The sequence below is a fragment of the Flavobacterium glucosi genome (genome assembly GCF_048286535.1).
Lineage (GTDB): Bacteria > Bacteroidota > Bacteroidia > Flavobacteriales > Flavobacteriaceae > Flavobacterium.
The window spans coordinates 515,840-573,510 of sequence record NZ_JBLVPK010000001.1 but is presented as its reverse complement, the minus strand read 5'-3'; the positions used below and the strand labels follow the sequence as shown (position 1 = coordinate 573,510).

The 57,671-nt window shown below is 34.5% G+C and carries 56 protein-coding genes (2 of these 56 running past the window's edge); 28 read left to right on the top strand and 28 right to left on the bottom strand.

Features of this window, described 5'->3' with window-relative positions; genetic code table 11:
- The 7 genes from ACNQGD_RS02740 to hisS all read right to left on the bottom strand — a co-directional run.
- Positions 1–379 carry the 5' portion of a DEAD/DEAH box helicase gene (locus tag ACNQGD_RS02740; RefSeq protein ID WP_417998204.1) on the bottom strand. 323 nt of this gene lie to the left of the window's left edge, so 379 of the gene's 702 nt are visible here — the first part of the coding sequence; the start codon lies at positions 377–379; its stop codon lies beyond the left edge, outside the window.
- Positions 380–465: 86 nt separating this feature from the next.
- Positions 466–1,629 carry a sigma-54-dependent transcriptional regulator gene (locus ACNQGD_RS02735; RefSeq protein ID WP_417992627.1) on the bottom strand — a complete coding sequence of 388 codons (1,164 nt, stop codon included), beginning with the start codon at positions 1,627–1,629 and terminating at the stop codon, positions 466–468.
- Positions 1,630–1,711: 82 nt separating this feature from the next.
- Positions 1,712–3,028 (bottom strand): ABC transporter permease, encoded by a 1,317-nt coding sequence (locus ACNQGD_RS02730; protein ID WP_417998203.1) that lies wholly within the window; start codon positions 3,026–3,028, stop codon positions 1,712–1,714.
- 70 nt (positions 3,029–3,098) lie between these two features.
- Entirely contained in the window at positions 3,099–4,019 is a 921-nt protein-coding gene (locus tag ACNQGD_RS02725) for an ABC transporter ATP-binding protein (protein ID WP_417998202.1), read from the bottom strand.
- Positions 4,020–4,224: 205 nt separating this feature from the next.
- Positions 4,225–5,340 carry a molecular chaperone DnaJ gene (gene dnaJ / locus ACNQGD_RS02720; protein WP_417998201.1) on the bottom strand — a complete coding sequence of 372 codons (1,116 nt, stop codon included), beginning with the start codon at positions 5,338–5,340 and terminating at the stop codon, positions 4,225–4,227.
- A gap of 78 nt (positions 5,341–5,418) precedes the next feature.
- Positions 5,419–5,997, bottom strand: coding sequence for a nucleotide exchange factor GrpE (locus ACNQGD_RS02715; protein WP_417992623.1), 579 nt, complete (start codon positions 5,995–5,997; stop codon positions 5,419–5,421).
- Between the two features lie 285 nt (positions 5,998–6,282).
- Positions 6,283–7,653 carry a histidine--tRNA ligase gene (gene hisS / locus ACNQGD_RS02710; RefSeq protein WP_417998200.1) on the bottom strand — a complete coding sequence of 457 codons (1,371 nt, stop codon included), beginning with the start codon at positions 7,651–7,653 and terminating at the stop codon, positions 6,283–6,285.
- A gap of 106 nt (positions 7,654–7,759) precedes the next feature.
- Between hisS and ACNQGD_RS02705 the strand changes: the two genes are divergently transcribed.
- The gene (locus tag ACNQGD_RS02705; protein WP_417996755.1) at positions 7,760–9,004 is read left to right on the top strand and encodes an ABC transporter permease; all 1,245 of its coding nucleotides are present in this window, start codon (positions 7,760–7,762) and stop codon (positions 9,002–9,004) included.
- Between the two features lie 221 nt (positions 9,005–9,225).
- Here the strand turns inward: ACNQGD_RS02705 and prmC are convergent, their stop codons facing one another.
- Both prmC and ACNQGD_RS02695 read right to left on the bottom strand, forming a co-directional pair.
- Entirely contained in the window at positions 9,226–10,101 is an 876-nt protein-coding gene (gene prmC / locus ACNQGD_RS02700; protein ID WP_417998199.1) for a peptide chain release factor N(5)-glutamine methyltransferase, read from the bottom strand.
- A 46-nt stretch (positions 10,102–10,147) separates the two neighbouring features.
- The gene (locus ACNQGD_RS02695; RefSeq protein WP_417996757.1) at positions 10,148–10,633 is read right to left on the bottom strand and encodes a GNAT family N-acetyltransferase; all 486 of its coding nucleotides are present in this window, start codon (positions 10,631–10,633) and stop codon (positions 10,148–10,150) included.
- Between the two features lie 116 nt (positions 10,634–10,749).
- On the opposite strand from ACNQGD_RS02695, the gene ribD reads away from it, so the two are divergent.
- Genes ribD through ACNQGD_RS02680 form a run of 3 tightly spaced genes read left to right on the top strand, consistent with a single transcriptional unit; the run spans position 10,750 to position 13,029 of the window.
- Positions 10,750–11,793, top strand: coding sequence for a bifunctional diaminohydroxyphosphoribosylaminopyrimidine deaminase/5-amino-6-(5-phosphoribosylamino)uracil reductase RibD (gene ribD, locus ACNQGD_RS02690; protein WP_417998198.1), 1,044 nt, complete (start codon positions 10,750–10,752; stop codon positions 11,791–11,793).
- Complete coding sequence (locus tag ACNQGD_RS02685; protein ID WP_417996759.1) at positions 11,786–12,388, top strand: HAD family hydrolase; 603 nt, start codon at positions 11,786–11,788, stop codon at positions 12,386–12,388. Before ribD ends, ACNQGD_RS02685 begins: the two co-directional genes overlap by 8 nt.
- An 11-nt stretch (positions 12,389–12,399) precedes the next feature.
- Positions 12,400–13,029 carry an IMPACT family protein gene (locus tag ACNQGD_RS02680; RefSeq protein WP_417998197.1) on the top strand — a complete coding sequence of 210 codons (630 nt, stop codon included), beginning with the start codon at positions 12,400–12,402 and terminating at the stop codon, positions 13,027–13,029.
- Positions 13,030–13,058: 29 nt separating this feature from the next.
- Here ACNQGD_RS02680 and ACNQGD_RS02675 read toward each other — a convergent pair whose 3' ends face one another.
- Positions 13,059–13,463 (bottom strand): acyl-CoA thioesterase, encoded by a 405-nt coding sequence (locus ACNQGD_RS02675; protein WP_417996760.1) that lies wholly within the window; start codon positions 13,461–13,463, stop codon positions 13,059–13,061.
- Between the two features lie 184 nt (positions 13,464–13,647).
- On the opposite strand from ACNQGD_RS02675, the gene dnaA reads away from it, so the two are divergent.
- The 6 genes from dnaA (at position 13,648) to ACNQGD_RS02645 (ending at position 19,635) form a co-directional block, all read left to right on the top strand.
- Complete coding sequence (gene dnaA, locus ACNQGD_RS02670) at positions 13,648–15,075, top strand: chromosomal replication initiator protein DnaA (protein WP_417998196.1); 1,428 nt, start codon at positions 13,648–13,650, stop codon at positions 15,073–15,075.
- A gap of 7 nt (positions 15,076–15,082) precedes the next feature.
- Complete coding sequence (locus ACNQGD_RS02665; RefSeq protein WP_417992614.1) at positions 15,083–15,550, top strand: low molecular weight protein-tyrosine-phosphatase; 468 nt, start codon at positions 15,083–15,085, stop codon at positions 15,548–15,550.
- A 67-nt stretch (positions 15,551–15,617) separates the two neighbouring features.
- Positions 15,618–16,340: an SAM-dependent methyltransferase gene (locus ACNQGD_RS02660; protein ID WP_417992613.1), complete on the top strand. Its 723-nt coding sequence runs from the start codon at positions 15,618–15,620 to the stop codon at positions 16,338–16,340.
- 505 nt (positions 16,341–16,845) lie between these two features.
- A complete protein-coding gene (locus tag ACNQGD_RS02655; protein WP_417992612.1) occupies positions 16,846–17,379 on the top strand; it encodes a hypothetical protein in 534 nt (177 codons plus the stop codon).
- A 170-nt stretch (positions 17,380–17,549) separates the two neighbouring features.
- A complete protein-coding gene (locus tag ACNQGD_RS02650; protein ID WP_417998195.1) occupies positions 17,550–18,677 on the top strand; it encodes a methionine aminotransferase in 1,128 nt (375 codons plus the stop codon).
- A gap of 76 nt (positions 18,678–18,753) precedes the next feature.
- Positions 18,754–19,635, top strand: a complete 882-nt coding sequence (locus ACNQGD_RS02645) for an SDR family oxidoreductase (protein WP_315162239.1) — start codon at positions 18,754–18,756, stop codon at positions 19,633–19,635.
- Positions 19,636–19,714: 79 nt separating this feature from the next.
- On the opposite strand, the gene ACNQGD_RS02640 is transcribed toward ACNQGD_RS02645, so the two are convergent.
- The 4 genes from ACNQGD_RS02640 to ACNQGD_RS02625 form a co-directional block, all read right to left on the bottom strand.
- Complete coding sequence (locus ACNQGD_RS02640; protein ID WP_417998194.1) at positions 19,715–20,014, bottom strand: response regulator; 300 nt, start codon at positions 20,012–20,014, stop codon at positions 19,715–19,717.
- Positions 20,015–20,086: 72 nt separating this feature from the next.
- Positions 20,087–20,617, bottom strand: coding sequence for a YceI family protein (locus tag ACNQGD_RS02635; RefSeq protein ID WP_417998193.1), 531 nt, complete (start codon positions 20,615–20,617; stop codon positions 20,087–20,089).
- Positions 20,618–20,652: 35 nt separating this feature from the next.
- Complete coding sequence (locus ACNQGD_RS02630) at positions 20,653–21,405, bottom strand: pirin family protein (protein WP_417998192.1); 753 nt, start codon at positions 21,403–21,405, stop codon at positions 20,653–20,655.
- 90 nt (positions 21,406–21,495) lie between these two features.
- Positions 21,496–22,077, bottom strand: a complete 582-nt coding sequence (locus tag ACNQGD_RS02625; RefSeq protein WP_417992607.1) for a Crp/Fnr family transcriptional regulator — start codon at positions 22,075–22,077, stop codon at positions 21,496–21,498.
- Between the two features lie 151 nt (positions 22,078–22,228).
- Between ACNQGD_RS02625 and udk the strand changes: the two genes are divergently transcribed.
- The 7 genes from udk to ACNQGD_RS02590 all read left to right on the top strand — a co-directional run bounded on the left by udk (position 22,229) and on the right by ACNQGD_RS02590 (position 28,405).
- Positions 22,229–22,837, top strand: coding sequence for a uridine kinase (gene udk, locus ACNQGD_RS02620; protein WP_282714874.1), 609 nt, complete (start codon positions 22,229–22,231; stop codon positions 22,835–22,837).
- Between the two features lie 140 nt (positions 22,838–22,977).
- A complete protein-coding gene (locus ACNQGD_RS02615; protein WP_417998191.1) occupies positions 22,978–23,298 on the top strand; it encodes an FtsB family cell division protein in 321 nt (106 codons plus the stop codon).
- Positions 23,299–23,422: 124 nt separating this feature from the next.
- Positions 23,423–24,787: a methylmalonyl-CoA mutase subunit beta gene (locus tag ACNQGD_RS02610; RefSeq protein ID WP_417998190.1), complete on the top strand. Its 1,365-nt coding sequence runs from the start codon at positions 23,423–23,425 to the stop codon at positions 24,785–24,787.
- 71 nt (positions 24,788–24,858) lie between these two features.
- On the top strand, positions 24,859–25,092 hold the full coding sequence (locus ACNQGD_RS02605; RefSeq protein ID WP_417992603.1) for a hypothetical protein: 234 nt from the start codon (positions 24,859–24,861) through the stop codon (positions 25,090–25,092).
- Entirely contained in the window at positions 25,082–25,378 is a 297-nt protein-coding gene (locus ACNQGD_RS02600) for a type II toxin-antitoxin system RelE/ParE family toxin (RefSeq protein WP_417998189.1), read from the top strand. The genes ACNQGD_RS02605 and ACNQGD_RS02600 overlap by 11 nt, the downstream gene beginning before the upstream one ends.
- A 35-nt stretch (positions 25,379–25,413) precedes the next feature.
- Positions 25,414–27,552, top strand: a complete 2,139-nt coding sequence (scpA, locus tag ACNQGD_RS02595) for a methylmalonyl-CoA mutase (protein WP_417998188.1) — start codon at positions 25,414–25,416, stop codon at positions 27,550–27,552.
- 334 nt (positions 27,553–27,886) lie between these two features.
- A complete protein-coding gene (locus tag ACNQGD_RS02590; protein WP_417992600.1) occupies positions 27,887–28,405 on the top strand; it encodes a hypothetical protein in 519 nt (172 codons plus the stop codon).
- Positions 28,406–28,473: 68 nt separating this feature from the next.
- On the opposite strand, the gene ACNQGD_RS02585 is transcribed toward ACNQGD_RS02590, so the two are convergent.
- The 5 genes from ACNQGD_RS02585 to dapF all read right to left on the bottom strand — a co-directional run bounded on the left by ACNQGD_RS02585 (position 28,474) and on the right by dapF (position 32,641).
- Positions 28,474–29,121, bottom strand: a complete 648-nt coding sequence (locus tag ACNQGD_RS02585; RefSeq protein WP_417998187.1) for a peptidoglycan-binding protein LysM — start codon at positions 29,119–29,121, stop codon at positions 28,474–28,476.
- A gap of 97 nt (positions 29,122–29,218) precedes the next feature.
- The gene (locus ACNQGD_RS02580; RefSeq protein ID WP_417998268.1) at positions 29,219–30,097 is read right to left on the bottom strand and encodes a DUF2279 domain-containing protein; all 879 of its coding nucleotides are present in this window, start codon (positions 30,095–30,097) and stop codon (positions 29,219–29,221) included.
- A gap of 44 nt (positions 30,098–30,141) precedes the next feature.
- Positions 30,142–31,182, bottom strand: coding sequence for an endolytic transglycosylase MltG (mltG, locus tag ACNQGD_RS02575; RefSeq protein ID WP_417998186.1), 1,041 nt, complete (start codon positions 31,180–31,182; stop codon positions 30,142–30,144).
- Between the two features lie 89 nt (positions 31,183–31,271).
- Positions 31,272–31,805, bottom strand: a complete 534-nt coding sequence (locus ACNQGD_RS02570; RefSeq protein WP_417992597.1) for a GNAT family N-acetyltransferase — start codon at positions 31,803–31,805, stop codon at positions 31,272–31,274.
- Between the two features lie 32 nt (positions 31,806–31,837).
- Complete coding sequence (dapF, locus tag ACNQGD_RS02565) at positions 31,838–32,641, bottom strand: diaminopimelate epimerase (RefSeq protein WP_417998185.1); 804 nt, start codon at positions 32,639–32,641, stop codon at positions 31,838–31,840.
- A gap of 137 nt (positions 32,642–32,778) precedes the next feature.
- Between dapF and ACNQGD_RS02560 the strand changes: the two genes are divergently transcribed.
- Together ACNQGD_RS02560 and ACNQGD_RS02555 are read left to right on the top strand one after the other, a co-directional pair.
- A complete protein-coding gene (locus ACNQGD_RS02560; RefSeq protein ID WP_417992595.1) occupies positions 32,779–34,179 on the top strand; it encodes a trypsin-like peptidase domain-containing protein in 1,401 nt (466 codons plus the stop codon).
- A gap of 159 nt (positions 34,180–34,338) precedes the next feature.
- Positions 34,339–35,787: a glyceraldehyde-3-phosphate dehydrogenase gene (locus tag ACNQGD_RS02555; RefSeq protein ID WP_417998184.1), complete on the top strand. Its 1,449-nt coding sequence runs from the start codon at positions 34,339–34,341 to the stop codon at positions 35,785–35,787.
- A 346-nt stretch (positions 35,788–36,133) separates the two neighbouring features.
- Here ACNQGD_RS02555 and ACNQGD_RS02550 read toward each other — a convergent pair whose 3' ends face one another.
- Positions 36,134–37,540 carry an APC family permease gene (locus ACNQGD_RS02550; RefSeq protein WP_417998183.1) on the bottom strand — a complete coding sequence of 469 codons (1,407 nt, stop codon included), beginning with the start codon at positions 37,538–37,540 and terminating at the stop codon, positions 36,134–36,136.
- Between the two features lie 451 nt (positions 37,541–37,991).
- Here ACNQGD_RS02550 and ACNQGD_RS02545 point away from each other — a divergent pair, with 451 nt between their 5' ends.
- From ACNQGD_RS02545 to ACNQGD_RS02530, 4 genes are all read left to right on the top strand, one after another.
- Positions 37,992–38,447, top strand: coding sequence for a DUF6932 family protein (locus ACNQGD_RS02545; RefSeq protein WP_417998182.1), 456 nt, complete (start codon positions 37,992–37,994; stop codon positions 38,445–38,447).
- Positions 38,434–39,366, top strand: coding sequence for a hypothetical protein (locus tag ACNQGD_RS02540; RefSeq protein ID WP_417998181.1), 933 nt, complete (start codon positions 38,434–38,436; stop codon positions 39,364–39,366). The genes ACNQGD_RS02545 and ACNQGD_RS02540 overlap by 14 nt, the downstream gene beginning before the upstream one ends.
- Before the next feature lie 148 nt (positions 39,367–39,514).
- Complete coding sequence (locus ACNQGD_RS02535) at positions 39,515–39,847, top strand: hypothetical protein (RefSeq protein WP_417998180.1); 333 nt, start codon at positions 39,515–39,517, stop codon at positions 39,845–39,847.
- 166 nt (positions 39,848–40,013) lie between these two features.
- Positions 40,014–40,889, top strand: a complete 876-nt coding sequence (locus ACNQGD_RS02530; protein WP_417998179.1) for an NAD(P)-dependent oxidoreductase — start codon at positions 40,014–40,016, stop codon at positions 40,887–40,889.
- Positions 40,890–40,999: 110 nt separating this feature from the next.
- Here ACNQGD_RS02530 and ACNQGD_RS02525 read toward each other — a convergent pair whose 3' ends face one another.
- Positions 41,000–41,227 (bottom strand): CDGSH iron-sulfur domain-containing protein, encoded by a 228-nt coding sequence (locus ACNQGD_RS02525; protein ID WP_417998178.1) that lies wholly within the window; start codon positions 41,225–41,227, stop codon positions 41,000–41,002.
- A gap of 494 nt (positions 41,228–41,721) precedes the next feature.
- Here ACNQGD_RS02525 and ACNQGD_RS02520 point away from each other — a divergent pair, with 494 nt between their 5' ends.
- Positions 41,722–42,774, top strand: coding sequence for a glycosyltransferase family 9 protein (locus tag ACNQGD_RS02520; protein WP_417998177.1), 1,053 nt, complete (start codon positions 41,722–41,724; stop codon positions 42,772–42,774).
- Between the two features lie 54 nt (positions 42,775–42,828).
- Positions 42,829–43,287 (top strand): VOC family protein, encoded by a 459-nt coding sequence (locus ACNQGD_RS02515; RefSeq protein ID WP_417998176.1) that lies wholly within the window; start codon positions 42,829–42,831, stop codon positions 43,285–43,287.
- 79 nt (positions 43,288–43,366) lie between these two features.
- Here the strand turns inward: ACNQGD_RS02515 and ACNQGD_RS02510 are convergent, their stop codons facing one another.
- Positions 43,367–44,866, bottom strand: coding sequence for a LysM peptidoglycan-binding domain-containing protein (locus ACNQGD_RS02510; RefSeq protein WP_417998175.1), 1,500 nt, complete (start codon positions 44,864–44,866; stop codon positions 43,367–43,369).
- A 478-nt stretch (positions 44,867–45,344) separates the two neighbouring features.
- Here ACNQGD_RS02510 and ACNQGD_RS02505 point away from each other — a divergent pair, with 478 nt between their 5' ends.
- Positions 45,345–45,515 carry a hypothetical protein gene (locus ACNQGD_RS02505; RefSeq protein ID WP_417997861.1) on the top strand — a complete coding sequence of 57 codons (171 nt, stop codon included), beginning with the start codon at positions 45,345–45,347 and terminating at the stop codon, positions 45,513–45,515.
- Between the two features lie 71 nt (positions 45,516–45,586).
- Here the strand turns inward: ACNQGD_RS02505 and ACNQGD_RS02500 are convergent, their stop codons facing one another.
- The 3 genes from ACNQGD_RS02500 to ACNQGD_RS02490 all read right to left on the bottom strand — a co-directional run bounded on the left by ACNQGD_RS02500 (position 45,587) and on the right by ACNQGD_RS02490 (position 50,632).
- Complete coding sequence (locus tag ACNQGD_RS02500; RefSeq protein ID WP_417992586.1) at positions 45,587–47,854, bottom strand: aconitate hydratase; 2,268 nt, start codon at positions 47,852–47,854, stop codon at positions 45,587–45,589.
- 275 nt (positions 47,855–48,129) lie between these two features.
- Positions 48,130–49,083: an AAA family ATPase gene (locus ACNQGD_RS02495; RefSeq protein ID WP_417997670.1), complete on the bottom strand. Its 954-nt coding sequence runs from the start codon at positions 49,081–49,083 to the stop codon at positions 48,130–48,132.
- A 118-nt stretch (positions 49,084–49,201) separates the two neighbouring features.
- Positions 49,202–50,632, bottom strand: coding sequence for a peptidylprolyl isomerase (locus ACNQGD_RS02490; protein WP_417998174.1), 1,431 nt, complete (start codon positions 50,630–50,632; stop codon positions 49,202–49,204).
- 736 nt (positions 50,633–51,368) lie between these two features.
- On the opposite strand from ACNQGD_RS02490, the gene ACNQGD_RS02485 reads away from it, so the two are divergent.
- Positions 51,369–52,811 (top strand): alpha-amylase, encoded by a 1,443-nt coding sequence (locus ACNQGD_RS02485; protein WP_417998173.1) that lies wholly within the window; start codon positions 51,369–51,371, stop codon positions 52,809–52,811.
- Between the two features lie 187 nt (positions 52,812–52,998).
- Positions 52,999–54,588: a peptide chain release factor 3 gene (locus ACNQGD_RS02480; RefSeq protein WP_417998267.1), complete on the top strand. Its 1,590-nt coding sequence runs from the start codon at positions 52,999–53,001 to the stop codon at positions 54,586–54,588.
- An 85-nt stretch (positions 54,589–54,673) separates the two neighbouring features.
- Here the strand turns inward: ACNQGD_RS02480 and ACNQGD_RS02475 are convergent, their stop codons facing one another.
- The 3 genes from ACNQGD_RS02475 to rpoC form a co-directional block, all read right to left on the bottom strand.
- Positions 54,674–55,033 (bottom strand): hypothetical protein, encoded by a 360-nt coding sequence (locus ACNQGD_RS02475; protein WP_417998172.1) that lies wholly within the window; start codon positions 55,031–55,033, stop codon positions 54,674–54,676.
- 349 nt (positions 55,034–55,382) lie between these two features.
- Complete coding sequence (locus ACNQGD_RS02470) at positions 55,383–55,694, bottom strand: DUF3467 domain-containing protein (protein ID WP_417992581.1); 312 nt, start codon at positions 55,692–55,694, stop codon at positions 55,383–55,385.
- 3 nt (positions 55,695–55,697) lie between these two features.
- A protein-coding gene (rpoC, locus tag ACNQGD_RS02465) for a DNA-directed RNA polymerase subunit beta' (protein ID WP_417992580.1) crosses the window boundary here: on the bottom strand, positions 55,698–57,671 show its 3' portion. It continues 2,340 nt past the right edge of the window; the window shows 1,974 of its 4,314 coding nt (coding positions 2,341–4,314); its start codon lies off the right edge, out of view; its stop codon occupies positions 55,698–55,700.

Here is a 57,671-nt window from a genome sequence, read left to right as displayed (position 1 = left end):
TTGGAGTCCCAATCAATACATCAACTCCGCTGGAAATATAATTTTTATCATATTCCATATCTCCTTTATCATGAACACCGTAAACTTCTAAATCAGAATACTTTCCGTATTTTTCAAAAAGCGATTCCATTTCCAATACTTTCGCTTTGTCTTCAACTATAATCAAAGCCCTAGGTGATTCTTCGGTTGCACCTGCCAATTTCTGAATTACATTCAGCACAATTGTTGTTGATTTTCCGCTTCCTTTTGGTGCAATAATAATACAATCCGAACCACTTTTCAATGTCGAAAATGTTTCTTTTTGCATCGCATTGGCCTCAGTTAAACCGTTTTCAATTAAGGCTTGTTGTAACTCTTCGTTTATTTTTTTTAGTTTCATTTATTTTATATTGAAAGATTTAATTATTTAAAAATTAAAAGATTACCTCCCTAATTTTTAAATTATTCAATCTTTAAATTATTTAATTATTTAGATGCAAATAACTTCACATCATTTTCGGAAATTTCGCTTCCCCCAAGGATAATCAAGCGTTCCACTACATTTCGCAATTCACGGATATTTCCTGTCCAATCGTATTCCTTTAACAAATTAATCGCTGGGGAGGAGAATTTTTTTACTGCATTTCCTTGCTCTGAAGCAATTTTATCTGCAAAATGTGAAATTAACATCGGGATGTCTTCTCGCCTATCATTCAATGATGGAACTTTAATCAAAATTACAGCCAAACGATGGTATAAATCTTCCCGGAAACGCCCTTCTGCAATTTCTTTATTTAAATCTTTATTAGTAGCCGCAACCACTCGAACATCAACTTTGATGTCCTTATCCGCTCCCACTCTGGTAATCATACTTTCTTGTAAAGCACGCAATACTTTGGCTTGTGCCGAAAGACTCATATCCCCAATTTCATCCAAGAAAATAGTTCCTTTATCAGCGGCTTCAAATTTTCCTGCACGGTCTTTCACCGCCGAAGTAAACGCTCCTTTTACATGACCAAATAATTCGCTTTCTATCAGCTCAGACGGAATAGCAGCACAATTCACTTCGATTAAAGGGAAATTAGCTCTTTCACTTTTTTCATGTAATTGGTGCGCAACCAATTCTTTTCCGGTTCCGTTTGGTCCGGTAATTAAAACTCTGGCTTCGGTTTGTGCTACTTTTTCAATCATCACTTTGATGTGATTGATCGCTTCGCTTTCGCCAATCATTTCGTAGTTTTTACTGACTTTTTTCTTCAGAATTTTATTCTCTACTACGAGTTGTTTTTTGTCTAAAGCATTGCGAACCGTATTCAATAATCGGTTTAAATCCGGTGGTTTTGAGATGTAATCAAACGCTCCCAAACGCATCGTATTGATTGCCGTTTCCATGTCGCCATGACCGGAAATCATCACCATAGGGATTTCAGGTTTAATTTTTTTGACGGCTTCCAAAACTTCGACACCGTCCATTTTTGGCATTTTAATATCGCACAAAACCAAATCGTAATCGTTGTTTTTTATTTTTTCAAATCCTGCAGCACCATCTTCAGCTTCTTCCACTTGATAGGTGTCGTTTTCTTCGGTGAGTATTTTTGTAAGTACTCTTCGAATTGCGGCTTCGTCTTCTATGATTAGTATTTTGCTCATTTTTGATAATTTGTTAATTTGTTAATTCGGCTATCTGTTTAATCGATTAAACGAATAATCAAATAACCGAATCAACCTTTATTTAATATTTCAACCAACGATACATTTCACTCCACGTTGGTTTTTTGCCATACATGAGTATTCCTATTCGGTATATTTTTGCGGCGAACCAGACTACAAAAAAGAAGCTTCCAAATAATAATGTTACTGATATTGCAATTTGCCACAAAGGTACGCCAAACGGAATTCGCATCAGCATAACGATCGGTGAGGTGAGTGGAATCATTGAAAAAACGACTGCAATTGTCCCGTGTGGATCATTGATAACAGTAAAAAAACCGACGTAAACGCTCAACATTAATGGCATGATGATAGGCAAAAGAAACTGCTGTGAATCCGTTTGATTATCCACTGCAGCTCCAATTGCCGCGTAAAATGAACTGTATAGAAAATAACCGCCAATGAAATAAATCACAAATCCAACAAGGATACTTGCAATGGGTAAATTCCATAATTCCTTGATATATATTTGGGCAGTTCCAGTCATTTCTTGCTGAGCAGCATGCATCAATTCAGGAGAAACGCTGGCTGTTGGTCCCACATTTACGCCAAAAAATACGGAGGCTGCAAACATTAATGACATTCCGATTATTGCCCAAATAAAGAATTGCAGTAATCCTGCTAATGAAGTTCCTATGATTTTCCCCATCATCAATTGAAATGGTTTGACCGAGGAAATTATAATTTCTACTATTCGGCTGGTTTTTTCTTCGATGACACTTCGCATCACCATGTTTCCGTAGATGATGATGAACATCATTATAAGATATCCAAATGCACCACCAATCCCAATTTTAATTTCGTTAAGTCCTTTGACGCTTTCTTCACCAGATGCTTTTGTCAAGCTGATATTCACTTTTGACTGGGCATTTTTAATAGCCAGTGTATCTAAATGTGCTTTTTCTAAATTATTCTTAGTCAGTTTATTGGCAATTACATCCTGAACATTTTCAATGAATGAAATACTGGGACTACTGTTTGAAATAAATTGGATTTTACTTTCGAAATCCTTGGAATTACTCGCTTTTGGAATGTACAACAATCCTTCATAGCTTTCATTTGTGATACTGTCTTTGAGAAATTTTAAATCTATTACAGACAAATCAAGGTATTTGTACGCTTTATCTTTATTGTTTTGTGATGTAAATTCCTTTACAAACATACCCGATTCGTCATGAATAGCAATTCGTTTGGTATCTGCTTTCATGGAACTTAAATACGCTACAAAAACGGCTATTCCCACAAATAGTAACGGACTTAAAAAAGTCATAACAATAAAAGATTTATTGCGCACTTTGGCAATAAACTCTCTTTTTATAATTAATGATACTATAGACATTTTAGATTGTTGGATAGTTAGACTTCTTAGACTTTTAGACTTCTTAGATTTTTAGATTCGATCTAAAAATCTATTGTGTTACTGTTTGTATAAAAATATCATTGACACTTGGTATTTTTTCTACAAAGTGCGTTACCTGACCGCATTGAGTGAGGATATTCAACAATTCATTTGGCGTGGCGTTCCCGAGTTGAATTTCCAGTTTTAATTCGTTGTTCAGTGATTTAAAATGAGCTGGACCAACGGTAAATTTCTGCGTAATTGCGTACATCAATCCTTCTACATTCTCCGACAAAATGCCCACTTCAAAACTATTCGTTTTAAATTGTCTTTTTACATCATCCAGTTTTCCTTCAATAAGTTTATTGGATTTATGAATCAAGGCGATATGATCACATAATTCCTCCACACTTTCCATGCGGTGGGTAGAGAAAATTATGGTAGCTCCTTCTTCTCGCAATGCCAGAATTTCATCTTTGATGATATTGGCGTTTACGGGATCAAAACCAGAAAAAGGTTCGTCAAAAATCAACAGTTTTGGTTTGTGCAAAACACATACTACAAACTGAATTTTCTGCGCCATTCCTTTAGAAAGCTCTTGGATTTTCTTGTTCCACCAACCTTGAATTTCTAATCTTTCGAACCAATACTCCAGTTGTTTTTTAGCTTCAGCCTTAGAAAGTCCTTTCATTTGAGCCAAATACAAGCATTGTTCCCCCACTTTCATCGTGTTGTACAATCCTCTTTCTTCGGGTAAATACCCTATATATTGAACGTGTTTGGGTTGCAGTTTTTCACCATCCAAAATAATTTCGCCACTGTCAGGCAATGTAATTTGATTTATAATTCGGATAAGTGATGTTTTTCCGGCTCCATTTGGACCTAAAAGCCCGTAGATACTTCCCTTTGGAACCATTAATGAAACCTCGTTAAGCGCCACATAATCTCCGTATTGCTTGACAACTTTATTCACTTCAAGAATGTTACTCATGCTTATTTTTTAATTGGTGTAAAAGTAAATAATTAGTACCGAAATACTTAGAATAGTTACATAAAAAACCCATCCTTATTTTAAGAAGGATGGGGAATATATTTTTTAAAAAGACACACGATAGTTGTGACGTATTTATTTTAGATCAGACGCGACAACCCGCTCTCTAAACGTTTTATTATTATTATTATTATTATTATTATTATTATGAAAACATGTCTTTCACTTTCTCAAAAAATGATTTGTCAGATTTTTCAGGATTTGGAATAAAATTCTCATCGGTAAGATTTTTTTCAAAAAACTGTTTTTGATCTTTGTTTAGCGTTTTTGGTGTCCAAACATTTACATGCACCAATAAATCTCCGTTTCCGTACCCATTGATACTAGGAATTCCTTTTCCTTTTAATCTCAGAATTTTACCAGATTGAATACCTTCTTCCAGTTTGATTCTCACTTTTCCGTTTATAGCTTCGATGTCTTTGGAAATTCCAAGAACAGCTTCAGCAAAACTGATGTATAAATCGTAGTGTAAATTCTCTCCTTCACGTTTCAAGAACTCATGCTCCAATTCTTCAATAGCAACAATCAAATCTCCCGGAATACTATTTCCCGGAGCATCGTTTCCTTTATTAGAAACTTTCAGTTGCATTCCGTCTACTACACCCGCAGGTATTTTTATTGAAACAGTTTCATCTTCAAGAATCATTCCTTGTGAATCCGCTTCGGATGGTTTTCTATCTAAAATTTGACCTGAACCACTACATGTTGGACATGTAGAAGCCGATTGCATTCTACCCAAAATGGTATTCGTAACGCGCATCACTTGCCCTTGACCGTTACAAGTAGAACATGTTTTATAGCTAACTCCGGGTGCTTGAACTTTACGTTTTACTTTTACTTTTTTCTCAACGCCATTGGCAATTTCTTCCAATGTCAATTTTACTTTGATACGAAGGTTGCTTCCTTTAGCTCGACGAACACCGCCGCCTCCACCGCCTCCGAAACCACCAAAACCGCCTCCGAAAATATCACCAAACTGACTAAAAATGTCATCCATATTCATTCCGCCATGACCTCCTCCGCCAAAACCACCTGAACCATCAAAAGCTTGATGACCATATTGATCGTATTTTGCTTTTTTCTGAGGATCGCTTAATATTTCGTAAGCTTCAGCAGCCAATTTAAATTTATCTTCTGCCGATTTGTCTCCAGGATTTTTGTCAGGATGAAATTGTAGCGCGTTTTTTCGGTATGCCTTTTTAATTTCAGCAGCATCAGCATTTTTTGAAATGCCTAATATTTCGTAAAAATCTTTTTTCATTTTTATTTTTTCTTTTATAGAGACACACCGCAGTGGGCTTCTACGCGTGATATAAATACGCGATTAATCACGAATCTACTACTGTCCTAAAACAACTTTTGGGAAACGAATGATCTTGTCTCCTAATTTATATCCTTTTTCAAGAACGTCGACAATTTTACCTTTCATTTTTTCTGAAGGTGCAGGAATTTGAGTGATTGCTTCAGCAAAATCAGCATCAAAAGCGTCTCCGGCTTTAACATCAACTTGCTCTAATCCTTTAGAAACTAAAGTGTTTTTTAATTTTTCATGAATTAGCTCCACTCCTTTTAGTAGCAATTCATCTTCTGATTTGCTTATTTCGGTGATTGCTCTGTCAAAATCATCTAAAACAGGTAACATGGCAAGTAAAACTTCTTGGTTAGCCGTTTTAAACAACTCGATACGCTCTTTAGTAGTTCTGCGTTTGTAATTTTCAAATTCAGCAAATAATCGTAAATACTTGTCTTTCTCTTTGGCTAAGTCTTGAGTCAATTGCTCTTCCAGACTTAATTCCTCAATAATGATTTGCTCTCCATTTGCATTATTTTCTAATGTCACATCATCTATTTCTTGATCAATTTCTGTATTTTCAGTAGTCATATTACTTGTATTTTTAAAAATATTCTTAAACTTCATTTTTATTCTTTTTTTTGGATTGCAAAAGTACTGCCAATTCTTTTAAAATGTCAAATTGTCACCTTTTTATCGAATTTATAATTCTTTTTAAATTCTACACTCTTTAAAAACAAATTTTACGCACTTAAAATTTTAATATAATTTTAAGACTATCTCGATATAGATTATTTAGCTTTGTTCAGGTTAAAAAAAATTATCTCATAAAATTATTAATTCACCATTGACTTATATTAAAAAAAGCTTCGTTTTACAAAACGAAGCTTTTTTTATGCTTTTCAACTAAAACTATAATAATGCGTTTTTCAGACCTTCAAAATCCACTGTAATCTGCTCTCCGTTCACTAAATTTTTAAGCGAAAAAGAATTGGAAACCATCTCCTGTTCCCCTGCGATTACAGCAAAAGGAATTCCTCTTTTATCAGCATGTTGAAACTGCTTCGCCACTTTCGCGTTATCCGGATACAATTCTACTTTTACACCTGAATTCCTTAATTCTTTTATCGCTTTCATTGCATAAAAAGCTTCTGTGTCACCATAATTAATGAACAACGCTTTAGAAGTTGCTGTAACAGTTTCAGGAAATAAATTCAATTCTTCAACAACCAAATAAATTCGATCCAATCCAAAAGAAATTCCCACGCCACTCATATTTTTCAATCCGAAAATTCCGGTCAAATCATCATATCGTCCGCCACCGCCAATGGATCCCATAGCAACTGATTTTGGCGGAGCCACTTCAAAAATAGCACCCGTGTAATAATTTAGGCCTCTGGCCAAAGTCACATCCAAATCTAAAACTGCTGTTGTCAATCCCAATTCAGTGACATTATCACAAATAAAACGCAACTCTTCAACTCCCTTCATTCCTTCATTGGACTCCGCAAGCAAAACAGAAAGTTGGTTTATTTTCTCAGAAATAGTTCCTGTAAAATTAAATAACGGCTGCACTTTCAGAATTGCTTCCTCCGAAATTCCTTTCTCCATCATTTCTTTTTTCACGCCATCCTCGCCTATTTTATCGAGTTTGTCTAATGCTACCGTGAAATCTATTAATTTATCTGATGCACCGATCACTTCCGCAATTCCGGATAATATTTTTCTATTATTGATTTTGATGGTTACCCCTTCTAAACCTAAAGCGGTAAAAACAGTGTCATACAATTGAACCAATTCTACTTCTTGCCACAATGATTTAGAACCTACTACATCCGCATCACATTGAAAAAACTCCCTGAAACGTCCTTTTTGCGGACGATCTGCTCTCCAGACGGGTTGAATCTGGTATCTTTTGAATGGGAATTCTATCTCGTTTTGATGTTGTACCACATAACGGGCAAACGGAACGGTTAAATCATAACGCAGGGCTTTCTCGGAAATACTTGCCGTTAATTTTGTACTGTCTTTATTTTCTAAATGTGTCGCATTGGCTTTCGCCAAATAATCTCCTGAATTTAATATTTTAAAAATTAAACGATCGCCTTCTTCTCCGTATTTCCCCATCAGGGTTTCAGAGTTTTCAAACGAAGGCGTTTCTATCGGTTGAAAACCAAACTTCTCGAAATTACTTTTTATAATCTGAATGATATAGTGACGTTTTGCCACCTCAGTTGGTGAAAAATCTCTGGTTCCTTTTGGAATGCTCGGTTTTGATGCCATTGTGTATACTTCTTAAATAAGACTGCAAATATCTTATTTTTAAAATAAATAATGCTTCTTCTAAAACAAACTTGTAACAAAAATTGTATTTTCGTGTCAAATTGCTATGATGTTAAAATTATTCAAAGAAAATATTCGAATTGCATTCGGTTCCATCAGGACACAATTGTTAAGAACCGTTCTTACTGTGTTGATTATCGCTATTGGAATCACAGCTTTAGTTAGTATCCTTACTGTTGTTTCTGCTTTAGAAAACACTATTTCCTCTGATTTTGCATCGATGGGAGCCAATACTTTTAACATCAATCAATACGAAAACACTACTCGAAATCGGGGTGGTGGCGAAAGAGAAATCATAAATCCAATCATTTCTTACCCTGAAGCGGTTGCTTTCAAAAACAAATACAAATATCCTTTTACCGAAACTTCGCTTTCTTTTACGGCAACTTCTGTTGCTGAAGTAAAATATGAATCTGATAAAACGGATCCCGAAAATACGGTTGTTGGTGTCGATGAATTTTTCATTACTAACTCCGGATTAGAAACCAGTTCCGGACGTAATTTTACCAAATTTGACATCGATAACAATGCGTATGTGTGTATTGTAGGTTCTGATTTTGAGAAAGGATTATTAAAAGACGTAAATCCTATTGATAAACTAATCTCGATTCGAGGAGCTAAATTTAAAGTTATTGGAGTATTAAAAGAGAAAGGATCAACCTTTGGGAACAGTCAGGATTTAAGGATTTTAATCCCTATTCAAGTGGCCCGTTCCATGTTTACAGCACCACGCATAAATTACACCATGAGCGTCATGGTTTCTAAGAAAGAATTATTAAACGAAGCTATTGACAATGCGACAAGCACTATGCGCCGCGTTCGCAAATTAAGTCCGGTAAAAGACAATAATTTTGGAGTCGTTCGCAGTGATGACCTTATCAACAGAATCCTTGGAATCACAAAATATCTTGGACTTGCCTCTTGGCTTATCGGTATCATTACCGTTCTTGGATCTTCGATTGCTTTAATGAATATTATGATTGTTTCGGTAACGGAACGCACACGGGAAATAGGCGTCCGAAAAGCCTTGGGAGCCAAAAAAACAACGATTGCCTTTCAGTTTTTCATAGAAACGTTACTTATTGGGCAATTGGGCGGATTGGTAGGAATAATTTTCGGGATCTTAATTGGTTTTGGTATTGCAACTGCCATGAATTTTGCATTCGTAATTCCGTGGAGCGCAATTATGGCGGCATTCATAACCAGTTTTATGGTTGCCATCGCTTCCGGATTGTATCCTGCCATAAAAGCAGCTATGCTGGACCCAATTGAAGCATTGCGATACGAGTAGTTTTCCGTAATCAACTTCATTGCGAGCAACGTAGCAATCACATTTAATATTTTTCAAAACAATTTGGGCGTGACCACATTAAAAAAGGGGCTAACTAATCTTAACGTGCTAGTTGCCCCTTTTTTTAATGCGGTCGGGTCATCCGCGTTACAAGGTAACTTGCTCCTACCCCTCACGCAAACCCCGTAAAACCGGGACTTTTGCATAAACAACAACCAAAGTTAGATGCGATGGCTTCGTTCCTCGCAATGACAACTAAGCATTCTGTCGTTTCCGTAAATATCTTTTCGTAATTCGATGGTTGCGAAATTCATTTTTTCAAGTAAATCAACCATTTCTTTGCCTAGATATTGATTGATTTCAAAATACAATTGTCCGTTTTCAGACAGGTTTTTCTGAGCCAATTCGGCTATTTTTTTATAAAAAATCAACGCATCATTATCTTGTACAAAAAGTGCCAAATGCGGTTCATTGTCTAAAACATTTTTCTTAATTTCCTCTTTTTCCAGATTCCGAACATACGGCGGATTAGAAACAATAATATCAAATTGTTGCCTTAAATCTTCTGTTTCAAGAATGTTTTGATTGATAAAAGTTACGTTTACAGAATTATTTTCTGCATTTTTTTTGGCTGTAGCCAAAGCTTTTTCAGAAACATCAATGGCAAAAACTGTGGCATTGGGAAGGTTTTTTGCTAAGGAAACGGCAATACAACCGCTTCCGGTTCCAATATCGAGAATCTTTAGATTTTTAGACTTTTGGATTATTAGATTATTAGATAAAATCCATTCGACTAATTCTTCCGTTTCAGGTCTTGGAATTAAAACATTCTCATTGACTTCAAAATCCAACCCATAAAAACTCGTTTTTCCTAAAAGATATTGTACTGGAATTTCCTGTTTCAATTGTTCCAAAATCGAATTCCAAACTACAATTTCTGCTTCCGAAAAAAACAAATCAGGATGCAACGCCAAATCTATTCTTTTCAATTGATGCTTATCTTCTAAAATTAAATAGAAAAAACTCTCTGCTTCACCCACATCATAAATTAGTGTCAGTTCTTGAATAAATTGGGTTCTGTATTCTTTAATTTTCATTTTATTGGGTTATTGCTTTTATGAATTAATATTCTCAATTCAAAATTTATAACTCTTTCAGCATCCAAATAGGACAACTGGTATGCCCTGTACTTCCCATAGGAGAACAAATGTATTCAAAACCTACTTTCTTGTAGAGTTTTTGAGCATCAAGCATAAAAGGCATGGTTTCTAAATAGCATTTTTCAAAACCAAAATCTTTGGCACTTTCTAAACATTGAGCCATCATTTGGCTTCCTATTCCAAGACCTCTGGTTTCCGGTAGAAAATACATTTTTTGAAGTTCACAGATGGTTTCTGCTTCATTTTCAAGTGGCGCAACACCAGCAGAACCAATGATTTTCCCATCCTTTTCTAAAACATAATAAACTGATTTTGGCTTACTGTATTCCTCAAACATTAAATCCAAATACGGATCTTCGTAGGCTGTTCCTACTTTTGGAATATTTAATTCGTCAAAAACTGCTCTTATCAATGCCGCAACTGCTTGATTGTCCTCTTTTTTTATTTTTCTAATGCTGTAATTTTCCATTTTTTTAAAAAAGTAATTTTAGATGCAAAAATAGAAATTGTTTAGTGTTATTCTAGAAAGTTTCAAAACTAATCTTGAAGTTTCGGGGCTAAACCCAAAATAACTACTTTTGTGTTGTGAAAATACATGAAAAATACATTCGACGCTGCATCGAAGTAGCCAGAAATGGTCTGGGGACAACCTATCCAAATCCTTTGGTAGGCAGTGTTATTGTTTATGACGACAAAATCATTGGCGAAGGCTGGCATAAAAAATCGGGAGAACCACACGCAGAGGTAAACGCTGTGAATTCCGTAAAAGACAAATCGTTATTGAAAAAAGCGACTATTTATGTGAGTTTAGAACCGTGTAGTCATTTTGGCAAAACACCGCCTTGTTGTGATTTGATTATCCAAAATAAAATTCCAAATGTAGTTGTTGGAACTGTTGACCCCAATATAAAAGTGGCAGGAAACGGAATCAAAAAACTAATAGAAGCCGGAATACAAGTTACTATAGGAATTCTTGAAGAAGAATGCCATGAACTTAATAAAAGGTTCTTTACATTTCATGAAAAGAAAAGGCCTTATATTATTTTGAAATGGGCCGAAAGTCAAGATGGTTTTATTGCGCCAAAAGAAAAATCAGAAAAAAAACCAGTCTGGATTACCAACTCCTATTCGAGACAATTGGTACACAAATGGAGAACAGAGGAACAAGCTATTCTGGTAGGAACTCAAACCGCCATTGATGACAATCCAAAATTAAACGCACGGGATTGGTACGGAAACAATCCGATTAGAGTTGTTTTAGACCAAAACAATCGCATTCCAATAGAGAATCATGTGTTTGACAATCAAGTTAAAACAATCCTATTTTCTAAATCGAAACAATCTATTGAGAAAGAAAACTGTATCTTTGAGTATATTGATTTTGAACAAAATATAGCAACTCAAATAATACAATCGCTATATAAGCACCAAATTCAATCCATTATAATTGAAGGCGGGCGGCAAACGTTACAGACATTTATTGATGCCAATCTTTGGGACGAAGCTAGAGTATTTGTTGGAAGTGTCGCATTTAAGCAAGGAACTAAGGCTCCAAACCTTGCTAAAAACCAGTTCAAAAAACAATCTATTGGTAATGATCAATTAATATTATCTAGAAACTATGATTAATACTATAATTTTTGATTTTGGAGATATTTTTATCAACTTAGACAAAGAAGCTCCTGTTGTTGCCTTTACTAAATTAGGCTTAAAAGAATGGACTGAGGATTTAGATGAACTCAATCTATCATTTGAAAAAGGAAAAATTTCTGAGCTTCAATTCATTGAAGGCTTCCAGAAACAAATGCCTAATGCTTCAATAGACGAGATTAGAAGCGCTTGGAATACCATTATATTGGACTTCCCATTGTACAGACTTGAATTTTTACAAATGCTTTCGCAAAAATACCGTTTGTTCTTACTCAGTAATACAGATGCAATTCATATCGATAAATTTCAGCACACAGCCGGAATAACTTTTTACAGAGAATTTTATCAATGTTTTGAAAGAGTTTATTTTTCTTTTGAGCTAGGCATGCGAAAACCCGACGCCGAAATTTTCAATTACTTGGTAAAAAAACATGAATTAACGCCAAAACGCACTTTGTTTATTGATGACAAAAAAGAAAATACTGACGCCGCACTTGCATTAGGATTTCAAGTATGGAATTTACAAGTAGGAAAAGAAGATGTTGTTCATTTATTTGACAAAAAAATAATTTAGAAAAGTAGCTTTTGGAATTTAAAGACACCTACAACACTATTGATTTTCCCTCTTCAGCAGTATTATTCAAAGAAAAAAACAGTAAATTTTTTGGTTATGCCTTTCCAATTCAATCAGAGGAAGACGTAAAACCACTCATCGAAACCTTACGAAAACAACACCCCAATGCAGGACATTTTTGTTATGCCTATCAAATAGGTACTGACATTGTAACCTACAGAGCAAATGATGATGGCGAACCCAGCAATAGTGCTGGAATGCCAATTTATGGACAAATTCAGTCTTTTTCAGTAACCAATGTGCTTATTGTTGTCGTTCGAATATTTGGCGGCGTAAAATTAGGCGTTGGAGGATTAATCTCTGCTTATAAAACAACCGCACAAATGGTTCTGGAAACCTGTGAAATTGTCGAAAAAACGATAGATATTCATTTTATAATCACATTTGATTATAAGAATATGAATAAAGTAATGCGGGTAATCAAGGAAAAAAAGCTTGAAATAGTAAATCAAGAAATGGAAATAAATGAAGATTCAGAACTTCCAATAGGCAAAATTGAAATAAAAACCAGAAAAAAAAATGCCGAAATGGTATTCGACATTTTTAATTCAATGTTTGAAATCGATATAAAACGACTCTAATTTCTGCTCAAAATTTCTTTTTTTATAATTTATTCTATTGTTTTTAAGAGTTCTAAAATATAATCCGGCGGAGCGGTAGGACGTCCTGTTTTTAAGGACACAAAAACAAGGATAAATTGGGCAGTTGTTAATAACTCATCAGACTCATTATAAATAGCGCAATCAAATTCTATCTTCACAGAACTCTGACTTTTGAAAATCGTGTGAACGGTAAGCAACTCATCATAGCGAGCTGATTTTTTATAATTTACATTCATGGAAACTATCGGAAGCGCAATTCCACTTTCCTCCATGCTTTTATACGAAACCCCTTTATTTCTGAGCCATTCCACTCTTCCTATCTCAAAATAAGGGATGTAATTTCCATGATAAACAACGCCCATTTGATCCGTTTCAGAGTAACGTACCCTAACCTGTATTTGATGATCTTTCATTAATAATGTATTAAAAATTTTAAATTTAAAAAGCTCCTTACAACAATAATTCGGAAAATTATTGTCCAATATATTTTTTTTTATAGAAATTTGTTCACATATTTGTTACCCCGATAAATAATAAAAAAACATCTTTTTTTTTGTAAGATAATAATTACCAATTAAAAATAATTTAACAGAATATATGAACAAAACTGCTCAATCAGTATGGGAAAACTGTTTGTCTTTTATAAAAGACAACATTCAGGATCAAGCTTACAAAACTTGGTTCGAACCAATCAAATCAGTTGAACTTACCGATAACGCATTATATATTCAAGTTCCAAGTAAATTTTTCTACGAATGGCTAGAAGAACACTACGTGAAATTATTAAAAGTGGCGCTTACCAAAGAACTGGGTAAAAACGCAAAGTTACTCTATAAAATCAGAATGGAAAACACTTATGGCAGTAAACAACCGTTTACGGAGCAATTGCCAAGTGCTAATAGAGTTCCTATGAAGCCTCAAGAAGTTGATGCGCCATTCAAAAACTTAAACCCAGAATTAAAAAATCCTTTTGTAATCCCGGGAATCAGAAATTTAAAAATTGAATCGCAACTGAATGCCAATTACAGTTTTGATAATTTTTTAGAAGGAGATTCTAATAGATTAGCGCGTTCAGCGGGTATGGCTGTTGCCAATAAACCTGGGGGAACTTCGTTTAATCCGCTATTGATTTTTGGAGGAGTGGGACTAGGAAAAACACACTTAGCACATGCTATTGGTGTGGAAATAAAAGACAAATACCCGGAAAAAACCGTTTTATACATATCAGCTGAGATTTTTACACAACAATATATTGACTCGGTAAAGAAAAACAACCGAAATGATTTCATCCATTTCTATCAATTAATTGACGTTTTAATTATTGATGATGTCCAGTTCCTTTCCGGAAAATCTGGAACTCAGGATGTTTTCTTCCATATTTTCAATTATTTACATCAAAACGGCAAACAGGTAATCTTGACATCTGACAAGGCGCCAGTGGATATGCAAGATATTGAACAACGATTATTATCTCGTTTCAAATGGGGATTGTCTGCTGAATTGCACCAACCCGATTATGAAACCAGAATTTCTATCCTAAAAAATATATTGTACAGAGATGGTGTTGAAATACCTGAAGAAATAATAGAATATGTTGCCCGTAACATCAAATCGAATGTAAGAGAACTAGAAGGAGCCATCATTTCCTTAATTGCACAATCTTCATTCAATAAAAAAGAAGTTACACTTGAACTTGCTAAAAGCGTTGTTGAAAAATTTGTGAAAAATGTAAAACGAGAAATTTCTATCGATTACATTCAAAAAATTGTTTCGGATTATTTCCAATTGGATTTAGAAACATTACAATCAAAAACGAGAAAAAGACACGTTGTTCAAGCCCGACAACTGGCAATGTTTTTTGCAAAAAAATTCACAAAAGCATCTTTAGCAAATATTGGTTCTCAAATTGGGGACAGAGATCACGCTACCGTATTACACGCTTGTAAAACTGTTGATAATTTAGTTGCAACCGACAAGCAATTTAAGAAGTTTGTTGAAGATATCAATAAAAAATTAACGCTGTAAACACATCATGTCCGTGAAAATTTTAATGGTTTGTTTAGGCAATATTTGCCGATCCCCTTTAGCGGAAGGCATATTGGCCTCAAAACTCCCAAAAAATAAATTCAAAGTTGATTCAGCAGGAACAGGTTCTTGGCATGTTGGCCACAAACCTGATGACCGATCCGTTGCTGTAGCAAAAAAAAATAAAATAAATATTTCAGATCAAAAAGGAAGACAATTTAGTAAATCTGATTTCGATTCATTTGACTATATCTATGTAATGGATAATTCTAATTACAACGATGTTATTGAACTTGCAGAAAGTCAAGAACAAAAACAGAAAGTTCAACTAATTTTGGATGAATTATTTCCAAACGAAAAAGTAGATGTTCCAGATCCTTATTTTGGTTTACCTAATGGATTTGAAATAGTGTATAATATGCTTGATGAAGTTTGCGATGTTATTGCAAAAAAATTAATGGACAAACATCCATAATCTTTGGATTTAAAATTTTCAGAAGGAATCAAAATAAAATTTACTTTAGAAACGTAAAACTACAGCAATGCAAACAACTACTTTATTAGGAAAATTATACTTAATCCCTACTACAATGGGCGATTGCGATCCAATGGATGTGTTGCCTCAAACTGTAAAAAGAAGTATTGATTTCATTGATTATTATATTGTTGAAAACGAAAAAACAGCCCGAAAATCTATTAAAGGAGTACATCCTGAAAAGAAACAATCGGAGCTAAAACTTTTTGTATTAAACAAACATACCGAAACCAAAGAGCATTTAGATTTCATTAAACCTTTACTAGAAGGAAAAAACATGGGATTAATGAGTGAAGCAGGTTGCCCTGGTGTAGCTGATCCTGGTGCTGTTATTGTAAAATTAGCACATGAAAAAGGGATTCAAGTTGTACCATTAGTTGGACCTTCTTCTATTCTTTTGGCTATGATGGCTTCCGGAATGAATGGCCAAAGTTTTACGTTTAATGGCTATTTACCAATCGAAAAAGGAGAGAAAAAGACAGCTCTGAAAAATTTGGAAAAATTATCTCAGGAGAAAAACCAATCTCAAATTTTCATAGAAACTCCGTATCGAAATAATAAAATGCTGGAGGATATTTTACAGGCTATTAATCCCGCAACTCATCTTTGTGTTGCTACTGACATTACTTTACCAACAGAATACATCAAAACCTTTCGAGCTTCTGATTGGAAAAAAGTACAAGTAGATTTACACAACCGCCCTACCATTTTTATCATTCACAAAATGTAATATTTTTTATTTTGGAATTTAAAATCGGTTTTTAAATCTCATTTAAAGACCAATTGCTTTCAAAAGAATACAAAAACACCTCTTTTTTAGTGCTTTAATTTCGTTTCAAAATTAAATATTTTGAAAGGTTCTCTCCTGTCAATTAGACAACCTAAAAAATTACTTACTAAAAAGTTCTTTTCTATTTTTAATTAGCTAATTCTCCTTTATTTCATCGGTATTACAAATGGATTTTCCTGCTAAAAAAGGCAAATAAAACCTCTATTTATATTAACATCTTTTACAAAAAAATTAACCTGTACACCAATGAAAAAAAGCTAATTTTACTAATGCCCACAGTCACTTTTTGATTCAAAATTCAAAAAATAAAACTACTGATGTTATGAATTATAATGATTTAAATAAATTACAAACAACAAAAAGGGGAAGAAATAAATTAAGCCTTACTAATTATTTCTATCATTAATGTATTATGTATTAGTTCATTAATTCAAAAATAAGCATCATGAAATCATATCTAATTGTTTTGTTTTTTTTAAGCATAAACACACTATCTTATTCTCAAGATAAAGAAGTTAATTCAGGGCAAGGAAATATTAAAATGGAAAATTTACCTGGAGTGGTAATTAAAAGTGCCGGTAAAGATTTTTCCATTTACTTGCCTGATAGAAACCCAGATAAAAGCGTAAGAGCACTTGAAGAGAAATTCATTGCCTATGATTTAGGGAGAGATTATGAAGGATTTGAAAATTATTTGGTAATTATGGAAACCAGTAAAGGCACATTGACTGCAACGTATAATGAAAATGGTAAATTGACTAGTGTAATCGAAAATTATAAAAACATAAAACTTCCCAATAGTGTTATTTATTCCATTTACAAAACATATCCCGGTTGGCAGATTATAAATGACAAGTATTTGTATTCTCAAAAAGAAGGTGATATTATTAAAAAAGAGTACAATCTTAAAATAAAAAAAGGAACTGAAGTTCAAAAATTAATTGTCAAACCAGATGGTGAAATTGTTAAAGAAAATTAAACTGACAATAACCCTACAAAAAGCTACCGAATTGGTGGCTTTTTTTAGCATACGATTTGGCAAATAAATACAAAACGCAATAAATCAAATTTTTGATAATTATTAGTTCCCAAAAAATTAAAATTAGGATTAAACTACTACTTTTATAAAGTAATCAATGTTGTTTTTTTATGAGTAAACTACCAAATATCAGCACGAGTATTTTTACGGTTATGTCAAAAATGGCTGCTGAACATAACGCTATCAATCTTTCACAAGGTTTTCCAAATTTTCCTGTTGACGAAAGATTAACTGATATTGTTGCTAAACTGGCGAAAGAAAATGTGCATCAATACACTCCGATGTCAGGCTATGCGCCACTATTATCAAAAATAGCGGCACTAATCAATACCTCCTACAGAAGAACTGTTCATCCAGAAACAGAATTGCTGGTTACTGCCGGAGCAACCCAAGCTATTTTTACCACGATAACAGCTTTGGTAAAAAATAATGATGAAGTGATTATCTTAGATCCAAGCTATGATTGCTATGAAGCACCCGTATTATTGTGCAACGCAAATCCAGTTCGGGTAGCGCTGAATGATGATTATACTCCAAATTGGGAAATTATCGAGAAAGCGTGTACATCCAAAACTAAAATGATTGTCATTAATAATCCGCACAATCCAACGGGGAAAATCTTGACAGAGTCCGATTTTGAAGCTTTAGAAATCCTGATGGAAAAATATCCGGATATCCTGCTTCTTTCTGATGAAGTGTATGAATACATTACTTTCGAAGAAAAACATATTTCGGCACATACACGTAAGAAACTATTAAATCGTTGTGTGATGGTTTCCTCTTTTGGAAAATCATTTCATGTTACAGGATGGAAAGTGGGTTATTTAGTAGCTCCTGAATACTTAATGAAGGAAATCAAAAAAGTACATCAGTTTTTAGTTTTTAGCGTAAACAGCGTTTGTCAAGTTGCCATTAGCGAGTATTTAGACATCGTTTCTATTGCTGAAATCAAGAAATTATATCAAGAAAAACGGGATTACTTTAGACAATTATTAAAAAACAGTCGCTTCAAACTCATGCCTTGTGAAGGAACTTATTTTCAGGTCGCTTCGTATGCAGCTGTATCAAATGAGAGCGATGTTGATTTTTGCAAACACCTCATTATGGAACATGGCGTGGCTGCAATTCCTATTTCTACTTTTTATGCCGATGGAAAAGACCTGAAATTAATACGTTTCTGTTTTGCCAAAGACAATACAACACTGGAAGAAGCTGCTAAAAGATTGTGTGCTATTTAGCAGAAACGATTTTGTTTTTTTATTATGCACGCATACTATTTAATTTATTATATTTACAATAAAAAAACATCAAAATATGAGTTATACAGATAAAATGTTACGTGACGATGCCCTGAAAGGCAAAGTGATTGTCGTAACCGGAGGTGGAAGCGGTTTAGGAAAAGCAATGACTAAATATTTCTTGGAATTAGGTGCACAAGTAGCCATCACCTCCAGAGATTTAGAAAAACTAAAAAATACAGCAGCAGAACTGGAAACGGAAACAGGCGGAACTTGCCTACCAATTCAATGTGATGTGCGTCATTATGAAGAAGTGGAAAACATGCTCCAAGAAGTTTTGAAAGCTTTTGGAAAAGTAGATGTTTTGCTGAATAATGCTGCCGGAAACTTTATTTCTCCAACCGAAAGATTATCTGCAAATGCATTTGATACCGTTATTGATATTGTTTTAAAAGGAACCAAAAACTGCACCCTTGCTTTTGGAAAACATTGGATTGATACCAAACAAAAAACATCTACCATTTTAAATATCGTTACGACATACGCTTGGACTGGCTCTGCTTATGTAGTGCCAAGTGCTACTGCAAAAGCCGGAGTTTTGGCCATGACACGAAGTCTTGCGGTAGAATGGGCAAAATACGGAATTCGTTCCAATGCAATTGCTCCAGGACCATTTCCTACTAAAGGAGCGTGGGACCGATTATTACCAGGAGATTTAGCCGAAAAATTTGATATGGCAAAGAAAGTACCTTTGAAACGTGTAGGAGATCATCAGGAATTAGCCAATTTAGCGGCTTATTTAGTTTCTGATTTTTCAGCGTACGTAAATGGTGAAGTCGTTGTTATTGATGGCGGCGAATGGTTGAAAGGTGCCGGACAATTCAATATTCTGGAAGCTATTCCTGAAGAGCTTTGGGATCAGTTGGAAATGATGATTAAAGCAAAAAAGAATAAATAATAGTTTTAAAAAATTGAACCATTAAGAAATTAAGAACCGTGCTTAATAAAATTTATTTCTTAATGGTTTAATTTTTATTTTAATCCAAGGCAAGTAGAATTTCACTTTTCAGTAAACCACTGCCACCACCGTAATGCTGTACAATAACTATATTTGGGTTTTGATTTTTAAAAAAAGCACACAATTCAGTTTCACTTTCTTCCTGAATTCCAGAACCCAATAATACAAGGGAAAAATCTTTTTTTAAAAAAATATCCTTTGCCTCCTCATCACTCAAAACACCTACTCCATTCCAATTTTCATTAGAATTAATGAGTCGGACTACAGTTGCCAAAATTTCCAGATGTCTTCCTATGTATAAAATATTTATGGTTTCCATCATTTCAATTTTTAAAAAACACAAACCCAAAAAAGAATAATCATTTAAGATTTGTGTTTATTTATTTTAAAATTATTGTTGCAAAAATTGCAATTCGATATTCAAACGAACTTCTTCGCTTACTAAAACACCACCCGTTTCAAGAGCGGAATTCCAGTTTAATCCCCAATCTTTTCTGTTGATTTTTCCTTCTAACGAAAGTGCCATTTTAGTATTCCCCCATGGATCTTTCATTAATCCTCCATATTCTGTAGCTATTTTCACTGATTTTGTAACACCGTGTAAGGTTAAATCACCAACCAATTCATATTCACCTTCATTTATTTTGGTAAAAGAAGTAGCGCTAAATTTAATTTCTGGAAACTGAGCAGCATCAAAAAAATCTGGGCTCAATAAATGAGTATCTCTATCTGTATTTCCTGTTGTTACGGAATCAATTGCTCCAGTGAATTCAATTTTTGCATTTTCAAAATCGTTATCTTCTGATTCAATCGTTGCATCAAATTTTGAAAATTTACCTGAAACATTCGTGAACATCATGTGTTTCACTTTAAAACCAATTTCGGAGTGTGTTGGGTCAATTACCCATTTAGTTGTTGACATAGTATTATTATTTATTAGTTATTTCTATTATTTATTTACAATTTCATCGGTACTTCCATCAATAAGATTTCGGCATTGACGGAATTAGCGGTAATTTTAATAGCATTCATATCCCAAATTCCTAATCCATCACGTTCATTTAAAGCAATGTTTCCTATCGTGAAATCCCCTTTTAAAACAAAAGCATAAATTCCATTTCCTGGTTTTTTCAATTCATACGAAGTAGAAAAATCATTGTCAAACTTCCCAATATGAAACCAAGCATCCTGATGAATCCAAACGCCTTCGTCTTCTGGATTTGGGGATAAAATTTGCTGTAATTTATTGTGACGATCCTTTAAGTCTAAAGTAACTTGATCATAACGAGGGGTTACATTTTTTTGATTTGGATAAATCCAAATCTGCAAAAACTTAACCAACTGGTCTTTGTTTTTATTGTATTCACTGTGAAAAATTCCGGTACCGGCACTCATCGCTTGAATATCACCTTCCTTGATTACAGTAGTATTCCCCATACTATCTTGGTGTTCTAAATCCCCTTCGAGCGGAATAGAAATAATTTCCATATTGTCATGCGGATGTTTTCCAAAACCCATTCCCTGATTGACTCTGTCATCATTCAAAACGCGCAGCACTCCAAAATTCATTCGTTCTGGATTGTGGTAATTTGCAAAACTAAAAGTATGAGAGGATTCTAACCAACCATGATTAGCATGACCGCGAGTATCTGCTTTGTGCAAAACATGAGGTATAATTGTAGCGTCTATAATGTTATCTGAATTTTCCATTTTCGTGTTCTTTAATAGTATGGTACAAAGTTGCGTCAAAAAAAAAGCGCAAGCATTGAACTAGGACAAGAAATGAAAAATAACGAAAATTTAGTGTTTAGCGATTTTAGTTCTTATTTTACTTAGAAACTCAGCCGAAATACCCAAATAAGAAGCAATGTAATGCTGGGCAACGCGCTGTGAAAGTAAGGGATAATGGTCGAGAAACTCTACATATTTCTCGGTGGCAGTTTTAGAAATAGTATTAAATAAACGGTCTTGAGTAACCGCAAGACTCCTTTGCATTAGGATACGGAAGGCACGTTCAAACTTTGGTGCGCTAGCGAATAACTCTTCTTTTGTGTCTGGGCTGAACATAAAAAATTCACAATCTTCCAATGTTTCGATATATACCCGACTCGGTTTTTCTTCATAAATACTAAAAGAAATATCGCTCACCCAAGCATTTTCGATGGCAAATTGTAAAATGACTTCAAAACCATTGGCATCAATATAATATTTCCGGACACAGCCTTTGATTACAAAAGCTTCAAAATTACACATCTCACCTTCATGAAGTAAAATCGTTTTCTTGGGAACTGTTTTATATTCCAATAAAGAATTAAAAATTTCTAATTCTTGTGGTTCAAAAGTGACATAGCGGCTTATGTTTTTATTGATTTGTGAATACAAAATAGTCTGTTTTAGAAACTAAAGATAGAAAAAAATGTCAATTAACAACCCCCAATAAATATATTAAATTAGCAAGATTTCCTCAAAAAATAAAATCCACTCCCAATTAAATTCCTATTTTTGTCCCGATAAAATACATAACAAAAAAATTATGCTCATTATAGGAATTGCAGGTGGTACAGGAAGCGGAAAAACAACCGTTGTACATCAAATCATGAATGAATTACCAGAAACCGAAGTAGGAATTATTTCGCAAGACTCGTATTATAAAGAAAATCACGGACTGTCATTTGATGAAAGAGCATTAATTAATTTTGATCATCCGCGTGCCATTGATTTCGAATTATTGGTAACTCACCTCAAAGAATTAAAAGAAGGAAACAACATTCATCAACCCGTTTATTCGTTTGTAACCCACAATAGAACGGACGATACCGTTTTTACTCATCCTCGAAAAGTGATGATTGTGGAAGGAATCTTAATTTTGGCAAATCCAGAATTAAGGGAATTATTTGACGTAAAAATATACGTTCATGCTGATTCTGACGAAAGATTAATCCGCCGTATGAAACGAGATATCACTGAACGTGGCCGAGACATGCATGAAGTAATCAACAGATACCAAACAACATTGAAGCCAATGCACGAACAGTTTATAGAACCAACCAAAGCATTTGCAGACATTATTATACCAAACGACAAATACAACACAGTCGCCATTGATGTAGTTCGTGCGGTAATAAATCAAAAAATTCTATAATTTAGTTGTAATTTTAGTGTAATAATTATTAGGAGCTATTTCCCGCTTTCCGTTGCAATCTTTTAGGATGTGAATCTTCCTTCGTCATCATCACATCCTAAAAGGATTTTCACTGTAATCGGGGCTAAAAAAAATAAAAAATGACAAATCCGCATAAAGACAAACCTTGGTTTAAATTTTTAAGTAACAAATATGTCTGGGTCTTGTTATTTTTTATTACTTGGATGCTTTTTCTAGACAACTATTCCTATTTCGGACATCGTGTTTTAGACAAACAAATCAACGAATTGGAAGACAATGCCAATTATTATAAGGAAGAAATAAAAAAGGACCAAGAGAACATCAAGCAATTAAAAAATTCAGAACAGATAGAAAAATATGCCCGAGAGAAATACTATATGAAAAAAGATAGTGAAGATATTTATATTATTGAATTCGAAGGCGACACGATTGAAAAATAAAATCCCATCCCCAACCCTTCCCAAAAGGAAGGGAGTGTAAACTTATAGTAATTATTGAAAACACAACACCTAGTCAGCTCATTTTCCTTTGGAAAAGGTTGGGATTAGGAAAACCATAAACAAAATGACAACAAATCTTTTCGATGATTTCAATCCTATTTCCTCCAAACAATGGAAACAAAAAATTCAGTTTGAACTCAATGGAGCTGATTATAATGAAACGGTAGTTTGGAATTCTCCCGAAGACATCCAAGTGAAACCCTTTTATCACAAAGATGAGTTCTCAAAAGTTTTTTCGGTAACTACAAAAGCGACAAATTTCAGAATTTGCCAAAACATATTTGTTTACGACATTGATAAATCAATCGAAAGAGCGTTAGATTCCTTGAGTCGCGGTGCAGAGAGCCTTCGTTTTACAATAGAAAATGATTCGATTGATGTTACCAATCTATTGGAGAAATTACCTTTAGAAAAAATTACGATTTACTTTCTTTTGGGTTTTATCTCAATCGATTTCGTCAAAAAAATTGATGCTTTTGCAAAGAAAAACAATACTACTGTTTTCTGCAATCTGGATCCAATTGGGCAATTAGCCAAAGATGGAAACTGGTTTACAACTAAAGAAAAAAGCAATTTTGACACCCTGAATTTACTTTCGGCAACAACAACATCTGTATCTTTAATAAGCATCAATGCGTCATTGTATCAAAATGCCGGAGCAAACATGGTGCAACAAATCGCTTATAGTTTAGGACACGCCAATGAATATTTCAATAGAATTGAAGCCATAAATAAACCCATTGTTTTTGAAGTTGCCGTTGGGACAAATTACTTTTTTGAAATTGCAAAACTGCGTGCTTTACGATTACTTTTCCATGTGATTGCCAAAGAATACAACCACAACTTAGATTGCAACATCATCGTTTCCCCTACAAAACGAAACAAAACATTATACGATTATAACGTAAATATGTTGCGTACCACAACCGAATGTATGAGTGCAATTATTGGTGGAGCAGATGCTATTGCTAATTTGCCTTACGACGCGTTGTACCACAAAGACAATGAATTTGGAGATAGAATTGCGAGAAATCAATTGTTGATTCTTAAAAACGAAAGTTACTTTGACAAAGTTAATAATCCAGCTGACGGTAGTTATTATATCGAAAATCTTACCAATCAATTAGTTGAAAAATCGTTAGCTTTATTCAAAGATATCGAGGCAAATGGCGGTTTCTTGAAACAACTTAATGATGGAATCATCAAAAGAAAAATTCAGGAAAGTGCAGATACTGCTCAAGCATTATTTGACAATGGTAAAGAAATTTTATTGGGAACTAACAAACATCCCAACAAAGCCGATAAAATGAAACACGATTTAGAACTGTTCCCGTTTGTAAAAGTCAAACCAAGAAAAACATTGATTACACCAATAATCGAAAAACGTCTGGCAGAAAAAATAGAGCAAGAGCGATTGGAACTTGAATAGTCAGTCAGAATTTGTTATTTGATTTAATACCATTGGAAAAGAGTATATTTACTTTATTAAAAAACAAAATTATGCAAGCCATAAGACAAATCGTTAAGGTAAAAAATCACAAAATAAACATCACATTGCCTGATGATTTTAATGCTGAAGAAGTTGAGGTGATTATTCTTCCTAAATCAAATACTGTAGAAATTCCTCAATGGCAAATTGACCAAGTTAAAGAAAGAACGGAGAAATATCTTAAAAATCCCTCTTCAGCTCAAGACATTGATGATTTTTTAAAAGAAATTGACAGTGAATTATAAGACTGTAATTTTAGAAGAAGCTAAACATGATTTTAAAGAAACTTTTGAATGGTATAAAAGTATTCAACCTAAATTAGGAGAAAGATATAAAAGCTCTTTTAAAGAAAGTTTAAAAATAATTAAGTCAAATCCGCTTCTATTTCAAATAAGATATGACGACAATAGAGAAGCTTTAATTGAAAATTTTCCATACCTAATTCATTTCAACATTCACGATAACAAAATTGTAATTAAAGCTATTTTCCATACTTCAAGAAATGCTGAAATATGGATTGAAAGGAATTAGAAAACTTCAAAACCCATAACCTTTGTGGTAAACAAATGAAAAGAAAAGATTTACAACATATAAAATTAGAAAGTTCGACGTTGAAAGTAGAGAATGAAAATTCTTTGACTGATGCATTTCTCACTGCAGAAGGAATCGAACTAAAACCAACGTATTCGGAACAAGATATTGAGAATCTTACCCATCTTGATTTTGGCGCTGGTTTTGCACCAAATTTACGCGGACCTTACGCAACAATGTACGTCCGCAGACCTTGGACAGTACGCCAATATGCCGGATTTTCAACTGCCGAAGAAAGCAATGCTTTTTACAGAAGAAACCTAGCAGCGGGTCAAAAAGGACTTTCAATCGCTTTTGATTTACCTACGCATCGCGGCTATGATTCTGATCACGAACGTGTAGTAGGCGATGTTGGAAAAGCGGGGGTTGCGATTGATTCCGTGGAAGATATGAAAGTATTATTCGACCAAATTCCGCTGGAAGAAATGTCAGTTTCCATGACCATGAATGGCGCCGTTTTGCCCATTATGGCTTTCTATATTGTCGCTGCCGAGGAACAAGGCGTTAAACCCGAATTACTTTCCGGAACGATACAAAATGACATTCTGAAAGAGTTTATGGTGCGTAATACCTATATCTATCCGCCAACACCTTCGATGAAAATCATTGCTGATATTTTTGAATTCACCAGCAAAAAAATGCCCAAGTTCAACTCGATTTCTATTTCAGGATACCACATGCAAGAAGCGGGAGCCACTGCTGATATTGAATTGGCTTACACGTTGGCTGATGGATTGGAATACATAAGAACTGGATTAGCAACCGGAATGAAAATTGATGAATTTGCTCCAAGATTATCCTTTTTCTGGGCGATTGGTATGAACCATTTTATGGAAATTGCCAAAATGCGTGCGGGAAGAATGATATGGGCAAAACTGGTAAAACAATTTGAACCAAAAGACGATAAATCATTAGCCTTGAGAACCCATTGCCAAACTTCGGGTTGGAGTTTAACAGAGCAAGATCCGTTTAACAATGTGGCTCGAACCTGTATTGAAGCTGCAGCAGCCGCTTTTGGAGGAACACAATCCTTACATACCAATGCTTTGGATGAAGCCATAGCTTTACCAACGGATTTCTCGGCAAGAATTGCCAGAAACACGCAACTCTATTTACAAGAAGAAACAAAAATCACCAAAACCGTTGATCCTTGGGCCGGAAGTTATTACGTAGAAAGTTTGACGAATGAAATTGCCGAAAATGCTTGGAAACTTATTCACGAAGTGGAAGAACTCGGCGGAATGACCAAAGCCATTGAATCTGGAATTCCAAAACTTAGAATCGAAGAAGCAGCGGCCAGAAAACAAGCCAGAATAGACAGCGGCCAGGATATTATTGTGGGCGTAAATCAATACCGATTAGAAAAAGAAGATCCTTTACAGATTTTGGATGTGGACAACCAAATGGTTCGCAAGCAACAATTGGAACAATTAGACCGAATCAAAGCGACTAGAGATACTGAAAAAGTCCAAAATTCATTAAAAAAACTAACCCTTTGTGCGCAAACGGGAGAAGGTAATTTATTGGAAATTGCCATTGAAGCCGCCAGAAACCGAACAACATTAGGAGAAATCAGTGATGCATTGGAAGCAGTTTTTGGAAGATATAAAGCACAAATTAAATCCTTTAGCGGTGTGTATAGTAAAGAAATAAAAGACGACAAAAGTTTTGAACAAGCAAAACAATTAGCAGATGAATTTGCTAGAAAAGAAGGACGTCGTCCTCGAATAATGATTGCCAAAATGGGACAAGACGGACACGATCGTGGTGCAAAAGTTGTGGCTACCGGTTATGCTGATGTTGGTTTTGATGTAGACATTGGCCCACTTTTTCAAACACCAGCGGAGGCTGCCAAGCAAGCGGTAGAAAATGACGTGCATATTTTAGGGGTTTCTTCTCTAGCAGCCGGACACAAAACACTTGTACCGCAAGTAATTGAAGAACTAAAAAAATACGGCCGCGAAGATATTATGGTGGTTGTAGGCGGAGTAATTCCTGCCCAAGATTATCAATTTTTATTTGATTCGGGTGCGGTTGCCGTGTTTGGTCCAGGAACAAAAATTAGTGAAGCCGCCATTAAAATATTAGAAATTTTAATGGACAGTTTCGAATAAAAAAGAACACTATAATTTTCAATTTTATCTAAAGCACCAATCAAAAAATTGGTGCTTTTTTTATTAAAACTAAAAACATACTATTCCTATTAAAAAAGAAATTATTTCCCTGATTTTCTTAACATAAGTTATGGTATACATTAACGTAAAAACCTAAATTAAAAAGCTAAATTTACATAAGCATATTTATTTTTGTTGAAAATTTAAATTTTTAAAATACTGATATATAGATAATTACATGAATTTAAAAAGGGGAAGTAAAACAGCAAGCCTTAAGATTTATTAGTCTATTGAATTACGAAAAAATCAATCATTAATTTAAAACTGAAATATTATGAAAGCACTTATTATTATACTTTTTTTAAGCGTTACTATAGCATCCTATTCACAAGAAACTCCAAAAGGTAAAATTAAAATCGAAGAATTACCTGGCGTAGTCATTAAAAGAGTTGGCTCAGATTTTTCTGTTTATATTCCTGACAATAATCCAGACCAAAGAGTACGAACTGTAGAAGAAAAATTTATTGCCTTTGATTTAGGTAAAGATGCTGAAGGGTTTGAAGAATACCTTGTAGTAATGGAAGTAAAAAATGGATCTTTGACCGCAACTTACAATGAAAACGGAAAATTAATACGCGTTGTGGAAGAATTCAAAAACGTTAAACTTCCCAGTGAGGTGATCTATTCTATTTACCGAGCATATCCCGGTTGGTCCATTGTTAATGACAGTTTCCTTTATTCACAGTCAGAAGGGGATATTATCAAAAAACAATATAACATTAAAATTAAAAAAGATAAAGAAACCGTGAAATTAGTGGTGCGTCCCAATGGGGAAATTCTTAAAGCGAAATAATTTGATTTAGAATCAAAAAAGGCTGTCAAAAGCAATTCAGACAGCCTTTTATATTTTGTCTAAACTATTTAAATTTGCATGTTTTTTACGTTTGCATTGCTATCAGCAACAATAAAAGAAGTATCATAACCCCCAAATAGTTTCATATAAGTTCTTATAGAAGTTCCGTAAGCATCTCTGAAATAGCGCTTACCCTTATTTTTAAAATACTTTTTTACTGATCCTGCACCTCCAAGATGAGCCGCAGCTAAAATTCCAGATTCAGTAACCTGTATTCCGTTGAGTATTGTTCCTTCGTATTTTTCAATCTCCTTTTTCAGTTCCCATTTATTTTTAGCCAAAAGTGCGATAAATGCTTTTTCTTGTAATTCAGGACTATTTAAAAAAGTAGAACTATTCCGAACTCCAACAGACTTTAAAGTCTCAATACCAAATTGATATTTGCCTAAATATCCTAAAGAATTGATTTTTTTATATTTACTTTCAGATTCTCTGTATCCGATTGCTTCCTTAAAGCCAACGAAAAAATTTCCAGTAAAAGGGATATTCGAATTAATGTAATCTTCTTGCTTTTCAGAAGGAAATAAGTAGTGTGTTCCTTCTTCTTCATTGATAAGAAACCAAGGGCTGGTTTCTAAGTTAAACGGTTTAAAACCTGAGCTTAAAAAAACTGTAATTACAGTCAGACTAGTGTAAAAATACCACTTCTTTATCATAAATTGTTTTTCTTCAAAACGCTGTCCCGTTAAGAAATTTCTATGTGCAAAGATACAACAAAAATAATTATACTGATAATCAGGTAGTTAAACTTTTCTAAAAATAGATGAAGTGGTATTTTATATCGTTAAAACGCACAAATTCGATTGTAGGTGCAGGAATTTTAACGGTATTAAAAACAGAGAAAACGGTCTTTAAAAAATGGGATTTGGTCTTAATTTTTGTTAAATCAACATCCAAACTAAGGTAAAATTGTCTGAATCTTTGTGGATTCAAAGTTAAAACTGGGGATATATCTTCTTTGTTTCCGGTTATCATACCATCAGCCCCATAACCCATGGCCAAGTTGAGCCATTTTGGTATTTTTGAGCCTTTAGCGAAAGAATGCAAATTTACCGAAAGCCAATAGGTTTGTCCATTATAGTCTTTTAGAATTTGCTCCGTAAATGAACTTCCTAAAACCTCAGGTCTGTAATTGGCATATTTTGTAGTATGAAAAGAAAATTTAGGCGTAATACGTTGTTCCCTCCAGATTAATTCTTGTGAAACATATAAAGCAGTACCGGAAGCATTTGCCACAACATCACCTAATGAAGCGCCCCATTCAGAGGAATACCCATCTAAAACCTCAACTGCAGTTAAAAATGCAAAGCCTAAGCCCGCTCCATACAGCATTTGATTTTTTTTATTGGCACCACTCCATTCTAGCATTTCAGCATCAAATCGTCCCAAATGATACGATGAAAATACATGACCGGCTTTATCCATTTGAAGCCACTCTGAATTGTCATTTATAAAATGAAAATCAGATTTGGGATACTCAGCATACCAAGCTTGATTCAAAGCTATTAAAGTTCCCGTAGCCAAAATAGCTTCCGAAATGATAACCGCATTTTGTCTCTTTATATCTAAAGAATCGGATGGTTTAAAGAAACTATCCGCTGTATCTTGAGCAAAAGCAGTTTGAAAAATCATCCAAAACAGCAACAAAAAGACAACTTTTTTATTCCACCCCAAAACTATCTTTTTACGCCTTGGCTGTTGATCCAATCCGAATATTTTTTGGCGTTTTTATTGTGTTCTTCTAAAGTAGCGGCAAACTCGTGGTATCCAAAGCGCTCCACACTGGCACAGAAGTAAATGAAATCATTTTTCTCAGGATCTAAAACAGCTTCTAATGCTGTAATATCAGGCATAGCGATAGGTCCCGGTGGAAGTCCCACATTCATATACGTATTGTAAGGATGGCTCATTGTCAAATCATTGTAAAAAACCCTTTTGATGACTTGGTTAAAATCATTCGATTTCTTTTTCATCGCAAAAATAACAGTTGGATCAGCCTGCAATGGCATTCCAGCTCTTAAACGATTCAAATACACGCCTGCAATTCTTGGTCTTTCGTCTTTTTTAACGGATTCTTTGTGCACTATTGAAGCCAGAATAGTCGCTTCAATAGGAGTTAATCCTTGTTTTTGTGCTTTAGCAACTCTTTCTTTATTCCAAAAATTACGGTATTCCTTGATCATTTTATCTCGGAATTTTTCTGCCGTCGTGTTCCAATAAATCTCATACGTATTCGGAATGAATAGCACCAAAACATTTTCTTCGTTGAACCCGTTTTCTTTTAAGAAAATAGAATCTTTGAAGGAATTTAATAATGACAGACTGTCGGCTTCTATTTGAGAACCTACACGTCCGGCTAAATTCTCTACTCGTTCCTGATTATTGAAAGCCAATTTTACAGGCGAATTACGTCTTAATGTTTTTACCAATTCATAACTGTTCATTCCTTTTGTGAATAGAAAACGACCCGGAATAACATTGTCAGAATAGCCTCTTTTATTGGCCACCATTTCAAAACGATCCATATTCTCTATATAGGGTGTAATAATCTTCTTCACTTCTTCGTATTTAGAATCCGTCGGAACGTAGATATACACTTCTTTATCTGTAAATTTTGTGTTGCCAGAAAAAATCTGTTTCAATAATATTAATCCATAAATCATTAATATTGATATTAAAACAATGGAAGCAATGGTGATAATTTTCTTAATATTCATAGGTGATCTTATTTTTTTATGGAATTACAACCGGGTCATTCTTCCTATTTATTTGATTTTGAAATGGTACTAATTCAAAACTAAAAAATTTAAAATTTAGTATTGATTAATTGAAAAACAGCTTCGTCTTTATAAACGCCCTTTACAAAGGTCCAGTCTCTCTTCACGCCTATCATTTCGAATCCAAATTTAGTAAAAAGTGCCTTACTAGCTTCATTTTCGGTTCCTATATTTGCATATAATTGGTGTAAATTAAGATTGCAAAAAGCATATTCGATTAATAACCCTAAAGCTTCTGAGCCAATATTCTGTTTTCGGTTTTCGTTGTCTTGGATTACGATACCAACTCCTGCCCTGTTGTTTTTTGGATCAAAATCAAATACATCGATTAAACCCAAGGCTGGAAAATCCTGATCCTGACAAATAGCCAATCGCAATTGCTTGGCTTCATATATATCCTGATGAGCATTTTCTAAATATTGTTTGACTAAAAACCGGCTGTATGGCGTATGCGTATTACTGACTTCCCAAATGCTCTGGTCGTTTTCTATGGCATAAACAAACTCCAAATCATTGGGTTCTAATGCACGAATATAGATGTTATTCCCTTTTAATGTTTTCATTTAGGTATTTAGTTCTTGGTTTTGGGTTTTAGTTATATCTCAATCGTGCCTTTAAATACAAAATCAGCTGGTCCTTTGAGAAAAACATGGGTAAATTGACCCTCATTTTTATCAAAAGAAACGACTAATTTGCCGCCTTCTACATTCAAATCAATTGAAGAGGCATCCGTTTTTCCTAAAACGTTCATTGCAATTGCAACAGCTGTAGCGCCTGTTCCGCAAGAAAGGGTTTCATCCTCTACACCTCTTTCGTAGGTTCGTAACGAAAAAGTAGTCTCGTCAATTTGTTTTACAAAATTGATGTTGCTTCCAGCTTTTCCATACAAATCACCGTAGCGAATGGCGGCTCCGTTTTCCTTTGTATTGTAATTTTCTAAATCGTCTACGAGCTGCACATGGTGTGGCGAACCCGTATTCAAAAACACATGATCCGAACTCACTTTTACCTCAGCAACATCTATCATTTGTAGCGAAACCAATCCGTCATCCCCAATTGTTGCGTGATGCAAACCATCTGTTGCTATGAAAGTAGTTTCATTCTCGATTACGTTCAGCTTTTTGGCGAAAGCCACTAAACACCTCCCACCATTACCGCACATAGAGCTTTGGTTTCCATCAGAGTTGTAATAGACCATTTTGAAATCAGTGGTCGTTGCGAGGTCCGAAGTAATCGAGTCGTTTTCCAATAAAATAAGACCATCGCCACCTATTCCAAAACGTCTGTCGCACAAGTGCGCAATGAGTTGTATATTCTCTTTTGGGAAAAAATTTGAACGATTATCAATCATGACAAAATCATTTCCAGTTCCTTGGTATTTATAAAATTCTAGTTGCATTTTAATTGAATTGAGTGATACAAAAGTACGAACTATTAATGAAATGTTAATCATTGTTAAAGAGCGTTAAACTGTATTTTACAAAGCTAAATTAGTTTTATTTTTACGGGGAAATATCTTAATAAACGAATTTAATTATGAAAAAATTTTCAACACTTTTTATGGTTTCACTGTTGAGCGGAGTAGTAACACTAGGTTCATACAAATTATTATTTGACACTAATGGGTATTTTTCCAGTAAAAAAAATTCAGGCGTCACAACGGCATCGGATTCTTACGGAAAAAAAGTAGGATTATCATCGGATGTACTTGATTTTACTGAAGCTGCAGAAAAAACCATCCATACGGTTGTACACGTAAAAAACGTATCCCGCAGAACAATTACGAATCCTATTTTAGAATATTTTTATGGGTATAAAGGAGGACAATCCCAGGAACAAGTAGGAACGGGTTCTGGCGTAATCATTTCTGAGGACGGATACATCGTAACCAATAATCACGTGATTAAAGGTGCATCAGAGATTGAAATTACCCTAAACAACAAAAAATCATACGTGGCAAAACTCATTGGAACCGATTCTAAAATGGATATTGCCTTATTGAAAATTGACGTAGAGGAGAAATTACCGTATACCGTTTTTGCCAATTCTGATTCGGTTAAAGTGGGCGAATGGGTTTTGGCTGTCGGTAATCCGTATAATTTAACGTCCACGGTAACCGCCGGAATTGTTTCGGCGAAAGCCAGAGATTTAGACACCAGCGGAATCCAATCTTTCATACAAACAGATGCTGCGGTAAATCCCGGAAACAGTGGAGGTGCTTTAGTCAACACACGTGGTGAACTCATAGGAATCAACACGATGATTTCCTCCATGACTGGTTCATACGTAGGCTATTCGTTTGCGGTTCCTTCAAATATTGCCCGAAAAATCATTGAGGATCTTATGGAATTTGGGAATGTACAACGTGGAATTCTTGGTGTTGAAGGAGGCGAATTGAACAGTATTAGTTCTAAAGAATTAGGAATAACGCAAACGCAAGGATTCTATATTAATAAAGTAACCAAAAATTCCGGCGCCGAAAAATCTGGACTTGGAAAAGGCGATGTCATCATCAAATTAGACGAGCAAAACGTGGCTACTTTCGCTGATCTCTCCGGATACATCAATACGAAAAGGCCGAATGACAAAGTACAGGTTACGTATATCAGAGAGGGGAAAACCAGAGTGGTTCCCGTAATTTTGAGTAAAAATGAGTTTTTCAATGCAGAGTTTAAGGGCATCGAATTAGAAAATATTGAAGCCGCTGATAAGAAAAAATTTAAAATTGATTACGGTGTACGAATCAAATCCATAAATAGCCAAACCTTGAAACAATACGAAGATGAGTTGATAGGAAATATTATTTTGAGTATTGACAATGTAAAAGCAACGGATGTGGAAACGGTATCTAAACTTTTAAGTAAAAAAGAGGAAAATCAGACGGTACGAATCGAAATGATTAATAAAAATGGAGAAGTACTGCGCGTGATACTCTAAAACATTTGAATTTTAAAAAACCAAAGCCATCTTGAAAAACAAGGTGGCTTTTTTTATTTTACAAATAAATCATAAAACACGTTACGAAATCGATTGAAATGGGTACTTTTGCGCAAATTTTAAAAAATACAATTCCTTATTTTTCATTAAATTTTCAACATGGCAACCACAACTTTATACGAAAAGGAAGTTACTTTTCAAGCCGACAGGCGACGTGCAGCAGTAAAACTGATCAAAATCATCAGCGATTTATGGTATGATAAATCCATAGAAATGGTCTTATTCAGGAATCAATTAATTGATAGAAATGTCAGTGACATTATCAACCTGCATGAATATGCGGCCGAATTTGTTGACAAACCCATTTCAGTATTTGATTCGGTTAAAATTGCAAAGGCTATTTTAGATTTAAATTTACCCCCTGCAAAATTGGACATTGGTAAACTGACGTATGAATATGGTTTAGAAGAAGATAAATATCCGGATGCCAAGTATTTTGTGATTGATAAATTAAAAAATGCCAAAAACTCTGAGGACATACACCCCAAAGATGTTGTACTGTATGGTTTTGGCCGAATTGGTCGTTTATTGGCCAGAGAATTAATGTCTAAAACCGGAAAAGGAAGTCAAATGCGATTGCGCGCTATCGTGACACGTGATAAAAATGACGCCACTTCGCTTGAAAAAAGAGCTTCTTTATTGCGATACGATTCGATTCACGGTGATTTTCAAGGCTCCGTAACTGCTGATATTGAAAACAATGCTTTGATTATCAACGGAACCACCGTTCACATTATTACTGCAAACGGACCTGAAGAGATTGATTACACACTTTTTGGAATTGACAATGCATTGGTAATTGACAACACAGGCGCTTTTACAACCCACGAAGCATTAAGCCGACATTTGGTTTCCAAAGGTGTGGATAAAGTATTGCTTACCGCTCCTGGAAAAGGAGTTCCTAATATTGTTCATGGTGTAAACCAAAATGAATACAATCCAGACGAAATTAACATCTTTTCGGCAGCATCCTGCACAACCAATGCAATCACACCAATCCTGAAAGTTGTTGAAGATACTTTAGGAGTTGTCAAAGGACATCTTGAAACCATCCATGCCTACACGAACGACCAAAATCTTGTGGATAATATGCACAAAAAATACCGTCGTGGAAGAGCAGCAGCCTTAAATATGGTCATTACCGAAACAGGTGCCGGAAGTGCTGTTGCAAAAGCATTGCCAAGCCTTGCCGGAAAATTAACGTCAAATGCGATTCGGGTGCCGGTTCCTAACGGTTCATTGGTAGTCTTGAATCTTGAAGTGTCCAGAGAAACATCGCTGTTAGAAATCAATGCTATCATGAAAAAATATGCCTTGGAAGGCGATCTGGTAGAGCAAATCAAATATTCTTTGAATAACGAATTGGTTTCTTCGGATATCGTGGGAACATCGGCTCCTGCCATTTATGACAGTAACGCTACAATCGTTTCTGCCGATGGAAGAAACATTGTGTTATACATTTGGTACGATAACGAATACGGCTACAGCCACCAGGTTATTCGATTAGCAAAATACATTGCCAAAGTTAGACGCTTTACGTATTACTAGCCTATAGATTACAGGTTGATGGTTGCAGATTGTAATTTTTAGTTTTTTAGTTTTTAGATTTAGATTGAAGAAAGCAGCAACCCAGCCTGAATTAAATAGAAAATCCGTCGCGTTATCAAACGAGACGGATTTTTTTATTTGCATTTATACGGTATTGTTGTGCCGAATTTAACCACAGATGAAACGGATTAAACGGATTTTTTGTAAAGTAAAACTGTCATTATTGTACCGAATGGGACACGGATTAAACGGATTTTTACTGATTTCCAAAAAAGTTACATTTGAAAATTCGATTTAAAATCCACAAATTCACACTTCACAATTCATAATTAATAATTAAAAAAAACTACTCCTTAGCTTTTGTCAAATAATACACCGGAATACCAATAAGCATAATCAAAACACCCCAACCACTGGTACTCGTTTTAGTATACAACAAAGCAATACAAATAGCCGTAGCGATAATAAGGTACAATCCTGGCAAAAATGGATATCCAAAAGCTTTATACGGTCTTTCGGCATTTGGCATTTTCTTGCGCAGAATAAATATTCCTAGGATAGTCAAGATGTAAAATATCAAAACGATAATAACCACAAAATCCAATAAATCACCATATTTCCCCGTGAGACACAACGCAGAAGCCCAGATACACTGCGCCCAGATAGACCAAGCCGGAACACTTGCGTGATTCAATTCAGCCGCCTTCTTGAAGAAAACACCGTCTTGCGCCATCGTATAATACACTCTGGCACCCGCCATAATTAATCCGTTATTACAGGCAAAAGTCGAAATCATAATCATCACAGCGATAATTAATGTTCCCACTGATCCAAAAATACTTTGCGAAGCCACAACAGCCACACGATCCGATTCTGCTGTAGCAATTTCATATAAAGGTACTACTGCCAAGTACATGATATTAGCCAAAATATAAATCACACTCACGATTAAGGTTCCTAAAAACAAACTCAATCCCACATTGCGTTTTGGATTTTTTATTTCTCCGGCGATAAAAGTGACTCCTTCCCAAGCCACACTGGAGAACATAGAACCTACTAAGGCTGCCGAAATCCCAGATATCAAAGCCGTTCCGCTAATAGGCAACCACGAACCCGTTGCTATATTTAGTGTTTGTGAAGTCCACGCATTCGTCCAGTTCGCATCCCAAACTTCTGCTTTGGCAGCCATAAAACCAAAAATAATCAAACCTGCCAACGATAAAATTTTGATAACCGTCAGAACTGTTTGTAGAATCTTAGAGTTTTTCACCCCACGACTGTTGATGTAACTCAGCAAAATAATCGTGAAAATAGAAACAATCTGAGCCGCATTGAGTTTGAAGTCTCCTATTTCATATAAAATATTCTTATCACTTAAAGGCGCATACAAGTAAGCGGCAAATTTAGCAAAAGCCACTCCCACGGCAGCAATTGTACCGGTTTGAATCACGGCAAAGAAACTCCAACCGTACAAGAAACCCACCAGTTTCCCATAGGCTTCCTTGATGTACACATATTGTCCACCCGCTTTAGGAAACATCGCGCTCAACTCGCCATAACTCACAGCGGCAATCACCGTAATAGTACCCGTAAGCACCCACATAGCAATTAACCAACCGGCAGATCCCAACTGGCGCACCATATCGGAGCTTACAATAAATATCCCGGAACCTATCATAGAACCCACCACAAGCATGGTTCCGTCGAGTAATCCTAATTCTCTTTTAAAATCGTCTGGTTTTTGGTCTTCCATAAAGTGACTTTTTGGTTTTTAGTTGGCTAAAGATATACTTTTTTTAGAAATTTCATAAAAGGGAGGAGAAAAGTGAGAAGTTTAGAGTGACGAATATAGAGGCAAGAGACAAGAACAAAGAGTGAGAATTAACTAACCAATTATTCCTTTGGGCGTGACCCTGCAGTAGCTTTGTCGTTCCTCCTCGCCACTTTGGGTCGGGCGGTACGCTGTATCTTTATTTTCTTAAATAAAGAAAATAAAGGATGCCGCTTCCCTCCCTCACGCAAACCGCAATAACTATAACGTTTATTCTTTTCAAGAAAAATTGTAAGAAAAATTGAGTATATTTGAGAAAATATAAAGCGAAAGAAAAATTCGCCAAACATCCCGTATTTTGGTGCTTTTAAGAAAGTTTGTTTCGCCTATATACTAGTTGGCAGTAAGTCTACGAGAAACCACACAAATAACTATGGACAAACCCGAATTTGAACCAATTTTTCCACCAGGATTTCATACAATTGATTTAAATCAATTAGATGATTTGTTTGTTACAAATTTTGAAAGCAACTCAAAAAGACAAATTCTAGTAAATCAATTAAGGAATTTTTTGGACGAGTTATCTAAATTAAACACTAATTTTGAAATATGGCTCGACGGATCTTTTACAACATTAAAAGATGAACCTGAAGACATAGATATTTTAATTGTTTACAATATTGTTTCATTAAATGCATTGTCAGACGAGAAAAAATCGATCGCTAACATCCTGTTTAATAGACAATTAACTAAAATAAGATATAATATTGACATTTTACTTTGTCCAGATGATGATGTAAATAATAGAAGTTATTGGCGCGGTTGGTTTGGATATTCGCGAAGTGAACAACCAAAGGGAATAGCAAAATTTAATTATGGCAACAATTAGTAATTTACAAGAAAACATAATCTATCTTCGATCCCAAATCGAAGAACTTAGTTCGTTACTTTCAAGCGAACCACAAAATTTTGCCGTAAAAATCCAAATAGAAAATTACAAATCCGAAATAACAAATCTACAAAGTTATCTTTATACTGAAAATTTAAAACGTAACAAAGAAATAATAGCATTACGGTTAATTGGGAATATTGCAAAAAACGGAACTTTTCCATTAGGTTCTGTTGGAGGTATTACAAATTCATTTTCAAATGCTCTTTATAAGACTTCCCAATTTCTACAATTCGGCAAAAAAGGTGGTAAAAAAATAGAAACTTTAATGAAAAATTCATTAGACATTCGTTTAGAAGGTTTAGGAGTAGGTTCTACAATATTCTATGTTTCAGCAAAAACAAGTCCAGATATTTTCGGGAATAGTATTGTTCAAAATTCGCTTGAAAACACTTTTGAATTATTTTCTTCCAATGATGAATCTGAATTAATGGAAAATATTGAAAAAGTTGGTACTAAAAATTCTAAATATTTTTCAGCATTTTTAGAAGAATTAATTCACGATAATTTAGAAGTTGAAATTACTTGGGAAAGCCCAAATTACGAAACGAAAAAATGGTTTGGAACCTCTGAAAAAATTTCAATGTTCTATAATACTTTTAAAAGTATAGAAATCTTAGAACCCGAAACACTAAGTTTTGAATCTGAAATAATTACTTTAAGTTTAAAAAATAAAATTGAAGTATTTGATAGAAGTAATAATCAAACTTATACAGTAAAATATCCAAATTCTATAATGACTTTAATTAAAGAATTGCACGTTGGAGAAGTTTGTAACATAGTAATCACAAAAACAACTATTATAAATACTCTCTCACAAAAAGAAAAATTTGAATACAATCTAGTCGAAATAAACTAGAAAACAGCTACTACAACGGATTTGGGCATTTGGCGTAATGGAAAAATGGGTTTCTATCTGGAATGATTTGGCAAATCCGAATAATGGGCTTAATTTAGTCCCAAACTGCTTGTAGCGCCAGAACGTTACAAAAAAACTCAAAACAAAAATGAAATACGCCGAATTTAACATTGACTCGAATAAAATAGAATTCTTAAACTCTGTTTTTGGAATGGAAAGCGTTTTATTGAATGGGAAAATAATTTCTAAAAAGTTTTCTTTTTCTGGAATTACCCACGAAATAAAACTACCCGCCAGAGATTTAATATTGGAATCTAAATACAAACAATTCGACAAAAAAGAAATCAAACTTGAATTGAAAGAAAATGGCGTAGTACTCAAGCAACAATTTGTAAAAATAGACAAAAAGCAAAGATTTTTTTGGTTCCTAATTGGAGTAGGCTTGGGTTTTGCACTCTTTAGACTTCTAAATTTACTTTAGGAATACCTGAATTTATAAAACCCGTTCGCTTGGATGTTTATAATCCGTTCCACTCGCAGTTTTATGTTTCTTTCCCAGAAATTAAACGTACTTTAGTGTCGTTTTCCTGATGTTAGTATAGCTTTTAACACCAAAACAGGAAACGTATCATTTAGCACTAAAAACTATGAATACATTAAAATTAGGATGGACAGGCCTTGGCAACATGGGAAATCCAATGGTTATGAACCTACTCAAAGCAGGTTTTGAAGTGTCGGTTTTCAATCGCACTAAAGATAAAGAAGCGCCATTACTAGCTGCAGGAGCAAAATCAGCAAGCAGTTTACACGAATTAATGGAAACTTGTGACGTCGTTTTGACGATGTTATCCAATGACGCAGCTGTCAAAGAAGTTTTTGAAGGACAAACGGGTTTATTGTCTAAAACCAATCCTGGCAAAACCATCATCAATATGAGTACGGTTGCTCCAGAAACCTCGCGTTATTTAAACACCATTTGTAACCAACATCAAATACATTTTATAGATGCTCCCGTTTCTGGAAGTGTAAAGCCAGCACAAGACGGAACTTTGGTTATTCTTGTGGGCGCTTCGAATAAAGATTACGAAGTAGCCAAACCCATATTTGACGTTTTGGGTAAAATTGCGATTCATGTAGGAGAACCTGGCGTGGCAAGTTCGGCAAAATTAGCCATCAATTACCTATTAGGATTGAATCTTCAAGGAATAGCTGAAACAGTTTTATTTGCCGAGAAGAATGGTGTAAGCAAGGAAGATATGCTTAACATCATCAATCAAGGCGCTTGCGGCAACGGAATTACGAATATCAAAACACCTTCTATTCTGAACGATTCTTATCCGGCAGCATTTGCGTTAAAACATTTGGTCAAAGATTTAAGACTGGCCAAAGAGGCCGGACTTGATTCCCCGCTGATTCATCCTTTGTATGACAGTTATGCCGCTGCAGAACAAGAAGGACTGGGCGATCAAGATGTTATGGCGATTATCAGCAGTTTAAAGAGCATTGAGATCAATTTTCAGTAAAAGCACTTGATTTATCTCCTAATAAAATTTTATAAAAACGCGTATAAAACAAGAAAAGCTAAACCCATAAAGATTTAGCTTTTCTTGTTTAATCGAAACAGAAAATGATATTACTTCGTTTTTACTGGTGGCAAGTCAAATGCGGATGATTCATGCTCAAAACCATTGCGGTGGGAACCATCACAAAAAGGTTTGTTTACTGACAATCCACAACGGCAAAGTCCCAAAGCCGTTCTTCCCTCCAATCCGTATGTTTTTCCTTCACAGTCTGTTATTTCAAAATCGCCTTCTATTTTTATAGAACCATTGCGGTTGATTGTTAGTTTTGTCTTGCTCATAATGCTGTTTAATTTTTTAGAGTTCAAAGATTGCAAAATATTTCAGGACCTTTCTGCATTGCTGTGCTTTTTTATGATTCCAAAACGTAATTTACATTAATTCTATTTTATGCTACACGTAAATTCGGTGCAATTGCAAGCAACCGAAAGAAATTAGAAATTGGAAATTTTTGAATATCTCAAGATTTGGCACAATCAAAAAAGAGGACATTCTGCATTGAATTATCAAACTATTGAAGAACTAAACAATCAAATTACTTGCAAAAATGTAGCTTAATTTTATGTGCCATTTTTATTTGCATATCCAATCCTTAAGAATAAAGTATAATATAAGGAGCTACAAATATTATTAGCTTCTATATTGTATATTTGCCCGTTAGGTAACCCGTTTTGGGTGGTGTTATTTATTTTATGTTCTGTGAAAAAGGATAAAAACAGACCTTTTCAATTTTATATTTAAAAATGATTTCAATACTATATAATATTTTAAAAGCATGAGTATCTTAAAAAAAGTAAATGTATTCCGAAGAATTGTAACGCATAACCTAACTAAAAATATTGGGAATTCACAAAAGAATCAAATAATCGATTTATCTCAAAAAATCGAAATCAAAAGGGTTTTAATTTCCAGACCCAATCATAGACTGGGAAATTTGTTGCTCATTACACCACTGGTTCAAGATGTAATAGCTACTTTTCCTGATTGCAAGATTGATTTATTTGTAAAGGGCGGTTTGGCACCAATTGTTTTTCAAAACTACGAAAACATTAATTACATCATTGAACTTCCCAAAAAACCCTTTAAACACCTAATCGCTTATTTTCAGGTCTGGATAAAGATCAAAAAGCAGCACTATGACATCGTTATAAATGTTGATAAAAATTCTTCATCTGGACGATTATCGGCTCAGTTTGCAAATGCAAAATATAAGTTCTTCGGAGAAATAGACAACACAATCCAATTACAGCACACCGATTACGAGCACATTGCAAAGTATCCGGTGTATGAATTTAGGAGTTTTTTAACCAAATTAGGATTTCACGAAAAAGCAGACCCAGTTCCATCATTAGACCTTAAGTTAAGCCTTGCTGAACTTGCCGAAGGCAAAAAAACAGTTGACAAAATAGTTCCTGATAATAAAAAAACTATTTCTATTTTCACTTATGCAACGGATGACAAATGCTATTCAGAAACTTGGTGGGAGGATTTCTATGAGCAATTAAAAACAACATTCGAAGACTACAATATTATAGAGGTTTTACCAGTTGAAAACATTTCACAAATAGGATTTAAAGCACCTACTTTTTATAGCAAAGACATTCGGGAGATTGGTTCAGTAATTGCCAATACTGAAATTTTCATTGGTGCAGATAGTGGAATTATGCATTTAGCCAGTTCTGCATTAACACCAACAGCAGGACTATTTTCGCGTCCGAATATAAACACATACAAGCCTTACAACAACAATAGTGTCGCCATAAATACTAATATTGGCAACAAAGAAGATTGGATTAAAATAATAAACAGCATTCTTCGTGAAAATTAATTTTAAATATAAAACGAAAAATACTATTTTAGTAAAATGAAAATCAAATTACCCATGAAAAAAATAACCACATTCCTAATTGCATTTGTATTCACTGGAACACTTTGCGCCCAGAATACCAACTCCTTTGCTTTGAAGTTGGATCACATGGCACTTTCCGTAAAAGACTTGGATCGTTCCGTTGATTTCTATACTAACGTTTTGAAGCTTTCTGAAATTACTAATCTGACAAGAAAGGAAGGCATTCGTTGGGTCTCCTTGGGTGATGGAAAAGAATTACACTTAGTTTCCACTATTAAAGGACCTGTTACAATAAACAAAGCGGTACATCTTGCGTTTAAATCAGCTAATTTTGATGCGCTGATTCAAGCACTTAAAGCGTTACACATTACGTACTCTGACTGGCCGGGAAAACTGGATACTATAACTGTTAGAGCAGACGGAATCAAACAAATATACATACAGGATCCGGATGGCTATTGGATTGAAATAAATAGTGCGGAACAACACTAAACCGTAAAACTAATAAAAACAGAAACTCCTCAGTTGCCTGAGGAGTTTCTGTTTTTATTCCTTAATTATCGAATTACAATTACTGCAAAACTCGATTTATTTGGGTAAAGTTTCTTTCATAATATTTTTCTCTAGTAGAGGAAATAATAACCCCATTACTCACTGAAGCGTGAATGAATTTTATTTCTCCTTCACAAACTTCTACCACCATCCCTACATGATTAATTTGGCTTCTACCGTTTGTTTTAAAGAAAATTAAATCTCCTTTTTGAGCTTCTTCAGTATTTATTTTTGTCCCAATACCCGATTGTGCTCTTGATGTTCTTGGCAACTTTATGTCAAATGCACCAAAAGTAGTACACATCAAACCAGAACAGTCAAATCCTGCTTTTGAAGTTCCTCCAGTGCGGTATCTGGTTCCTATGTTTTCTGAAGCGCGTTCGATCAATTGATCTAGAAAATCATGACTAAAAGTGGGCTTCAATGCATTGTTAAAATCAATTTTAGCATTTTCAATAATAGTAGCATCATCGTTATCAGCGCTAACTACAACATTATTTTCTACAGGTACAGTATTCACCCGTATGTTTAATTTATTTCCTACGCGAAGTCGGTTTTTAATTTCTGGATTTTGTTTTTCTAATTCTTGAACCGTAATTCCATATTGTTTAGCAATACCATATTTAGTTTCTTTATGCAACACTTCGCGAACAATATTCCCTGTAGTTAAGCCTATTGCTTCACTTGGTTGAGAAACAGCTGTAACTTCTGATTTAGGTAAATCTATTTTTGGATTAGAAACTACTGTTTCTTCAGTTTTGGATGTATTTGTAACAGATTCTGAATTAACGATAGCTTCAGCAGTTGATAATTCTTTGTTTTGTTGTGGTATAATTGCTAGCTCAGTCACTGGTATTCCATTTCCTGGGATCGTTATTTTTTGGCCTACTCTGAGTGCTTTGGCTCCTAAAGCGGGATTGGCTTTGTCTAATTCTTTAACCGTAATTCCGTATTTTCTTGCGATAGAATATTTTGATTCTTTTGGCAGCACTTCTATCGTGGTTAGTTCCGTAATTGATTTTTTAGTTTCTATTGCTGGGGAAGTCCCTACTAATTCTGGTTTTTGAGAAACCTTTTTGGTTGGCGTAACAACAGCTACTTCAGTTGAAGATGGGTTTGCTGGGACTATAATTTTTTGACCTATTTTTAATCCTGTAGATTCTAATGTAGGATTGAGTTCGTTTAATTCCTTTAGAGAGATTCCGTATTGTTTTGCAATTCCATAAAGGGTTTCTTTGGTAAGTACTTCATGCTCTTTTGCGGAGAAATTTGTTGCAACCTTAGATTTAGCATTTGTTTTTTTTGTGGCTGCTACAGGAATTAGTAAAATGGAATTCAGTTTTAAGAGATTTTTTGCGTTTGGATTTAGTTTGAAAATAGCGCTTTGTTTCACGTCATATTTCTCAGCAATACTAGAAATTGTTTCTCCTTTTACTATGGTGTGTTTCCTGCTGTTTTCTTGAGAAAAAAGAACGATACTATTCAATAAAAACAATGTTACAATTAATCTTAAACTCATATTCATTTATTTCAAATTACTTACCCCATTTTATTCTACACAGCGATTTCGGGATATAATTATTAAATCTCGCTATGGTTTTCTTTTTTACTTTTCTATTAAAAAAAACATAAAAAAAATCCTTATCTCTTTCAAAAAAAGAGAGTCAAAATGTGTTCTTTTTAAATTCTAGTTGATTTTTTATTTCAATTGCTAAAGCCGCTGAAATAGTAACGCCGTACAAACCTATTGTATTGTTAGGCTGAAAATAAAAATTCTAAAGAAAGTTGATTAAAAACAATCAAAAAAGCTTCCTTGAAAAATTTAATTTTTCAAAAAGGCTAATATAAGAGATTTAATCAAAAAACACTTCCTTTTTTCAAATTTTAACGGTCAAAAAACAGAATTACGCCTTGTTTTTTGAATTTAGCTCTTATTTTAGACTTAAAGCGCTTTTCTTTTTCAAAAAAAATTTTGTCGCAAATCAATAAAACAGGAATTGAAATTCTGCTTTTTGATTTGTAGCCCTGATGAAAGTGGAAAGCCTTTTGAAGCGAAATTGCCTATTTTTCCTGAGAAAAAAGAGCGACTAAAAGAAGCTCCTTTTTTATCTTGGAAAAAAGCAATTGCGCAAAAAAGCTTGAAATGGTCAGCAGGAAACAGCTCCTGAAATAAATTAGAATGCATAAAAAAACTCCCAAGTTTCCTTGAGAGTTTTGAGTATAAAATATTTTAGTTTACTTATGCTTTTCCAGCAGCAGCAATCAAGTTTAATGCTGAACCAGCAACGAACCAACCAATTTGTCCTTGATTATAGGTATGGTTTGCCAAGATGATATCTTTGGTTCCATCAGCATGAACGAATTCTAGTGTTAATGGTTTTCCTGGAGCAAAATCAACTAAATCAGTGAAGTTGATGGTGTCATCTTCCTGTATTTTATCGTAATCAGCTTCAGTAGCAAATGTCAATCCTAAAAGACCTTGTTTTTTAAGGTTTGTTTCGTGGATACGCGCAAATGATTTTACCAATACTGCTTTTACACCTAAGAAACGAGGTTCCATAGCTGCATGCTCACGAGAAGATCCTTCTCCATAGTTATGATCTCCCACAACAATTGAAGCAACACCAGCTGCTTTATATGCACGCGCTACAGCAGGAACTGCATCGTATGTACCAGTCAATTGATTTTTAACTGTATTGGGTTTTTGGTTGTAAGCATTGATTGCCCCAATCAACATATTATTAGAAATATTATCTAAATGCCCACGGAAACGCAACCATGGTCCAGCCATAGAGATGTGATCTGTTGTACATTTTCCGAACGCTTTGATAAGCAATTTAGCACCTGTGATGTTTTTTCCATCCCAAGGTAAGAACGGAGCTAATAATTGTAGTCTTTCCGAAGTTTCGCTAACTGCGATTTGAACACCTGAACCATCTTCGGCTGGTGCTTGAAAACCTGGATCTTCAGCATCAAACCCTTTTGGAGGTAATTCGTTCCCGGTTGGAGCGTCTAATTTTACTTCTTCACCATTTTCATTGATTAAAGTATCAGTCAACGGATTGAAACCTAAATCCCCAGCAATAGCTAGAGCGGTTACTAATTCAGGGGAACCTACGAAAGCCAAAGTGTTTGGATTTCCATCGGCACGTTTGGAGAAGTTACGGTTGAAAGAGTGAACAATTGTATTGCGTTCTTCTTTTTCTGCACCTTCTCTATCCCACATTCCAATACATGGTCCGCAAGCATTTGCAAAAACAGTCGCTCCCATTTTATCAAAAATATCGATAAATCCGTCACGCTCTATAGTATAACGCACTACTTCAGAACCTGGAGTAATGGTAAATTGAGATTTTATTTTTAAATTTTTATCGGTAACTTGTTTCGCTAAAGAAGCTGCACGAGCGATATCTTCGTAAGAAGAGTTCGTACAAGAACCGATTAAACCTACTTCAATTTTCAAAGGCCAATTATTTTTGATTGCTTCCTCTTTCATTTTAGAAATTGGAGTAGCTAAATCCGGGGTATAAGGTCCATTTAAATGGGGCTCTAATTCGTCTAAGTTGATTTCAATTACTTGGTCAAAATACAACTCTGGATTAGCATAAACTTCAGCATCACCTGTTAAGTAAGGTGCAATTTTATCCGCTGCATCAGCAACATCCGCTCTATTCGTTGAACGTAAATAACGTCCCATTGACGCATCATATCCAAATGTAGAAGTAGTAGCACCAATTTCGGCACCCATATTACAGATAGTTCCTTTTCCAGTACAAGACATAGAAGTAGCACCTTCACCAAAATATTCAACGATAGCACCTGTTCCACCTTTTACAGTAAGAATTCCGGCTACTTTAAGAATAACGTCTTTTGGAGCTGTCCAACCGGAAAGTTTTCCAGTCAATTTTACTCCAATTAGTTTAGGAAATTTTAATTCCCAAGCCATTCCTGACATAACATCAACTGCATCAGCTCCACCAACACCTATAGCTACCATTCCTAAACCACCTGCATTTACAGTGTGAGAATCGGTACCAATCATCATTCCTCCTGGGAAAGCATAGTTTTCCAGAACTACTTGATGGATAATCCCTGCTCCTGGTTTCCAGAAACCGATTCCGTATTTATTAGATACTGAAGAAAGAAATTCAAATACTTCATTACTCTGTGTTTTTGCTCTGGCCAAATCGGTTACAGCATCAACTTTAGCTTGAATCAAGTGATCACAATGTACTGTTGTGGGAACAGCTACTTTAGATTTACCTGCATGCATGAATTGCAACAATGCCATTTGAGCGGTTGCATCTTGACAAGCAACTCTGTCTGGAGCAAAATCAACATAATCAGCACCTCTTGTAAAAGCGACAGATGGAGTTCCATCCCAAAGGTGATTGTACAAAATTTTCTCTGTCAAAGTAAGTGGGCGACCAACTATCTCACGTGCCTTATCAACACGAGTAGTCATGTTGTCGTACACTTTTTTAATCATTTCAATATCAAAAGCCATAGTATATAGGAATTGTTTGTTATATGTTATGCAAATTTAAGTATTAAAGATGAGAATTAAAAAGAATTTAATAAAAGTCGCCTTTTTAAAAATTATTATTGCAAAAAAAGAAACTACACTGCATTTAATTGACAAAATGACAGGTTTAAGCCCTAATATTAAACAATTCATAATTTAGAATCTATTTTTTGACAAAACCAAAATTTTACAATAAGAGGAAAGGTGCTATACTTCTTTTGAAACATAGCACCTTTAGAATTAAATGTGATAAAAAATTAAATCAGCTTTGAAATAATCATTTCTTCGGTAATTCCTTCGGCATCAGCTTTATAATTTTTTATAATTCTATGACGCAAAATTCCGGTAGCCACCGCTTTTACATCTTCAATATCTGGAGAAAATTTCCCATTGAAAGCAGCGTTGGCTTTGGCCGCCAAAATTAAATTTTGAGAAGCCCTAGGTCCCGCTCCCCAATCTAAATAATTTTTCACAAACTCGTTAGACAACGGATTATCTGGCCTTGTCTTGCTTACCAATGTCACTGCATATTCAATTACGTTATCAGCAACAGGAATTCTACGGATTAACTGCTGGAAATCAATTATTTCTTGAGCAGTAAACAAAGGATTTACAGTATTTTTTATATCAGAAGTAGTTTGTTTAACCACTTGAACTTCCTCTAAAAAAGAAGGATATTCCAGTTTTATGGCAAACATGAATCGGTCTAATTGCGCTTCTGGCAAAGGATACGTTCCTTCCTGCTCGATAGGGTTTTGAGTTGCCAAAACAAAATAAGGCAAATCTAATTTATAGTTTTCGCCCGCAATGGTAACAGAACGTTCCTGCATAGCTTCGAGCAAAGCAGCCTGAGTCTTTGGTGGCGTTCTGTTGATTTCGTCGGCCAGAACAATATTCGAAAAAATGGGCCCTTTTATAAATTTAAAATGACGATTTTCATCTAGAATTTCGCTCCCCAATATATCTGACGGCATCAAATCCGGTGTGAACTGAATTCTTTTGAAATCAAGCCCTAAAGCTTGCGCCAGCGTATTTACCATCAATGTTTTGGCCAGTCCAGGAACTCCTACCAATAATGCATGACCTCCAGAAAATATACAAAGCAAAATTTGATCTACCACATCATTTTGGCCTACAATGATTTTTGCTATCTCCGCTTTTAGCTCATTCCTTTTTTGAACCAAGTTATGTATTGCTGCTACGTCTGACATGTATTACGTTTTTAAAATTAAAAAGAGTTAGCGCTATGAAATCATAAAACTAACTCTTTTGATTTATTTATTGAAAAATTTTCATCCCTAATTCTAATCTGGTAAAGCAATAAGGAAACTATTTTTTAAGCCAATTGTTTGTAAAATCACAATCTCTGTATTCTCCAATGATTTTAATGTATGTTTCTTTAATCTTTTCATCAAACCATTTTCCTATAGTAGTAATTTGTTTGCTTTTTAGAGCCAAGTCTTTAATCTTGATGTAATCCTTAGCATAATCTGCCGCATGCTCATCAATTCTATTCGTAACGGTAATTAGTTTGAATGTTTTCTTTCCTTCTTCGCCTTGTTCTAATATTGGTGCAGAAACTTCGCCCTCTTTTAAATTAGAAACTTGAGTATAAAAGCTAGGATCCATTTTTGTCAACTCAAAACGAGTATCTTGTGTTTTTGGATTAATTAAAGCGCCACCATTAGCTCTGGTTTCTTTTTCATCAGATAATGTTCTGGCAGCATCTGCAAAAGTGATTTCTTTATCTTCGATTCTTTTTCTAATCAAAGTAACTTTCTCTTTGGCTTCATTCAAAGCCTCTTCAGTTACTGTTGGTGTCAATAATATATGACGCAATTCTATTTCTTGTCCTTTGATTTTTTCTACATAAATAATATGATACCCAAAATCTGTTTGAAAAGGAGCAGAAATTTCTCCTTCAGCAAGGCTAAAAGCAACCTCTTTAAACTCTTTTACAAATGGAGTTTTACGAGTCATTTTATAAAAACCGCCATTAGATCTTGAACCTGGATCTTGGGAATACAAGACCGCTTTAGTAGAAAAACTAGAACCTTCTTCTATTTCTTTTTTGAACCCATTCAGTCTATCAATTACTTTTTGTTTATCAGCATCCGAAACTTTAGGAGTAATCACAATTTGCGCTACTTCTAATTCTACTCCAAAAAAAGGAAGATCTGCGGTAGGTATTGTTTTAAAATAATTACGGACTTCTTCAGGAGTGATTTCTACACCATCAACAATTTTCTTTTGCATTTCTGAACTCAATTTCCCTTCCTTCAAAATATCAGAGAAGTAAGTTCTAAATTCTTCTTCAGAATCTTTTTTATAATATTTCACTACTTTCTCTAAAGATCCTATTTGTTCAATCATATAGTTCAATCGATCTTCCATCATACCTTTCACTTCAGCATCTGTCACTACGATACTATCTTGAATTGCTTGGTGAGCATATAATTTATCTTCCAATAATTTCCCCAACATTTGGCATCTTGTAATGTCTTTTACAGAACCTCCTCCAGCAGAAATCTCAAGATACGACTTGTCAATATCTGAATCTAATATAATGTAGTCTCCTACAGTGGCAATGACACCGTCAATTTTTTGCTTACCCGTAGATTGAATTTTTTTAACTGGACTAATGACACTATCCTTAATAATTTCTTGAGCATTTGCTACCACAGTGGAAAAAAGCAAAACAAAAAAAGTAAATGCAATTCTATTATTAATGGATCTCATTTTTATTTTATTTATTGGCATTATTATAATTTGTATTAATTGTAAAAACATCCTCATTCAATTGTCTCTAAACCTATTTATAAAGGCCCTAATAATTTTGGCAAATATACACTTTAAGAATCAGAAGCGAATTGAATTTATATTACAATTTCTTACTATTCTTAAAATTTAAAACGAACAAAAATAACAATTCAATTACATAATACAAGTTTCCTCTGTACTATTAACAAAAAATTATAAACGCATTTATTTATTGCGATATTTAGCTTCTAAATCATACAGAAACTGAACTTTAGAACTATAAAAATTAAAATCTTCATTGTAGATTCTTGAATCACAACAGTGTCATTTTATTTTCACTTTTCAAATACCTCGCTTTTGCAAAATATATTTCCTTTTTCTAATGTTTCCTTCGTTCCTAATGGAGTAATAACTGAATAAAAGTCTTTAAAATTCTCATTTTTAACACTCTATTGAGAAAGTTGTAAACACTACAACGTTTTCGTAAAGAATTAAAAAAAAATCTTGTGCTCATGGCGTAAGAAATTGCATAGATTAGCTAAAAGTGCTGTTTTATCAAAAAATTAAACATAAAAATAAATTTATACTAATTATTCAATTTATTTTTTTGATTTTAATAAAATACGTTTTAATACCTAACCTAAAAATAAGTAAAAATTAAATTTCTAGAAATCACATTGCTTTCTATTTTTCAATTATTTCCCAAAATCTATTACTTAACCTAATTTATTCATTTATGAAAAAACAAAATTTTAAAGCGTATCTGTTATCAGCCTTGTTAGTTGGTCTGTATTCCTGCAATTCGAATGACGATCTGGTAACAGATTCAGCTGCTGCAGCTTCACAATTCAAAGTAATCAACGTTACGCATCACGATGGACAGCCATTCAGTACCGGAAAATCAACTAATACAACAACTGGAAGGTACGTTGCAAACCCCGGCGGTGGCGTTATGATGCAAGCTTTCTATTGGGATGTTCCTGCCGGCGGAAACTGGTGGAATACGGTTAATGCCAAAATAACTGCTTGGTCAAATGCGGGTATTGGTTCCATCTGGCTTCCTCCAGTATCAAAAGCACAAAACGGGCCATTTTCTATGGGTTATGACCCTACAGATTACTTCGATTTTGGAAATTACAATCAAAATGGTACTGTGGAAACCAGATTTGGTTCCCGTACAGAATTAGAAAGTCTGATAACAAAAGTCCATGCCGAAAACATGCAAGTATATGCTGATATGGTATTAAACCACAATAGTGGCGGCCAATTAGAAAACAATCCTTTTACAGGAACACAAACCTATACTAACTTTACTGGTGTCGCTTCTGGCAAATTCCCTAGAACTAGCGCTGATTTTTACAAAAATTCATACGGAAACAACGATGAAGGTTCTTTTGGGGGCTTTCCTGACTTAGCTCATGTGGTACCAAATGTTCAAGACTGGCTTTGGAAAAGAGCAGATGGTGTAGGGAAATATTATAAAAATACGATGAAGTTTGATGGCTGGAGATTTGATTACGTGAAAGGTTTTGCTCCTTGGGTTGTCAAAGACTGGAATGCAAACGTTGGTGGCTTCTCCGTGGGTGAATTATGGGATTCTAACGTAAACATCCTTAACGATTGGGCTAACAATGCCAATAGTTCTGTTTTTGATTTTGCCTGTTATTATAAAATGAACGATGCATTTGATGGAAACAATTTAAATCTTTTGAATGATGACATGATGTGGAAAAGAAACCCGTATAAGGCGGTTACTTTCGTTTCCAATCATGACACGGATGAAATTTCGAAAAAAGAGTTAGCGTACGCATATATTTTAACTCACGAAGGATATCCTACTATTTTTTATAGAGATTATGAAGAATGGCTGAATAAAACTAAAATGGACAATCTTATTTGGATTCATAACAATAAAGGAACGGGAACCACTTCTATTTTATATACCGATACTGATGAGTATATCGCTCGAAGAAATGGCTATAACGGAAATCCTGGACTGGTTGTTTACCTTAACAACTCATCAACCTGGCAAGAAAGATGGATTCAAACCAACTGGGTCAATGCCCAAATTAAAGATTTTACTGGGAACTCGACTTGGTTACCAACAACACAAGCAGACAAATGGGTTAAAATTCAGTGTCCGCCAAATGGATATTCTGTCTGGTCAATCAACATGTAACACATAGATTTGATAAAGGCTGTCTGAAAAGGCAGTCTTTTTTTTATCAGCTGTTCAATATTCTCAACTCTGATTATGATTAAAATCACATGAATTGCCACTTCAAAACTCGCCTACTCCATTTAGAGTATACAATTTTTTTAATTGGCATTTATAAATAGTACTTTTGCAAACTATTTATACAAATATGGGCTTTTTAGAAGAAATACAACGCAGAAGAACTTTCGGGATTATCTCACATCCTGATGCCGGAAAAACAACACTTACTGAGAAACTCCTCCTTTTTGGTGGTGCGATTCAAGAAGCAGGTGCCGTAAAGAATAATAAAATTAAAAAAGGTGCTACCAGTGACTTTATGGAAATTGAACGTCAGAGAGGGATTTCGGTTTCTACTTCAGTTTTAGCATTCAATTATAAAGACAAAAAAATAAATATTCTCGATACCCCTGGACACAAGGATTTTGCCGAGGACACTTTTAGAACCTTAACTGCAGTTGACAGCGTTATTGTTGTAATTGACGTCGCCAAAGGTGTTGAGGAACAAACGGTAAAATTAGTAGCCGTTTGTAGAATGCGAAAAATTCCAATTATCGTATTCATCAATAAATTAGACCGAGAAGGAAAAGATGCTTTTGACTTGATGGATGAAGTGGAACAAAAATTGGGCTTAACCGTTACCCCATTAAGTTTCCCAATAGGAATGGGTTATGATTTTCAGGGAATTTATAATCTATGGGAACAAAATATCAACTTATTTAGTGGTGATAGCCGAAAAAATATCGAAGAAACAATTGCTTTCTCCGATGTTAAAAATCCAGAATTAGAGAAAATAATCGGCCAAAAACCAGCAGATCACTTACGTGAAGAACTAGAATTAATAGACGAAGTATATCCTAAATTTGATCGTCAGGATTATTTAGACGGAAAATTACAACCTGTCTTTTTCGGTTCTGCTTTAAATAATTTTGGAGTACGAGAATTATTAGACTGTTTTGTACAAATTGCTCCATCACCAAGACCAAAAGATTCAGAAACTCGATTAGTCGATCCAAAAGAAGAAAAAATGACTGGATTTGTTTTTAAAATCCATGCTAATATGGATCCAAAACACAGAGACCGTCTGGCCTTTATAAAAGTTGTTTCTGGAACTTTTGAAAGAAACAAACCGTATTATCACGTTCGCCAGAAGAAGAACTTAAAATTCTCGAGTCCAAATGCTTTTTTTGCCGAGAAGAAAGAAATTGTAGACATTTCATACCCTGGTGATATTGTTGGCTTGCACGATACCGGAAATTTCAAAATTGGAGATACGTTGACCGAAGGCGAAATCATGAGTTTCAAAGGAATTCCTAGCTTCTCTCCGGAGCATTTCAGATACATCAATAATGCTGATCCAATGAAGGCCAAACAGCTCGATAAAGGTATTGATCAGTTAATGGATGAAGGTGTTGCACAGTTATTCACTCTGGAAATGAACAACCGAAAAATCATCGGAACTGTAGGTGCACTTCAATATGAAGTTATTCAATACCGTTTGGAACATGAATATGGCGCTAAATGTACCTATGAAAATTTCCCGGTTCACAAAGCGTGTTGGGTGAAGCCAAATGATGTTAAAAGCGATGAGTTTAAAGAATTTAGAAGAATCAAACAGAAATTCTTGGCACATGATAAATACGGGCAACTGGTCTTTCTAGCTGATTCTGACTTTACTATTCAAATGACGGAAAATAAATACCCAAACGTTAAATTATATTTCACTTCAGAATTTGAATAAAAAAATCTTTTTAAAATAATTACAAAAAAAAACGCTAATTTAAAAATTAGCGTTTTTTTATATCCCATTTAAAATAAAACTCTACTTAAGCAATCATGCTGTCAGAATCTACGGCTTTCTTTAAAAAAGCTTTTATCAACAAACGATTTGGAGCAGAACCAGATGTTATAACTTTAATTTTTGTACTTGTACCTTCTTTAGAAATTGGACTATTTGGATCTTGTTTTGTACCCATAAACCACAATACGAAATTCATACTATTTGATGAAGAAACTGCTGAAACACTTTCTTTTTTTATGCTACTACTAACTTCAACAATATTACCATCAACTACATTTTGAGCAGATTGACCAAATACAGATACGTTTGATATTACTATAAAAACAAACATTATCAAGAGATTTGAAATCCCTTTTGTGTCCGCTTTTAAAGAAAAATATTTCATACAATTCGTTTTTTTTATGATGAATAGGATTTACTTACCTATCTCGAGAACGAAAGTATATCATTTATTTACCAGCAAAAAATATTTTCGATGAAGCGCCTTAATAATCGTTTAAAGCACAAACTTGTTATCAATGCACTGAATTTAATGGTTTCTTAATTCTAATTTATAAAATAAAAAGTATTGTTTGATTTTTTTAGAAATACGAAATTAAAGTAGAGATTGATGGAGGTATATTGAAGCGATCCTCAAGGCATCTTAAAATTAAAAAATGAATGGCTGATAATTCAGAGACTATAAAAAAATCTTTAAACAAAAAAAAGGCTCCATTTCTGGAGCCTTTAAAATATTATGCTTGTCCTGCTGGACCAAAATTAAGCGGTATTGGAGCTTGATCAGTGTCTTTTATTTCGCCATGAGCGACTTCAAAACGGTGAATGTTTTCTCCTATTGCTTTCAATAATCTTTTAGCATGTTGTGGTGTCAAGACAATTCTTGATTTCACCTTAGCTTTAGGAATACCGGGCATGATACTTACAAAATCTAAAACAAACTCTGATGAAGAGTGATTGATTATTGCCAAATTGGAATAAATTCCTTCAGCAATTTTTTCATCTAGCTCAATATTAATTTGCTCTTGTTGTTGATTAGAATTACTCATATTTTAATAAATATATTCTTCTTTGTTAGCCATCATATCGTTATAATCTTCTTTTGAACCTACAATTGTATGATCATATTCTCTCATACCTGTTCCGGCTGGGATTCTATGTCCTACAATTACATTCTCTTTCAATCCTTCTAAGTAATCGATTTTACCTGCAACAGCAGCTTCGTTCAATACTTTAGTAGTTTCTTGGAAAGAGGCAGCAGAAATGAACGATTTAGTTTGAAGCGATGCTCTTGTAATACCTTGTAAAACTGGTGTTGCAGTTGCAGTAACAACATCACGAGCTACAACAAGATTTTTATCAGTACGTTTCAATAAAGAGTTTTCATCACGCAACTCACGAGGCGTAATAATTTGTCCTTCTTTTAAAGCACTAGAATCTCCAGCATCTTCAACTACTTTCATACCATATAATTTATCATTTTGAACGATAAAGTCTTTAGTGTGAATCAATTGATCTTCTAAGAATAAAGTATCACCTGGATCTTGTACTCTTACTTTACGCATCATTTGACGTATTACTACTTCAAAGTGTTTGTCATTGATTTTTACCCCTTGTAAACGGTATACTTCTTGAATTTCATTCACCAAATACTGTTGAACAGCTGCTGGTCCTTGGATTCTTAAAATATCATCCGGAGTAATTGCACCATCAGATAAAGGCACACCTGCTCTTACGAAGTCATTTTCTTGAACTAGAATTTGGCTTGATAATTTAACCAAGTATTTTCTAACGTCACCAAATTTAGATTCGATAACAATCTCACGGTTACCTCTTTTGATTTTCCCAAAAGAAACAACACCATCAATTTCAGAAACAACAGCTGGGTTTGAAGGATTACGAGCTTCTAACAACTCTGTAATTCTAGGTAAACCTCCTGTAATATCTCCTGATTTAGAAGAACGACGTGGAATTTTCACCAATACTTTACCTGCTTTAATTTTCTCCCCGTTTTCAACCATCAAGTGGGCTCCAACTGGTAAGTTATACGAACGAATCAATTCATTGTCTTTACCGTAAACCAATAAAGTTGGAATTAATTTTTTAGCTCTAGATTCAGAAATTACTTTTTCTTGGAAACCAGTTTGCTCATCAATTTCAACCATGAACGATTGACCTTGCTCTAAATCTTCGTAAGCAATTTTACCGGTAAACTCCGAAACGATAACTCCGTTATATGGATCCCATTTACAGATTACATCTCCTTTAGCAACAGATTGACCGTCTTTAACGAAAATACTAGAACCGTAAGGAATATTATTTGTACTCAATAAGATACCTGTTGTTTCGTCAATTAATTTCAATTCAGTAGAACGAGATACAACAATATCAACTGCATTACCTTCGCTATCTTCTCCTTTAACAGTTTTTAAATCTTCGATTTCAAGTTTACCATTAAATTTCGTAACGATGCTTGATTCTTCGGATATACCTCCCGCAACACCTCCAACGTGGAAGGTACGTAATGTCAACTGTGTACCAGGCTCTCCAATAGATTGTGCTGCAATTACACCAACTGCTTCACCTCTTTGTGTCATTTTACCAGTAGCTAAATTTCTACCGTAACATTTTGCACAAATACCTTTTAACGCTTCACAGGTTAATGGTGAACGCACTTCTACTTTCTCGATTGGAGAAGCGTCAATTGCTTTCATTATAACTTCAGTGATTTGTTGTCCAGCTTGAATTAAAACTTCATTATTTAAAGGATTAATTACGTCTTGTAAAACAACACGTCCTAAAATTCTTTCTCCTAAAGTTTCAACTATTTCCTCATTCTTTTTCAATGCTGATACTTCAACACCTCTAAGTGTACCACAATCTTCGATGTTAACAATAACATCTTGAGATACATCATGCAGTCTTCTTGTTAAATATCCTGCATCGGCAGTTTTCAATGCAGTATCCGCAAGACCTTTACGCGCACCGTGAGTAGAGATAAAGTACTCAAGGATAGACAGCCCTTC

Excerpts from the sequence above, each read along its gene's own strand:
- ACNQGD_RS02550 (WP_417998183.1), bottom strand. The coding sequence starts at position 37,540 with ATGGAAGACCAAAAACCAGACGATTTTAAAAGAGAATTAGGATTACTC.
- ACNQGD_RS02585 (WP_417998187.1), bottom strand. The coding sequence starts at position 29,121 with ATGATAAAGAAGTGGTATTTTTACACTAGTCTGACTGTAATTACAGTT.
- ACNQGD_RS02485 (WP_417998173.1), top strand. The coding sequence starts at position 51,369 with ATGAAAAAACAAAATTTTAAAGCGTATCTGTTATCAGCCTTGTTAGTT.
- ACNQGD_RS02605 (WP_417992603.1), top strand. The coding sequence starts at position 24,859 with ATGCAAGCCATAAGACAAATCGTTAAGGTAAAAAATCACAAAATAAAC.
- ACNQGD_RS02520 (WP_417998177.1), top strand. The coding sequence starts at position 41,722 with ATGAGTATCTTAAAAAAAGTAAATGTATTCCGAAGAATTGTAACGCAT.
- ACNQGD_RS02650 (WP_417998195.1), top strand. The coding sequence starts at position 17,550 with ATGAGTAAACTACCAAATATCAGCACGAGTATTTTTACGGTTATGTCA.
- ACNQGD_RS02470 (WP_417992581.1), bottom strand. The coding sequence starts at position 55,694 with ATGAGTAATTCTAATCAACAACAAGAGCAAATTAATATTGAGCTAGAT.
- ACNQGD_RS02635 (WP_417998193.1), bottom strand. The coding sequence starts at position 20,617 with ATGTCAACAACTAAATGGGTAATTGACCCAACACACTCCGAAATTGGT.
- ACNQGD_RS02615 (WP_417998191.1), top strand. The coding sequence starts at position 22,978 with ATGACAAATCCGCATAAAGACAAACCTTGGTTTAAATTTTTAAGTAAC.
- ACNQGD_RS02735 (WP_417992627.1), bottom strand. The coding sequence starts at position 1,629 with ATGAGCAAAATACTAATCATAGAAGACGAAGCCGCAATTCGAAGAGTA.
- ACNQGD_RS02495 (WP_417997670.1), bottom strand. The coding sequence starts at position 49,083 with ATGTCAGACGTAGCAGCAATACATAACTTGGTTCAAAAAAGGAATGAG.
- ACNQGD_RS02675 (WP_417996760.1), bottom strand. The coding sequence starts at position 13,463 with ATGAAAGATCATCAAATACAGGTTAGGGTACGTTACTCTGAAACGGAT.
- dapF (WP_417998185.1), bottom strand. The coding sequence starts at position 32,641 with ATGCAACTAGAATTTTATAAATACCAAGGAACTGGAAATGATTTTGTC.
- ACNQGD_RS02685 (WP_417996759.1), top strand. The coding sequence starts at position 11,786 with ATGATTAATACTATAATTTTTGATTTTGGAGATATTTTTATCAACTTA.
- ACNQGD_RS02475 (WP_417998172.1), bottom strand. The coding sequence starts at position 55,033 with ATGAAATATTTTTCTTTAAAAGCGGACACAAAAGGGATTTCAAATCTC.
- ACNQGD_RS02580 (WP_417998268.1), bottom strand. The coding sequence starts at position 30,097 with ATGATTTTTCAAACTGCTTTTGCTCAAGATACAGCGGATAGTTTCTTT.
- prmC (WP_417998199.1), bottom strand. The coding sequence starts at position 10,101 with ATGAAAATTAAAGAATACAGAACCCAATTTATTCAAGAACTGACACTA.
- ACNQGD_RS02570 (WP_417992597.1), bottom strand. The coding sequence starts at position 31,805 with ATGAAAACATTAAAAGGGAATAACATCTATATTCGTGCATTAGAACCC.
- ACNQGD_RS02610 (WP_417998190.1), top strand. The coding sequence starts at position 23,423 with ATGACAACAAATCTTTTCGATGATTTCAATCCTATTTCCTCCAAACAA.
- ACNQGD_RS02560 (WP_417992595.1), top strand. The coding sequence starts at position 32,779 with ATGAAAAAATTTTCAACACTTTTTATGGTTTCACTGTTGAGCGGAGTA.
- ACNQGD_RS02590 (WP_417992600.1), top strand. The coding sequence starts at position 27,887 with ATGAAAGCACTTATTATTATACTTTTTTTAAGCGTTACTATAGCATCC.
- ACNQGD_RS02730 (WP_417998203.1), bottom strand. The coding sequence starts at position 3,028 with ATGTCTATAGTATCATTAATTATAAAAAGAGAGTTTATTGCCAAAGTG.
- ACNQGD_RS02640 (WP_417998194.1), bottom strand. The coding sequence starts at position 20,014 with ATGGAAACCATAAATATTTTATACATAGGAAGACATCTGGAAATTTTG.
- ACNQGD_RS02545 (WP_417998182.1), top strand. The coding sequence starts at position 37,992 with ATGGACAAACCCGAATTTGAACCAATTTTTCCACCAGGATTTCATACA.
- udk (WP_282714874.1), top strand. The coding sequence starts at position 22,229 with ATGCTCATTATAGGAATTGCAGGTGGTACAGGAAGCGGAAAAACAACC.
- ACNQGD_RS02630 (WP_417998192.1), bottom strand. The coding sequence starts at position 21,405 with ATGGAAAATTCAGATAACATTATAGACGCTACAATTATACCTCATGTT.
- ACNQGD_RS02480 (WP_417998267.1), top strand. The coding sequence starts at position 52,999 with ATGGGCTTTTTAGAAGAAATACAACGCAGAAGAACTTTCGGGATTATC.
- ACNQGD_RS02645 (WP_315162239.1), top strand. The coding sequence starts at position 18,754 with ATGAGTTATACAGATAAAATGTTACGTGACGATGCCCTGAAAGGCAAA.
- ACNQGD_RS02510 (WP_417998175.1), bottom strand. The coding sequence starts at position 44,866 with ATGAGTTTAAGATTAATTGTAACATTGTTTTTATTGAATAGTATCGTT.
- ACNQGD_RS02715 (WP_417992623.1), bottom strand. The coding sequence starts at position 5,997 with ATGAAGTTTAAGAATATTTTTAAAAATACAAGTAATATGACTACTGAA.
- ACNQGD_RS02515 (WP_417998176.1), top strand. The coding sequence starts at position 42,829 with ATGAAAAAAATAACCACATTCCTAATTGCATTTGTATTCACTGGAACA.
- mltG (WP_417998186.1), bottom strand. The coding sequence starts at position 31,182 with ATGAATATTAAGAAAATTATCACCATTGCTTCCATTGTTTTAATATCA.
- ACNQGD_RS02525 (WP_417998178.1), bottom strand. The coding sequence starts at position 41,227 with ATGAGCAAGACAAAACTAACAATCAACCGCAATGGTTCTATAAAAATA.
- dnaA (WP_417998196.1), top strand. The coding sequence starts at position 13,648 with ATGAACAAAACTGCTCAATCAGTATGGGAAAACTGTTTGTCTTTTATA.
- ACNQGD_RS02725 (WP_417998202.1), bottom strand. The coding sequence starts at position 4,019 with ATGAGTAACATTCTTGAAGTGAATAAAGTTGTCAAGCAATACGGAGAT.
- ACNQGD_RS02500 (WP_417992586.1), bottom strand. The coding sequence starts at position 47,854 with ATGGCTTTTGATATTGAAATGATTAAAAAAGTGTACGACAACATGACT.
- ACNQGD_RS02555 (WP_417998184.1), top strand. The coding sequence starts at position 34,339 with ATGGCAACCACAACTTTATACGAAAAGGAAGTTACTTTTCAAGCCGAC.
- scpA (WP_417998188.1), top strand. The coding sequence starts at position 25,414 with ATGAAAAGAAAAGATTTACAACATATAAAATTAGAAAGTTCGACGTTG.
- ACNQGD_RS02655 (WP_417992612.1), top strand. The coding sequence starts at position 16,846 with ATGAAATCATATCTAATTGTTTTGTTTTTTTTAAGCATAAACACACTA.
- ACNQGD_RS02660 (WP_417992613.1), top strand. The coding sequence starts at position 15,618 with ATGCAAACAACTACTTTATTAGGAAAATTATACTTAATCCCTACTACA.
- ACNQGD_RS02540 (WP_417998181.1), top strand. The coding sequence starts at position 38,434 with ATGGCAACAATTAGTAATTTACAAGAAAACATAATCTATCTTCGATCC.
- ACNQGD_RS02535 (WP_417998180.1), top strand. The coding sequence starts at position 39,515 with ATGAAATACGCCGAATTTAACATTGACTCGAATAAAATAGAATTCTTA.
- dnaJ (WP_417998201.1), bottom strand. The coding sequence starts at position 5,340 with ATGAAAAAAGATTTTTACGAAATATTAGGCATTTCAAAAAATGCTGAT.
- hisS (WP_417998200.1), bottom strand. The coding sequence starts at position 7,653 with ATGGCATCAAAACCGAGCATTCCAAAAGGAACCAGAGATTTTTCACCA.
- ACNQGD_RS02490 (WP_417998174.1), bottom strand. The coding sequence starts at position 50,632 with ATGCCAATAAATAAAATAAAAATGAGATCCATTAATAATAGAATTGCA.
- ACNQGD_RS02530 (WP_417998179.1), top strand. The coding sequence starts at position 40,014 with ATGAATACATTAAAATTAGGATGGACAGGCCTTGGCAACATGGGAAAT.
- ACNQGD_RS02665 (WP_417992614.1), top strand. The coding sequence starts at position 15,083 with ATGTCCGTGAAAATTTTAATGGTTTGTTTAGGCAATATTTGCCGATCC.
- ACNQGD_RS02705 (WP_417996755.1), top strand. The coding sequence starts at position 7,760 with ATGATGTTAAAATTATTCAAAGAAAATATTCGAATTGCATTCGGTTCC.
- ACNQGD_RS02695 (WP_417996757.1), bottom strand. The coding sequence starts at position 10,633 with ATGGAAAATTACAGCATTAGAAAAATAAAAAAAGAGGACAATCAAGCA.